Raw genomic sequence first — 57671 nt, 5'->3', positions numbered from 1 at the left:
CGTGCTGCTGATCCCGGTCGTGCTGCTGGTGGCCAAGCGCGGCAACTTCTCGCTGATGCGGATCGGCATCCCGGCGCTCGCGGGCCTGTCCGTGATGCACGGCCTCGTGCCGCCGCACCCCGGTCCGCTCGTCGCGATCGACGCGGTCAAGGCCAATCTCGGCCTCACGCTGGGGCTCGGCATCCTCGTGGCCGTCCCCACCGTGATCGTCGCGGGACCGGTCTTCAGCCGGTACGCCGCACGGTGGGTGGACGTGCCCGCACCGGATCGCATGATCCCCAGCCGGCCCTCCGAGTCGCTGGACAGGCGGCCCTCGTTCGCCGCCACCGTCACGACGATCCTGCTTCCGGTCGTCCTGATGCTGGTCAAGGCCCTCGTCGACATCGTGGTGGACGACCCCGAGGACTCCGTGCAGCGGGTCTTCGACGTGATCGGCAACCCGCTGATCGCGCTGCTGGCCGCCGTGCTCGTCGGGATGTTCACGCTGGGCCGGGCCGCCGGTTTCACCAAGGACCGGCTCTCGTCGACGGTGGAGACCTCGCTGATGCCGATCGCCGGCGTGACGCTGATCGTCGCCGCGGGCGGCGGGTTCAAGCAGACCCTCGTCGACTGCGGCGTCGGCCAGATGATCCTGGACATATCCAAGGAGTGGTCGATATCCGCGCTGGTGCTCGGCTGGCTGATCGCCGTGGTGATCCGGCTCGCGACCGGCTCCGCGACGGTGGCCACGGTCTCCGCCGCGGGCCTCGCCGGGCCGCTGGCCGCGGGCATGTCGAGCACGCACGTGGCGCTGCTGGTGCTGGCCATCGGTGCCGGTTCGCTCTTCTTCAGCCATGTCAACGACGCCGGTTTCTGGCTGGTCAAGGAGTACTTCGGGCTGAGCGTCGGGCAGACCGTGAAGACCTGGTCGCTGATGGAGACCATCGTCTCGGTGGTCGCCGGCGCCCTGGTCCTGCTGCTGTCCCTGATCATCTAGCTGGGCAGGCCGGCCCCGGCGCGCGTCCCCGAGGGACGGCGCCGGGGCCGCCCCGAGAGCACGGAGGCCCCATGACGGCCCATCCCCTCTTCGACATCGCCGGGCGGACCGCGCTGGTCACCGGCTCCAGCCGGGGCATCGGCCTGGCGCTGGCGCGCGGCCTACTGGAGGCGGGCTGCACGGTGGTGCGGGGCGGCCGGGACACGGCCGAGCTCGGCAGGGCGGCGGAGGAACTGGCCGCCGGCGCACCGGGGTCCGGTGCGGGCCGGGTGCACACGGAGGCGTTCGACGTGACGGACTCCTCCACCGTGGCCGCCGGGATCGCGGCGGTGGAGGAGCAGGTCGGCTCGCTGGACATCCTGGTCAACAACGCCGGCATACAACTGCGCGCCCCTCTCCTGGAGTTCACCGAGGGCGACTGGCACCGCATCCTGGACACCAATCTGACCAGCGCGTTCCTGGTGGGCCGGGAGGCCGCCCTGCGGATGACGCAGCGCGGCCACGGCAAGATCGTGAACATCTGCTCGCTCCAGAGCGAGGTGGTGCGCCCGGGCATCGCCCCCTACGCCGCCACCAAGGGCGCGCTGAAGATGCTCACCAAGGGCATGTGCGCCGACTGGGGCCCCCACGGCGTGCAGGTCAACGGCCTCGGTCCCGGCTACGTCGACACCGAGCTGACCCGGCCGCCCGTCGACGACGAGGAGTTCAGCGCCTGGGTCCGCCGCAGGACCCCGGCGGGACGCTGGGGCAGCACCGACGACCTGGTCGGCGGCGTGCTGTTCCTCGCCTCGCCGGCTGCGGACTTCGTCAGCGGGCAGGTGCTGTACGTGGACGGCGGCATGACCAGCGTGCTGTGAGGGCGCACGGCCCGGACGGACCCGGACGGGCGAAGTGACGGTGGCATGGAGGTGTGCGGTGGACGGAGGTGCCGGGGTGCTCGGCTGCGTGCTGTACGGGCAGGGGGACCTGCGCGTCGAGGAGGTGCCCGCGCCGGTGCCCGCTGCGGGCGAGGCCGTGGTCGACATCCGCTACGGCGGCGTCTGCGGGTCCGACCTGCACTACTGGCGCGAGGGCGGGGTCGGCGACTTCCTGCTGCGCGAGCCCATGGTGCTCGGGCACGAGGTGGTGGGCACGGTGGCCGGATACGGCCCCCGGGCGAGCGGGCCGGAGCCCGGGGCGCCCGTGGCGGTGCACCCGGCCACGCCGTGCGGCCGCTGCCCCGAGTGCCTGGGCGGGCGGCGCCAGGTGTGCCGGGACATCCGCTACCTGGGCAGCGCGGCACGGCTGCCGCACGTCCAGGGCGGCTTCGCGGCCCGGATCGCGGTGCCCGCGAAGCAGCTCCGGGCCCTGCCGGACGGCCTCGGGCTGCGCGCCGCCGCGCTCGCCGAACCGCTGGCGGTGGCCGTGCACGCGGTGCGGCGTCTCGGGCCGGTGGACGGCCGGCACGTCCTGGTCACCGGTGCGGGGCCGATCGGCTGCCTGGTCGTCGCGGCGGCGAAGGCGGCCGGGGCCGCCCGGGTCACGGCGACGGACCTGCTGCCGGAGGCGCTGCGGTACGCCGGGGTGGCGGGTGCGGACGTGTGCGTGCGTGCGGACGATCCGGCCGACCCCGGGTGGCCGGCCGAGGTGGACGCCGCGGTGGAGGCGTCCGGCGCGGCGTCCGGGCTCGATGCCTGCCTGCGCCTGGTGCTGCGGGGCGGCTCCGTCGTCCAGCTCGGCATGCCGACCGGGGGGCGGAGCGCGTTCGCGGCGAGCCTGGTGGTGAGCAAGGAGATAGAGCTGCGGGGCTCGTTCCGTTTCGACGGCGAGTTCGACGAATCGCTGGCGCTGCTCGCCCGGGAGCCGGGCATCGAAGAGCTGATCAGCGCGGTGGTCCCGGTCGGCTCCGCCGAGGACGCCTTCACGCTGGCCACGGACCGCGCCCGGGCCTGCAAGGTGCTGCTGGAATTCGCGGGGTGATCAGGGGCGCCCCGCGCGCCCCCACCAGGGCGCTGACGCGCCCACCCCGCCCGCGCGAGGGTGCCGCACGTCACGGACCCGCGCCCCTGATCGGGCGCCGGCGCGCCCGCCTCGGCCCCCGCGGGGAGCCGTGCAATGTCACCGGCCTGTCATATACGGCCCGGCCGTGACCAGCTCGGGCGCGTTAGAGTCGGCTGGTACAGGAAGACTTCCGCTGCCGGGTCGGTCCAGCGTTGGGGAGCCAACCGTCTTCGCCTCTGTTTGGGGAGTCGTTCATGAGTACAGCGCGGGATCTGATGATCGTCGGTCTCGACAGGGGACCCGACCGTCCGGTGCCCCAGGGCGACCTGTCGCTGGCGCTCGCCGGAGCCGAGATGATCGACATCATTCGGGCCGAGGCCGCGACGCTGGAGGGCGACCGCATCCTGCCGGGCCTGGCCCCCGCCTCCTTCGATCCGCTGCTGGCGGCGGCCGCCTCGGCGCTGATACGCACGCCGCCGTTCGAAACGGTGGAGGACTGGCTGTGGCGCCGTGGCCGCGGCCTGGCCGCCGCGTACAGGGACGCCCTGGAGCAGGACGGGGTGCTCACCCGGCAGCGCGGCCACTGGGGCCCCCTCCAGGCCGGCCGCCAGGTCCTCGCCGACTCCGATGAGCGCCGTCAGGCGGTCGACCGGTGGAGCTCCCGCGAGCCCGTCCTCGCCACCCTCGCCACGGCCGCGGGGATCGGCGGCGAGCCGGCCGTCGAGGCACCGGAGGTGGCCGGGGAGGCGGTGACGGCGGTGCTGGCGTCCGTCAACGACGCCGTGATGGAGCTGGAGGCCGTGCGGCAGCGCCGCGCCATAGAGGAGGCGGCCTTCGACAACGTCTGGCGCGGCTTCGCCTGACGGCGCGCCGCGCCGGCGGGGCCGTCAGGGGACCGTGGCGCTGACCGGGCCCGGCGGTCGGTGACCGGGCCCGGCGGGGTGGCTGGCCGGGCCCGGCGGCGGGGAGCCGGCTCAGACGTGGTTACGCCAGGTGTGCCCGGGTGCGTAGCCGAGCACGCGACGGGCCTTCGCGGTGGACATCAGCGATTCGTTGCGGCCGAGTCCGCCCCGGACCTCGACGCCCGGGAACTCGGCCGCGGCCAGTTCGTCGGACGGTGTGGACATCACCGTGTCCGGGCTGGCGATGACGAAGACCTCCACGCCCGTGCCCTGGTACTCCAGGCCCTTGCGGACGGCCTGGGCGCCGTCCCGCGCGTCGATGTACGACCAGAGGTTCCAGCGGCGCAGCCGCGGGTCGGCCTCGAAGCCGGGGAAGCGGGCGTAGTCCTGGACCTCCATCACGTTGGAGAAGCGCAGGCCGACCATCTTCAGCTCCGGATCCCACCGGCAGAACTGGGCGGCCATCTGCTCCTCCAGGTGCTTGGCCAGCGAGTAGTTGCTCTCCGGCCGGGCCGGGTACTCCTCGTCCACCGGCAGGTAGGGCGGCGGGGTCTCGAAGGGCAGGCCGAGCACCGTCTCGCTCGACGCCCAGACCACGTTGCGGATGCCCGCGAGCCGTGCCGCGGAGAAGACGTGGTGGGTCGCCGTGATGTTGTTCTCGAAGACGGCGGTGTTCGGCAGCAGCCCGGGAGCCGGCACGGCGGCGAGATGGGCCACGGCGTCGACGCGGTCGTAGCGGTCGTCGACCGCCGTGAGCGCGCCGACGGTCTGGCCGTAGTCGCTGAGGTCCACCTTCACGAACGGGCAGAGCTGCTCGGCGGGGGCCGCCCGGTCGAGGTTGACCACGTCCCAGCCGTGGTCGACGAGTTCTTGCACGACGGCACGGCCGAGCTTGCCGCTTCCGCCGGTGACGACGACACGGGACACCGGATCACACACCTTCACGAGCAGTGGGTTCACGCCACCGGGCTGCCGGCCGCGGTCGGCGCTCTGGATCAGACAATCACAGGGAGCCCTCCCCGGACAGGGCGTAGCCGGGTACGGACGGCCAGCGGACGGTCAGTACGACCGACTCCTCGTCGGCCCACCAGGAGTGGTCGACCCCGTGTCCCCAGACGACGTAGTCACCCGGGCGCTCCAGCAGCACGCTGCGGTCGGGCAGCTCCACGCGGAAGCGGCCGCTGATGAGCACCAGGAGGGCCGTCCGGTGCTCGCCGCGCACCCACCGCGCCCTCCGGTCCCCGCGCGGGTGCACGCCCCACTTGATCTCCACGTCGGCGCTGTGCCGGGGGTCCGACGGGGGCTTGAAGTGCCCCAGCAGCCAGCCCCGGTCCAGCGCGCCGTCCCTGCCGGCGTTGCCTGCGTACACGGAGTCGTTCACGCCGGGGACGCTAACAGCGTGCCCTGCCCGGCAGCGGCGCGACGGATGTCAGGGGCGCCACAGACGGTGTTCGCGTTCCGCCCAGGCACGGCTGACCCACCCCGTGCGCATGCCGCGGCGCGCCTCCGGGTCGGCCAGGGCCATGGCGATGTGCCCGGCGAGGACGATGCCCACGGCCAGCGCCAGCCAGTCGTGCACGAATGTCGCCCCGATGCGCAGAACCAGCGGGAAGAGGTGGGTGAACCACATCAGCAGCCCGGTGCCGAGCATCACCAGCACCGCACCGGCGATCCACCCCGCGTAGATCTTCTGCCCCGCGTTGAACTTGCCCGCCGGGCGCGACTGCGGGCGGGGGTCGCGGTGCCGTACGGCATGCAGCCACCTGCGGTCGTACGGGGCGAAGCGGTTGAGCCGGCCCAGGTCCGCGCGGAGCGCGCGGGAGACGAGCCCCGCGAGCAGCGGCACCGGCAGCAGCAGTCCCGACCACTCGTGCACAGTGACCACCAGGACCCTGCGCCCGACCAGTTCGGCGAGCTGCGGAATGTAGAGGAAGGCAGCGGTGAGCACGCACACGCCCATCAGCAGCCCGGTGGTCCTGTGCACCCAGCGCTCGGCGCGGGTGAAGCGGCGCAGCCGGGTGGGGGGCCCGTCGGGGCCGGTGCGCTCCCGGGCGGTGCCGTCCCCGGCGCCCGGTGCCATCCCGGGAGCCCCGGGGATCCCTGCTGCCGTGGCGCCCTCGGCGGCCATGGCGGTGCCGCCCGTCTCCTCAGGAGGTCGGCGCATCGTCACGTCCGTTCGAGCGGCCGACCCAGCCGTCCACGTCGTAGCCGTAGTGCTCCCAGTACCCCGGCTCCACCTTGTCGGTGACCGTGATGCCGGAGAGCCACTTCGCCGACTTGTAGAAGTACATGGGCGCCACGTAGAGCCGGACCGGGCCGCCGTGCACGTGGCTGACCGGCTTGTCCTGCATGCGCATGGCGACGAGGACGTCGTCGCGGCGGGCCTGCGCCATCGTGAGGCTCTCGCTGTACGCGCCGTCGAAGCAGGTGAACCGCACGGCCTTCGCCGACGGCCGCACACCGGCCAGGTCCAGCAGGTGGGAGAGCCGCACCCCCTCGAACGGGGTGCCAGGCACCCGCCAGCCCGTGACGCACTGGACGTCGCGCACCAGCCGGGTCTGCGGCAGTCCGCGCAGGTCGGCGAGGCTGTAGGAGCCGGAGTGGTCCACGAGGCCGTCGACGGTGAGGCGGTAGTCCGTCTCGCCCTTCGTCGGAACGGACCCGGTGACCGAGTAGTAGCGGAACCCGCCGCCGTTGGGCAGCAGCCCCGTCAGACCGGTCGGGTCCTTGTCGGCCGCCGCGCCGAGGAACGACTCCAGGCCGTTCTGGAGGGGCTTGGCCGCCGCCACGCCCAGCGCGCCCAGACCGACCATGCCGAGGAGCAGACGCCGGCCGACTGGCGCTCCCTGGCGGTCGTGGTCGGCGGATTGTTCTGATGTCACTCCCCGATTCGAACACCCGCCGGTACCGCAGGACCAGGGCCGGGAGGAATCCGTCAGCGATCCGTCATATCTCGCCGACGACCTCCGTGACCCGTTCCAGCTGGAACGCCTGGTTGCTCAGCCCGATCCGGTGGTGCACCGCCGGCCGCACCCTGCGCAGCACGGCGCCCTGCACCAGGCCGACCACCGCCGCCAGGGCGATGATCCCCGGCAGCACCCAGGTGAGGGACGAGCCGGCATGGCAGCCGATCAGCAGGTGGAAGTCCCTGACGGTGAAGCACGCGATCAGCAGCAGGGCCGCGCCGGCCGTCGCGGAGGCCGCGAGCCGCCAGAACTGTGCCCGGCCCGCGCCGCGCCGGACGAAGAAGACGATCACGGCGAGGCAGGCCACGGCCATCAGCAGCATCACACCGAGCGCGCCGACGTTCGCCATCCAGGTGAACAGGTGCGCCACCGGGGCGGTCGGATCGCCGATAGGCCCGTGGTCCGTGACGGCGAACGCCCCGACGACCGCGGCGGAGACCGCACTCTGCAACAGCGAACCGGTCACCGGAGCGCCGCTGCTGCGCCCGGTCCGGGCGAACACGCGGGGCAGCAGCCGCTCGCGGCCCATGGCGAAGGCGTACCGCGCGACGACGTTGTGGAAGCTGAGCATGGACGCGAAGATGCCGGTCACGAAGAGCAGGTGCAGCACGTCGGTGAAGGTGCCGCCCAGGCCGGACCTGGTCAGCAGGAACAGCAGCCCGGCACTCTGCCGGCGGGCGGCCGGCACGATCCGGGAGGGTCCCGCGGCCACCGTCAGCGCCCAGGAGCTCACGGCGAAGAAGATCGCCACGCAGCCCACGGCCAGGAACATCGCCCGGACCACGGTCGTCTGCGAGTGCCTGGTCTCCTCCGCGTAGACGGGTGCCTGCTCGAAGCCGAGGAAGGCCGCGATGCAGAAGCACAGGGCCGTTCCGACGCCGGCGCCGGTGAGCGTGCTCGGGTCCAGGGCGTGCAGCGAGAGGCCCTCGGCGCCGGGGTGCAGCACGGCGGAGAGGTCGAAGACGGCGACGAGCGCCACCTCGACGAGCAGCAGCGCACCGAGCACCCGGGCGTTGAAGTCGACCCGCAGCCAGCCCAGCAGCCCCACCACGCCCACCGCCGCCAGGGCCGGCACCCACCAGGCCACCTGGATGTCGAGGTAGCTGCCGAGCAGCCCGCGGGCCTCGTACCCGAAGATCCCGTACACGCCCGTCTGGAGCGCGCTGTAGGCGACGAGGGCGACCAGTGCCGCGCCGGACCCCGCGGTGCCTCCGAGGCCGCGGGAGATGTAGGCGTAGAACGCACCGGCGTTGTGGACGTGCCGGCTGAGCTCGGCGTATCCGAAGCTGAACAGCGCGAGGACGACGCCCAGCAGCACGAAGAGCAGCGGCTGCCCGACGACGCCGATCACCTCGAAGGTGGCGGGCATCACGCCGGCGACCACCATCAGCGGCGCGGTCGCCGCGAGCACCGTGAACAGCAGGCCCGCGGTGCCGAGGCGGCCGGAGCGCAGCGTGCACGCCTCGCCCTGCGCCTCGCCCTGGCGGGTACCGCTACCGGCTGCCGCGCCGGCGGCGGACGCCCGTCGTGCGGCGCTGCCTGGTATGGGGGTGCCCGTCGGCATGGGGGTTGGTCCTTTCGGGGAGGGCTGTGCGCGGGGCTGTCGCGGGAGGGGTGCCGCCGGACTGTGCCGGTCGTCGCGGGGTTCGCCGGGTGGGATCCGGTGGCGCCCGGTGGATCAGGACGGCCCGAGCGCCGCGTCACGCGCGGCCCGGAAGGCCTCGTACGGGTCCCGGTCGGGGTAGGACCAGGGGGCGGGGGTGGCGTGCGGGCCGATCCGCTGGAACAGCGCCGCCGCCTCGGCCGGTCTCCCCTCGCAGAACTTGGCGTGCGCGAGGAAGTTGAGGTCGACGCGGTTGCGCGGGTGGTCGTCGCGCTCCCACTCCAGCCACCAGTCGAAGGCCGCCTTCATCACCAGCCTGGCCCGCCGGCCGAGCCAGTGCCCGCAGGCCGCGGGATCCGCGGGCTCCTTGCCCGCGGTGGCGAGCACCCGGTACCGCTCGGCGTGCGCGACGACCGGAAGGATCGCCAGCGGCGAGTCCGCGGGGGCCTGTTCGGCGGCCCAGGAGGCGAAGTCGTACACCTCGTGCAGCGGGTCCTGGCCCGCGTCGGCGCGGCGCTCGGCGAGCCTGGCCACCATCAGGTGGTGGGCGTGGTGGTGCTCCGGGTACCTGTGCCGCACCTCGTCGAAGAGCCGGACCACGTCCTCCTCGCGGCCGATCGCGCGTTCCAGGATGAGCAGCGCGAGCCAGGGCGAGGGGTCGGCGGGCGCCAGCACCGCGGCCTCGTGGCAGGCGTCGCGGGCCACCTCGGGGCGGGCCTTGCCGGCCAGCGCGCGGTAGACGGTGGCGCAGGCGAGCAGCACGGCGGCGTCCACGCAGTCCGGTTCGGTGAGCCGCCAGTCCCCTGCCCAGGCCGCGGTCCCGGGCTCCTGCGCGAGGACGGTCAGCCGGTGGCCCCTGCGGTCCCAGTCGTCACCGGTCGCGGCGAGCAGCGAGCGGACGGCGGTCCAGCGTCCGGCGGCCAGCGCGGCACGTGCGGCGACGAGTTCGGGGTCGTCGAGCGCGGCGTCGAAACTGAGGGCGGAGCGCTTGCGCAAGCGACCGAGAGGCGGGGGTGGGGGCACCGCGGAACTTCCTCACGACGCAGCTAGCGAGCAGATGATCACGCGCAGTAAACCGGTAGGGAGGAGTCCAGTCAAGGCTGCTGCGATACGTACACGTGTCAACTCAGCCTTGCCCACCAAGAATTGACCGGTCCGAGACTCCGCCTTGGAACGGCCGCCGCGTTCCACTCCGAGGCCCGGGTCCCGGGCCTCGGCTCGCCCGCACCCCCTCACTTACCGGGGTCCGCCCCCGGGCCGGCCCCGGCGAGTCAGGCGCACCGGCGGGCAGGCACAACGGCGCGGCAGCCGCACCCCCGCGCGAACCCGCGCTCAGGCCACCGCGCGCGCCGCTGCCCGCCCCGCCGTGCGCCCCGAGAAGAGGCAGCCGCCGAGGAAGGTGCCCTCCAGGGAGCGGTAGCCGTGCAGGCCGCCCCCGCCGAAGCCGGCGGCCTCACCGGCCGCGTAGACGCCGGGCAGCGGCTGGCCGCCGTCCGTGAGCACCCGGCCCGACAGGTCGGTCTCCAGGCCGCCGAGCGTCTTGCGGGTCAGGATGTGCAGCTTCACCGCGATCAGCGGGCCCGCCGCGGGGTCCAGGATGCGGTGCGGGGCCACGGCGCGGATGAGCCGGTCGCCGAGGTAGGCGCGGGCGCCGCGCAGAGCGGTGATCTGAAGGTCCTTCGTGTAGGGGTTGGCGAGCTCGCGGTCCCGGGCGACGAGGGTGCGGCGCAGCTCGGCCTCGTCGATCAGGGGCTCCTCGGTGAGCGCGTTCATGCCGCGCACCAGGTCGGGGATGTTCTCCTTGACGACGAAGTCGGCGCCGTTGTCCATGAACGCCTTCACGGGCCCGGGCACGTCGGCGCGCGCCCGCTCGACGACGCCGCGGACCGACCGGCCGGTCAGGTCCGGGTTCTGCTCGGAGCCGCTGAGCGTGAACTCCTTGGCGATGATCCGCTTGTTGAGCACGAACCACGTGTGGTCATGGCCCGAGTGCATGATGTGGTCGAGGGTGCCCAGGGTGTCGAAGCCGGGGAAGAGCGGCACCGGCAGCCGCTTGCCCGTGGCGTCCAGCCAGAGGGAGGAGGGCCCGGGCAGGATGCGTATGCCGTGCTGCTCCCATATGGGCTCCCAGTTCCGCAGGCCCTCCGTGTAGTGCCACATGCGGTCGCGGTTGATCAGCCGCCCCCCGGCACGTTCGGTGACGCCCAGCATCAGCCCGTCGACGTGCGCGGGCACCCCGGCGACCATCGACTCCGGGGGCGTGCCGAGCCGCTCGGGCCAGTGCTCGCGGACCAGCTCGTGGTTCCCGCCGATGCCTCCGGAGGTGACGATCACCGCCTGGGCGCGCAGTTCGAAGGAGCCGGTGACGGTCCTGCTGCTGGGCTGGCCGCGTTCGATGTCCGAGGGGTCGAGGACCTCGCCGGTGACCGTGTCGACCCCGCCCGCGCTGCGCTCCAGGCCGGTGACCCGGTGCCGGAACCTCATCTCGACCAGGCCCCGCTCCTCGGCCGCCCTGACGCGGCGGACGAAGGGCGCGAGCAGGCCGGGGCCCGTGCCCCAGGTGATGTGGAAGCGGGGCACCGAGTTGCCGTGGCCCATGGCGTCGTAGCCGCCCCGCTCCGCCCAGCCCACCAGCGGGAAGAACCGCACGCCCTGCTCGAAGAGCCAGGAGCGCTTCTCACCGGCGGCGAAGTCGACGTAGGCCTCGGCCCACCGCCTGGGCCAGTGATCCTCGTCACGGTCGAAGCCGGCGGTGCCCATCCAGTCCTGGAGCGCGAGGGCGTGGCTGTCCTTGATCCGCATGCGTCTCTGCTCGGGCGAGTCCACGAAGAACAACCCGCCGAAGGACCAGTGCGCCTGACCACCGAGGGACTGCTCCGGCTCCTGGTCGAGCAGGATCACCCGGCGGCCCTCTTCGACGAGTTCAGCGGTCGCCACGAGCCCGGCCAGGCCCGCACCGATCACGATGACATCTGCGTCGTAGGCCATGTACATGTCCCTCTCGCTCCGGTTCCGGGACTCCGCCCGGCCGGTTGTCGATCAATCGGTCGCTGGTAGATGCTCGATGAAACAGCGCGTGCACGTCAATGTGCCGCTCATGTCACCGAGAAGGCGATCGGGCGCACGGGGCGCTATCGTCGGCTCAGGACCACATCCCCCGCGGGGTCCTTTGGGCCCTGCTGTCGTGAGGTGCGCCGCTTGTCCGCTCTCGAAGTCATCCTCGCCCTGTGTTCCGCCTGCTGTCTGGGCTTCGGTTTCGTGCTCCAGCAGAACGCGGCACAGCAGGCACCGCTGCGCGACTTTCTGTCCTGGCGGCTGCTGCTCGACCTGGCGCGCTCACGGCGCTGGCTCGGCGGCATCGGCCTGATGATCTGCGGTCTCGTCACGGGCGCCATCGCCCTGGGACGGGGCGACATCTCGTCGGTGGAGCCGCTGCTCGCGACGAACCTGCTGTTCGCCCTCGCGCTCTCGAGGCACCAGACGAAGCAGCCGCTGGGACGCCAGGGCTGGACGGGCCTCATCCTCCTGGCAGGCGGTGTCACGGCGTTCATCGTGGCCGGCCAGCCGGAGGGCGGAAACGCCGTCTCCGACCCGGTGCGGCACTGGCTGATCATAGGCCTGATGGTGGGCGGAGCATTCGCGCTCACAGCAGTGGCGAAACGCAAGCCGCTCGCGGCAGGCCCGGTTCTCCTGGCCGTCGCGGGCGGTTTGCTGTACGGCGTACAAGACGCGCTCACCCGGGTCTGCGGGGAGCGGCTCGCGAACGGCGGCTGGTCCGCGGTCTTCGAGAGCTGGCAGCCGTACGCCATGGTCACCCTCGGCATAATCTCGCTCATCCTCGTCCAGAGCGCCTTCGAGACGGCGCCGCTGCGGATGTCGCTGCCCGCGCTGACGGCGACGCAGCCGCTGGCCGGCATCGCCTGCGGGGTGGGCTTCCTCGGCGACCGGCTGAACACCTCGGTGGGGGCGCTGGCCTCGGAGGCGGGCGGCCTGGCGGCGATCGTGGGCGGCATCGTGCTGCTCGGCCTCCACCCGGCGATGCCCCGCGGCTGCGCGCCCGTGGAACGCGTCCCGGACATGCAGTCCCATTGAGCGGCCGCGTGCATCCTGACGCCCACCGGCATCGCGGCTCCGGCGCGCACGCCGGAGCCCAGGTGAACCCCGCGGACGAGCTCCTCGACATCGTCGACGAGCAGGACCGCGTCGTCGGGCGGGCCCGCCGCGGTGAGGCCTATGCCCGCGGGCTGCGGCACCGCTGCGTGTTCATCCAGGCCAGGAACGCCGAGGGCCGGGTCTTCGTGCACCGCAGGACGCCCGGCAAGCTGGTGTTCCCCTCGATGTACGACATGTTCGTCGGCGGTGTCGTCGGGGCGGGCGAGTCGTACGACGACGCGGCGCTGCGGGAGGCCGAGGAGGAGCTGGGCGTGACGGGCCTGCCACGGCCGGTGCCGCTCTTCCGCTTCCTGTACCGGCCGGGCGAGGACTCCGTGGGGGACGGGGGCCCGGTACGGGACGGGGGCCCGGTACGGGGCGAGGACGCCCTGCGAGGCGAGAACCCGTCGCGGGGCGAGGGGCGAGCGCCGGGCGGGGACGGGGCGGCGGGCGGTGGCGCCGTCGGCGGTGGGGGCGATCCCGCAGCCGGTGGGGGCTGGTGGTCCGCCGTCTACGAGGTCCGCTGCGACCTGCCGGTGCACCCGCAGGTCGAGGAGGTCGCCTGGCACGACTTCCTCACCGACGCCGAGATCGAACGCAGGCTCGTCGAGTGGCCCTGGGTGCCGGACGGCCTGGACGCCTACCGGCGCCTGGAGGACTTCCGGCCCCGCCGGCGTGAGTAGGGTGCGGATGTGATCGACCTCCGTACCTCCGTTCGACTCTGGTTCGCGCCCGACCGCATCTCCGAGCAGGGCGAGACGCCCGACTACCGGTTCTCGCTCGCGAACGAGCGGACCTTCCTCGCCTGGCTGCGGACCGCGCTGGCGCTGATCGGCGGCGGATTCGCGGTCGACCAGTTCCTGCCCCACCTGCACTCCGGCTGGCGGGTGGGCCTGGCGCTCGCACTGCTCGCGGCCGGGGTGCTGTGCTCGCTGCGCGCCATCAACCACTGGGTCCGCTGCGAGCGCGCGATGCGGCACGGCGAGGACCTTCCCGTGTCCCGCTTTCCGGCGCTGATGAGCGTGGTGATCGCGGTGGTGGCGCTGGCCATGGTCGTCGTGGTGCTCGGGGGCTGGGCCGGGTGAGCGGCCCGCGACGCGACCCCGGCCTGCAACCCGAGCGCACCCGCCTCGCCTGGCGGCGCACCACGCTCACCTGCACGGTGACGGCGGTGCTGGCGGTCAAGGCGACGCTGCGCGACGGCACGAGCGTGGTGCCGTGGCTGCTCTGCGCGCTCTGCGTGGGCCTGTGGATGGCCTTCATCGGACTCTCGCACCGCCGCATACGGCTGCTCAGCTCGCCGGGTTCCTCTGCCGCTCCTGGCTCCCTCTCCCCGGGCTCCACGGGCCCACCTGCCTCCTCCCCCGCCTCCCCTACCTCCCCCGGCTCCCCCTCTGGCGGCCCCCTCTCCCTGGATTCCTCCGGCCCTCCCGTTCCGCGCTCCCTCGCCCCCCGCCTTGCCCTGGCGGCGGCCGCGTGCACCACCGCCTTCGCCCTGTGCGCGGCGGCGCTGCTGTTGTGAGGTTGCCGCGCTGGGGAGCCGCGAGGAGGCGGGCGTCACCGGCCGCCACGGCCCGGGATGCAGGAGACCGCGACGGCACCGGTGAGACGGGGCAGCGCGCCGGATAGCAGAATGCACACTGGACTACATACCGACTGGTCGGCATGATGTGAGGGCATTGTCATCCCGGTGTCACGGTGCGTTTAGTGGACAGCCACCGCACAGCGAGCGCAAGGAGCGAGAGCATGGGCCGAGACCACCCGCCGGGGCTCGACCTCGACCGGCTGCGGGAGCTGCTGGACCGCGAGCGGCCCGGCCTGGTCACGGGGCCGCTGACCGCCCGGCTGATCGAGGGCGGCAGGTCCAACCTGACGTACGACGTCGGCGACGGAAGCTCCCGCTGGGTCGTGCGCCGTCCCCCGCTCGGCCACGTCCTGGCCACCGCGCACGACATGCGCCGCGAGCACCGGGTGATCAGCGCGCTCCGGCCGACGAGCGTCCCGGTGCCGGGCACGGTGCTGCTCTGCGAGGACGAGTCGGTGCTCGGCGCGCCCTTCTACGTCATGCAGCACATGCCGGGCACGCCGTACCGTACCGACCAGCAGCTGGCGCCGCTGGGCCCCGAGCGGACCAGGAGCGTGGTGCTGAACCTGGTCGACACGCTCGTCGACCTGCACTCCGTCGATCCCGAGGCGGTCGGCCTCGGTGACTTCGGGCGGCCGGAGGGCTTCCTCGACCGGCAGCTGCGCCGCTGGGGCAAGCAGCTCGACTCCTCCCGCAGCCGGGACCTGGCCGGCATCGACGAGTTGCACGCCGCCCTCGCCCGCGCCCTGCCCCGCTCCCCCGCGCCCACCGTGCTGCACGGCGACTACCGGCTCGACAACGTCCTCATCGACGGCGACGACACCCTCACGGCCGTACTCGACTGGGAGATGTCGACGCTCGGCGACCCGCTGACCGACCTCGGGCTGCTGGTGATGTACAGCGTGCCGCTCGGCCTGCCCGACTCGCCGGTCAGCACCACCGCGGCGGCACCCGGGCACCCGGATCCGGCGGAGCTGGTGGAGCGGTACGCGGCGCGCTCCGGGCGTGATGTCTCGGCGGTGCACTGGTACACGTCGTTCGCGTGGTTCAAGCTCGCCGTGATCCTCGAAGGCATCCACTACCGCTACACGCTCGGGCAGACCGTCGGCCCCGGCTTCGACCACATCGGCTCGCTCGTCCCCGTCTTCATCGAGCACGGTCTGAGCACGCTGCGCGGGCTCCCGTCCAGCGGGGCGTCCGGCACTCCACACGACCCCCAGGAAGGCTGACGGTCATGGACTTCGCGTTCGACGCGCGCACCGAGGAACTCCGCGAGAAGCTGCTGGCCTTCCTGACCGACCACGTGTATCCGGCCGAGTCGGTGGCCGGGGAGCAGCGCGCGGGGCTCTCCTCGCCGTGGCAGGTCCCGCCGGTGGTGGCCGACCTCAAGGCCGAGGCGCGCCGGCAGGGCCTGTGGAACCTCTTCCTGCCCGACGAGCGGTACGGCGCCGGGCTCACCAACCTCCAGTACGCGCCTCTCGCCGAACTCACCGGCCGCTCCCCGCAGCTCGCCCCCACCGCCCTGAACTGCGCGGCGCCCGACACCGGCAACATGGAGGTGCTGGCGCAGTTCGGCGGCGAGCAGCAGCGCAAGCAGTGGCTGGAGCCCCTGCTCGCCGGGGAAATCCGCTCGGCGTTCGCCATGACCGAGCCCGAGGTGGCCTCGTCCGACGCGACCAACATCACCACACGGATCGAGCGGGACGGCGACGAGTACGTCATCACCGGCCGCAAGTGGTACATCTCCGGAGCGATGAACCCGGACTGCCGGATCTTCATCGTGATGGGCAAGACCGACCCCGAGGGCGCCGACATCCGCCGCCAGCAGTCGATGGTGCTGGTGCCCCGGGACACGCCGGGCCTGACGGTGCGCCGCGCGATGACGGTGTACGGCTACGAGGACCACTACCACGGCGGCCACGCGGAGGTCGTCTTCGACGGGGCCCGGGTGCCGGTGGGCAACCTGGTCGGCGAGGAGGGCGGCGGCTTCGCCATCGCGCAGGCCCGGCTCGGCCCCGGCCGCATCCACCACTGCATGCGGCTGATCGGCATGGCCGAGCGTGCCATCGAGCTGATGTGCCGGCGGGCCGTCGCCCGCACCGCGTTCGGCAAGCCGCTGGCCCAGCAGGGCGTCGTCCAGGAGTGGATCGCGGATGCGCGGGTGGCCGTCGAGCAACTCCGGCTGCTGGTGCTGAAGACGGCCTGGCTGATGGACACCGTCGGCAACCGGGGCGCCCACACGGAGATCCAGGCGATCAAGATCGCCACGCCCCGGACCGTCGCGGACATCCTGGACCGGGCCGTGCAGTTGCACGGCGCGGGTGGGGTGAGCCAGGACTTCCCGCTGGCGGAGCTGTGGGCGGCGGCGCGGACGCTGCGGCTGGCGGACGGGCCGGACGAGGTGCACCAGAGGTCGCTGGCTCGCCGGGAGCTGCGCTCCTACCTGTGACCGCCGGGGGCACCGGCTCCCCTCGGCCCGAGGGTTTCCACGGCCTGCTCCGTCGAATCCCCGGTAGCCGGGGGCGTGGTGAGCCGTGAGCGGACTTCCCAGGGTGTCCGGGCCGTGGTCGCACCGGCGCAGCAGGCGGTCCTCGGCGTCGAAGTAGGGGGTCCGCACGGCGTTGTGGGCGGTGGTGTGGTCGGGGAGCTGCCGGCCGAGGCGGTGAACCGTACCTGCGTGAGGTCACGCCGGCGAGCCAGGCCGCGGGCGTCCGTCAGACGGGTTGAGGTACGGCGAAGAGCCGCAAGAAGGGTTCCAGCAGTTCGCGGCGCCCGGACAGCTGGACCAGTCCGCACGTGGCCGCGTTCATGAGCTCCCGGTAGGAGGGCAGCCGGTCCGGCTGGAAGGTGATCACCAGATCGGGGTCGGCCGGGGCGGGGCCGACGCCGGCTGCGAGTTTCCCGTCGGTCACCACGAGGTGCACCACCACGTCGGGCGCGCGGATCTCCCACGTCGCGGTCATCCCCACCGCCGCGTCCGGGTGGAACGCGGCCCGCAGGTTCACGGTCACCGACTCGGGCGTGACGATCTCACCCGGCCGCGGCTCGCCCATATGGACGGCACCCCAGCGGCCGAGGGTGAGGATGGCCGGCTCCAGCTCCTGTCCCACGGGAGTCAGGGCATAGAGGACTCCCCGCTGCGGTGCCGGCGCGATCCGGCGTTCGACGATGCCCGACTGCTCCAGTTCCTTGAGGCGCGTGGACAGCACGTTCGTGGGGAGGCGCTCACCCGCGTTCGGGGCCGGACAGCTCATGTCATGCGGCGGGGCCTGCTCTGGGCCCCGCCCGCGCGGCCGTGAACGTAGGCGAACGAGACGGAACCTGAGACCGTCCGCGACCGGCCGACCCATGGCCGGCTCCAAGCCACCGTCACCGATCGAAGCTAGCTCGCCTTGCGCCGAGCCGTGCCCATGTCCGAGACGGATGCCTGGTCATTCTCGATCAGGAAGGTCTCGTTATTCCCGAAGTCCGGGGCCTGGAAGGGGTTCGTCGTCGGAGGCGGCGATGCCGCACCGGCGTAGCGGGTCGCCCCTTCCGGAGCGGAGAACAGCGAGGTCAGTTCGATGAGAGGTCTTCCATTCGTTACAGGGCTGTACGGAACCTGGCATGCCGTGAACCGGGCACGACGGTCCTACAGCTTGATCATCTTGTTGTACGGGCTCAAGATCCGCTGTTGCATCGAACCGAAATCGACGAGCGCCGCGATTCCTTCCTCGATGCTGATCACCCGGCCGAGGCCGTACATGTCGTGCGTCACCCGGTCGCCCACGGCGAAGTGCTTGGGCGGGGGCGGGACGGGGGCCTTGAAGGGGCTGGTAGGCAAGTAGCGCTTCGGTGCACCTGGCTTTGTCATTGGAGCCAGTATGCGCCTACCCGGCGCCGTTCGCCGCGACCGTTCGCGGCCTCTGTTCGACACGGCCCTGACAACGGAGCCCGTTTCGAGCGGGTGCTCCGGTGATCATGCCCCGGACCTGGGAACAGCCCGGGGCCGCACGGTCACGGGAGCCGGGTTCCACCCCCCCTTCAAGGCCGCAGCGCCCGCAGCAGCAGGTCCGCCAGGTGGTCCGCCACCTGCTGCGGGCTGAGGGGGCCGTCCGGGCGGTACCACGTGGAGAGGTGGTGGACGGAGCCGAAGTGGTAGTCGACGACCAGGTCCGCCGGGGTGGCGGTGGAGAAGACGCCCGTGCGCTGGCCCTCCTCGATCAGGGCGCGGAACCGCTCGTGGTAGCGCCGTCGCTCCGCTCGTACCTGGCGGTTCTTCTCGGGGCTGAGGTGGTGCATGGAGCGGAAGAAGATCGCCGCGTCGTCCAGGTTGTCGATGGTGGTGACGACGACGTCCGCGGCGGCGTCGCGCAGGCGCTGCTCCACCGGCGCGTCGGCGTCGGCGAACGCGTCGAGGCGCTCCTGCTGGAGGCGGAGGACACGCGCGTAGACCTCCTGGAGCAGGTCCTCCTTGGAACCGAAGTAGTGGTACAGCGCGCCCTTGGTCACCCCGGCCGCCTCGACGATCTCCTGGACGGAGGTGCGGTCGTAGCCGCGGTCGGCGAACAGGCGTGTGGCGGCGGCCAGCAGACGCCGGGGGACGGGTTCCCCGTTTCCGTCCGTCGTTGTGGGCACTGCCGCCACCCGCCTTTCCGTGTTGTCCCAGGCGCCCGTGCGCCGTTCTTCAGGCGCCCGCGCGCCGCTCTGGTTCCTGCCGGTCCTACTCCGCGGGGGCTCCCCCGGCGCGCAGTTCCCGCCGGAGGATCTTCCCACTGGTGGTTTTCGGCAAGTCGGGCAGGATCTCGACACGTCGCGGGTACTTGTACGCGGCCAGCCGCTCCCGGCAGTAGCCGGCCAGCTCGTCGGGGTCGGCGGCGGCTCCGGGGCGCAGGCTCACGTACGCCTTCACCGTCTCACCGCGGTAGCCGTCCGGCACGCCCACGACCGCGGCCTCGCGCACCGCGGGGTGGGTGTAGAGGACGTCCTCCACCTCGCGGGGCCAGACCTTGAAACCGGAGGCGTTGATCATGTCCTTCTTCCGGTCCACCACGTAGAGCCAGCCGTCGGGGTCCATGAAGCCTATGTCACCGGTGTGCAGTTCCCCGTTCGGGAACGTCTCCGCGTTGGCGTCGGGGCGGCGCCAGTAGCCCGGTACGACCTGGGGACCGCTCACCAGGATCTCGCCCTGCTCCCCGAACGGCACGTCGCGCCCGTCGTCGTCGGCGATCCGCACCACCGTGTCGGGCCCGGGCACTCCGACCGCGAGCGTGCCGGAGACCGGGTCGACCGGGGCCTCGCGGTCGGGCGGCACGGAGGCGCAGGGGGCGGTGCACTCGGTGAGTCCGTAGCCGTTGTGCAGGTAGGGGCCGAGGCGGTCGCGGAAGTTCTCGACCAGGGCGGGCGGCAGCGGCGCGCCGCCCGAGGAGATGATCCGGAACGAGGCGAAGTGGTCCCGGGTGACCTCCGGGTGCGCGGCGAGCGCCATGAACGCGGTGGCGGGCCCCACCGTGTAGGCGGGTCGGTGCTCGGCGAACGCGTCGAGCACCACGCCCGGCTCGAACCGGTAGGTGAGCGCCAGCGTCCCGGTGCCGACGACGCACGCGGACAGCTCGCAGACCATGCCGGTGATGTGGAAGAGCGGCGCCAGCGCGAAGTACACCGAGCCGGCGGGCAGCGCGTGGCCGGTGCGCTGCCGCTCGGCGTTGTACATGATGTTGCCGTGGGTGTTGGTGGCGCCCTTGGGGGTGCCGCTGGTGCCCGAGGTGTAGCTGATCAGTGCGGTGTCGCCGGGGCCCGGCGGCGTGACGGCGGGGGCCGGGTGGCCCGCGCGGGCGGCGGCCACCAGGTCGGTGGCGTCCTCGGCCGGCGGGCGGCGTTCGAAGGAGAGCACGCGGGGGTCGTCGCGGCTCTGGAGGTCGCGTTCACAGGCGGTGAGCACGGTGTGCACCGGCGTGCCGGCCGCGGCCTGGCGCAGGTAGCCGTCCCAGGCGCGGTCGGTGCAGACCAGAGCGGCGACCTCGGCGTCCTCAAGCACGTGGCGGACCTCGGCGGACTTGTACATCGGGTTGACGGGCACCACGACCGCGCCGGCCTTGAAGGCGCCGAGCAGCGCCAGCACGAAGTGCGGGGTGTTCTGGAGCATCAGGGCCAGCCGGTCACCGGGTGCCACACCGCGTGCGGCGAGGTGGCCGGCGACCGAGTCGCTGAGCTCGTCGGCCTCGCGGTAGGTGATCCGCCCGTCGAAGTAGGCGAGGGCGGTGCGGTCGGGTGCGGCGCGGACGGCGGCGGCGAAGGCGTGCACCAGGGAGTCCGGCGCGTCGACCGGCGCGCGCTGGGCGTCGGTGAGCACGGCGAGCCAGGGCTTGTCGGCGTAGCGGGCGGCGGTCATGCCTGCATCCCCTCCCATTTCTGCTGGAGCCGGTTCATGCCGTTCAGCCAGCGGTCCGGCTCGGTCGCACGGGCGCGGTAGTACTCGGCGACCTCGGGGTGCGGCAGGATCAGGAAGCGGTCCTCGGCCATGCCCGCCATGAGCGCGGCGGCGACGTCCTCGGGTTCGATGGCGTTCGGCGCCAGCACCAGCTCGCCCGCCGTCCCCGCCGAGGTGAGCATGTCGGTGCGCACGCCCTGCGGGCAGATCGCGTGGACCCTGACGCCGCGGTGCCGGTAGGTGAGCGAGAGCCACTCCGCGAAGGCGTACGCGGCGTGCTTGGTGACGCTGTAGGGGGCGGCGCCGACCATGGTGAGCAGGCCTGCCGCGGAGACGGTGGAGACGAAGCGGCCGCTGCCGCGGGCCAGCCAGTCCGGCAGCAGGACGTGCGCGGCGCGCACGTGCGCCATCACGTTGACGTCCCAGGCCCCGGCCCACGCCTCCTCGTTGGCGGCCTCGGTGCCGCCGGTGCCGACGCCCGCGTTGGCGCAGTAGACGTCGACCGTCCCGCCCAGGGCGTCCCGGGCGTCCGTCACCGTCCGCGACGCGTCGCCGGGCACCGGGATGCCGTCGCACTCGGCGGCGACGGCCTCGGCCTTCCGGGCGTCCAGGTCGTTGACGACGACGCGGGCGCCGGCCGCGGCGAAGGCGCGCGCCAGTGCGGCGCCGATACCGCCGCCCGCGCCCGTCACCACCACACGCGCCCCGTCCAGGCTCGCTTGAAGGCTGTCCACCATCGGTCTCCCTCGACTCGGCTGCCACGCCAGACTAAGCGGTCGGTCAGGCGACCTGGAAGAGGGATGTCCGGCGACCTGGAAGAGGGGCGTCCGGGGTCCTGGAAGAGGGAACTGCGGCGACCGGCCGTATCCGCTTCGTTCCACGGGCGCGGCGGGCGCGCTAGCGTGCGGGCGGACCGGTGTGACGATCACACCCCTTCATGGCGCCCGTACGGAGGTACGACATGAACGTGCACAGACGGAGTCTGCTCGCCGCCACCGTGGCATCCGCGGCGGTGACCGCGGCCGGCACCGCACCCGCCGTGGCCGCAGGCCCGGGCCCCGGAGCCGGCCAGGGCCCCGGAGCCGGCCGGGGGCTGCGCACCGGGTTCGAGCGGCTCGCCGCGGACGGCTACGCCCTGCTCGACGGCGAGAAGGTCGGCATCGTCACCAATCCGACGGGCGTCACGCGCGACGTCCGGCACATCGTGGACGTGATGCACGCCGACAAGCGGGTGAACCTGGTCGCGGTCTTCGGCCCCGAGCACGGCTTCCGCGGCACGGCGCAGGCGGGCGGCTCCGAGGGCCGCTACGACGACCCGGCCACCGGGCTGCCGGTCTACGACACCTACCAGGTCAGCGGGCAGAAGCTGGCCGACGTCTTCACCACCTCGGGCGTGGACACCGTCGTCTTCGACATCCAGGACGCCGGCGCGCGCTTCTACACCTACATCTGGACGCTCTACGACTGCATGGAGGCCGCCGCGCTGGCGGGCAAGCGCTTCGTCGTGCTGGACCGGCCGAACCCGGTGACCGGGCGGAACGCCTACGGCCCCGTGCTGCACGAGGAGTTCGCGAGCTTCGTGGGCCGCAAACCGATCGCGCAGCAGCACGGCATGACGGTGGCGGAGCTGGCCCGGCTGTACAACGGCGAGTTCCTGGACAAGCCGGTGCCGCTGGAGACGGTGCTGATGACGGGCTGGCGCCGCTCGGACTTCTACGAGGCGTCCGGGCTGCCGTGGGTCCTGCCCAGCCCCAACATGCCGACCGTCGACACGGCCCTCGTCTACTCGGGCACCTGCCTCTTCGAGGCCACCAACCTCTCGGAGGGCCGCGGCACCACCCGCCCCTTCGAGCTGCTGGGCGCGGACGGCATCGACCACCGGTGGGCGGACGCCGTGAACGCGCTGGACCTGCCCGGTGTGAACTTCCGCGAGGCGTACTTCGCGCCCACGTTCAGCAAGTTCCAGGGCAAGACGGTGGGCGGTGTGCAGCTCCACGTGCACGACCGGGAGAGCTACGACCCGGTGCGCACCGGGATCGCCCTGCTGGTCACCGCGAAGAAGGTCTGGGACGGCTTCGCCTGGCGCCCCGACAACGACATCGACACGCTCACCGGGAGCACCCTGGTGCGCACGATGATCGACGCGGGCGCCACCGGCGACGAGGTCGTGGCGGCGTGGCAGGACGAGCTGGCGGCGTTCCGGGCGGTGCGGCGGAAGTACCTGCTGTACCGCTGAGACCGGCCGGTGGGACCGGCTCGGGACGCGGCGGCCCGGCCCGCCGGCTTGGGACGGGTCCGCCCCGCCCGCCGGCTTGAGACGTGTCGGCCCTGCCCGCCCGCTTGGGACAGGTCGGTCCCGCCCGCGCCCCGAGGGAGAGCCGGGCGGGCCGCGGAGGAGCGCGGATCGGGGCCCCGGCAGCCGTGCCCGGGGCCCCGTCGTGCGCCCGCCTACCGGTGGCTCGGGAACTCCACCACCTGCTGGTAGGTCGGGCGGTTCTGCCACTGGATCGGAGCGTGCTTGATGCCGCCCAGCGGGCGCTGGATGATCGCGTCCGCGCACCACTGGTCCCCCGCGTCGCAGGAGTCATCACCGGGGTACACGGTGGTCGCGGGCTCGGCGGCGGCCTGCTTGAGGCTGCTCAGCAGCGCGTCCCGGCAGCCGTCGAGCGTCCCGCCGCCGCAGTAGGCGCTGCCCAGCGGCCCGTCGACCGGCTCGCCCAGCACCGTCCTGATGTCCTTGTCGACATATCCCCACCAGCCGTACTGGAACGAGGAGCCGGCGTGCCCGCCGGTCGGCCCGTGGCCGGCCGAGGGCGACTCGTCGACCGTGAGGTCCGCCGTCAGCGCGTTCCACAGGTCGTCGCCGAGGCCCGGCCGGAACTCCGCCTCCACCAGCTTGGGCCACCAGGCGTCCATGATCCGCACGGCGTCGGCGTGCGCGTAGGCGTGCGAGCCCGCGGAGGTCTCCTTGCGCTGCGCGCCGCCCGCCTCCCAGGCGTCGAGTTGCTGCACGGCCGCTGCCGCCACCGGATCGTCGACCGGCTTGCCGCGCAGCACCTTCAGCAGCTCGGGAAGGACCCGCTCGCCGCGCAGGTCGGTGACGGCGGCGTCCGCCATCGCCCGGGTGAGCGCGGCCCGGGTGACCCCGCCCTGGCGGACCAGCTTCGCCACCCGCGCATCGAGCAGGTCGGCCCGGTGCACCGCGCCGAAGCTGAAGGAGGCGGCCGAGTAGTCCTTCGCCTGCTTGTTGTTCCAGGAGACGTAGTAGTCCTGGTCGACGGAGTTGGGGTGCTCGGCGTCGGGGGTGTAGGCGGAGGTGTTGTCGGCCGGGTCGAAGTCCTTCCACTCGTAGGCCGGCTCCGCCTTCACCGGGAAGGACGGATCGACGCCCGCGGCGCGCTGCGGGTTGGTGCCGCTGTTGAAGTACGCGATGTCGCGGGAGTCGGCGTAGAACCAGTTGAAGGTGTAGTTGATGTGGGCCGCCGCCTGCTCGAAGCTCTTGGCGTCGGTGACGAACGTGGGGTCGTTGAGCATCTGGAAGCCGACGATCGAGTCGGCCTCGTGGCGGTAGCTGGAGCGCAGCAGGGTGTAGGCCACCGGTTTGCCGCCGACGGTGGCGCGGTGCGTCACGATGCCGTAGTTCGTCCGGAAGACCTGCATCCGGTAGGAGCCGGCGGCGGTGGAGTCGGCGAGGGTCGGCTTCCAGGAGTTGGTGCGCTCCAGCTTCTCCATCGGGGTGCAGGTGCCGTGGTAGAGGTAGCCGGCGGACTGCTCGGTGGGGGTACCGCCGGCCGGGTCGCAGAGCTGGACCGCGTAGGTGTCGATGATGTCCTGGGCGGCCGTGGTCGCCGACCAGGCGTAGTCCTGGCCCCGGCCGAGTTGCACGTACATGCCGACGCCCGCGAAGGACGCGCCGTGCGCGCTGATCCCGGGGCCCTGGAGCTCCTGCATCATCAGCAGCTGCGGCGCGAAGTAGCCGGTCTGCGGTCCGAAGACGGCGACCGGGTGGCCGCTCGCGGTGTGCTTGCCGGAGACGAGCAGCGCGTTCGACATGCCCTGGACCGCGCTGGCGTCGCCGTGCCGGGAGAACAGGTCGGCGGGGAGCACGCCCTCGTCGAAGATGCCCTGCGCCGGCTTGAGCTTCGCGGGTGCCTCGACGGGGTCCTTCTTCTGCCGGGCGCCCCGCTGCGCGGAGCCGGTGCGGTCGAACACCAGCGGCTCGGGCTTGACCGAGCCGGGGTCGGGCAGCGCCTCGCCCTGCGGGTGGTCGGGCTTGCCCGCATAGGGGAAGGAGCTGCCGTCGTGGAGGGTCAGGACCGCCTCGGGGTCGTTGCGCTCGCGGAACGACTCCCAGATCCGGGTGCCGTCCGTGACGCCGTACTTCTGCTGGGCGGCGAGCAGCGAGAGCGCCGCGTCGACCTCTCCGCCGCCGCCCCCTCCGAAGAGGCTGCCGACCACCGAGGCGAGCGCGATCATGTCCGTGATCTTGAACGGCTCGATCTCGCCTGCGTTGGTGATGGGGTCGATCTTGCCGGTGAGGTCGTACTCGCCGGGGAAGGTGCGGTCGTTCTTGGCCTTGACGCGGTAGGCGTTCAGACCGTCGATGTAGGCCTGCGCGTCCGCCATGGCCTGCTCGCCGCGCGCCCCGCTGTGTGACCTGATGTAGTCGACCTGCTTCTGGAGGTCCTCCTCCGTGTACGGGGCCTGGGGCCAGAACTGCTGCTCAAGGCCCTGGTTCGCCGCCGCGCCGCCGGCGAACGAGGTCAGTTCGCCGCGCCCCACGTGCCGGAAGAGGTCGATCAGCCAGAGCCGGTCCTGCCCGGCCGCGTAGCCCGCGCCGAACTCCGTGCCGTACCGCGTGGTGCCCTTGATGTGGGGCACGCCGAACTTCTTGTCCCGGGTGATCGCGACGTCGTCGCGCGGACGGGTGACGGAGGCCACCTGGTCGGCGGGCACTCCGAAGGAAGAATCATTGAAAAACCGCGTGAGTGTGTCATCGGTGAGCGACGGGTAGCCGGAGGACAGGGCATCGTACGGCCCGAGCTCGTCGTCGGCATGTGCCGGCTGCGAGCCGAGCACCTGGTTGGCCAGGATCTCGGCGAGCGTGGCGCTGCCGTTGGCACCGGGCGGCAGGATGTCGGTGCACTGTCCGGCGCAGTAGTCGCCGTCGGCACGGGCGTCGGCGACGGCTGGACCGGCCGGGGCCCAAAGACCCAGAGCGGCCACGAGAACAGCGGTGACTCCAAGGGATCCGAGGGTTTTCGTCGGGCGCAGGCGGCGTCTTCTGCCGAAAAGGGCGCCGATCTCGGTACGTGGGGTGCGGCGGCGCATGTGCGGCTCCTCCCTACGGTGATGAGCCGGAAGGTTACCGGTGGTATCCACGGTGGTGAAGATGAACACACGTCACGTTTTCGCCATACCGCACCCCGCCGGTGAGGCGCTCCGGGTCGGCGCGGAGAACCGCCGGGAAACGGAGGGAGCCGATACGGCTCGCGATACGTCTACTCGGAGACGTTCGACGAGTCGGCACGTCGGGCGTCGCCGTGGAACACAAGTGCAGGTGTGACGGAGGTGCAGGGCAATGGCAGGTTTCCGGAGTCTCGCGAGACAGGTGCGCGATCCGCAGTGTGACCTGGCACTGCGCAGGTACTCCCTGAGAAAGTGCCTGGAGAGATTCGCCCCCTACGGACATCGTGCGACATGGGACCATCTCTGCTCCCGCACCGGGATGGGCAGGGAGGACAGGTCCCCCGATCCCTCCAGCCTGGTGGCCGCGCTCGACGAGCTCGAAGAGGCACGCGCGGTGTGGCTGGCCTACGAGGCGCAGTTCGCGGAGCGCCGCAAGCGTGAGAAGCACGACGGCCTGCGCAGCCCGGGCAGCGTCGACGACTGGCACCGGCTCACCTGGGGAGGCTGCGGTGTTGCCTGGTGCGACAATCCCCGGGTACACCCCCACGAGCCGCTGGCCGAGGTGCTGCGGCGGTTGATCAGGGGCCTTGAGCACGAGCCCGGCTCGGTCTGTCCCGTGTGCGGGGACACCCGGCTGGTCTGGCGGCACGGACTGGCCCACGAACCTTCCTCGGGCCCGGTCTGCACCCACTGCGGCATCGTGGTGCCGCGTCCCGTCCTGACCCCGAGGGCCCTGGCGAGCGCCCGGCGGGCACGCCTGCTGGTGTCGGCCTGACCGGGCCGCCCGGACACACCGAACACCACCGGCCACGTGCTTCACAGGCGCATACCGGTGTCACGGAGAGCGGGGCTCACCGGCCCCCGGCCCTCCGTCGGCCCGGGGGCCCGGCCAGCAGCCGGGACCCGGTCATGGATGGGCAGCCTGCCGCCATAGACGGCAGCCCCCCGCGTCCGCACCCGGCGCCCGTATCCGGGCGCGCGGTCCGCGTTGACATGCCCCCCGCCACACCAGCATGCTGAGCAAGCGCTTAGGCACCCTGCGGTGCCGCGCACGTGCTTGGACTGGGACGGTGCCGGGAGGCCAAGGGAACATGGCAGAGCCGAGGATCTTCACTTCCCCCGACGAACTGCGCGCCGCCGTCGGCGAGCGCCTGGGGTACAGCGACTGGCTGGAGATCGACCAGAAGCGTGTCGACCTCTTCGCGGAGGCGACCGGGGATCACCAGTGGATCCACGTCGACCCGGAGAAGGCCGCGGCCGGTCCCTTCGGCACCACCATCGCGCACGGCTACCTGACGCTGTCCCTGCTGCCCACGCTGGTGCCGCAGGTCATGCTGGTCGAGGGCGTGACGATGGGCATCAACTACGGCACGAACAAGGTGCGCTTCCCCGCGCCCGTCCCGGTGGGCTCGCGGCTGCGCGCGACGGCCGAGCTGACGGAGGTCGCGGACGTGGCCGGCGGGCTCCAGGTGACGCTGACGGTGACCGTGCAGCGCGAGGGGCAGGAGAAGCCGGTGTGCGTCGCGGAGTCGGTGTCCCGCTACCACTTCTAGAGGCAGCCCGCCTTCTGGAGGCAGCCCGCCGAGGACACGGGGAGACGGCCGACCGGGGGCCACGGCGCGCCGCCGGAGGCCTACTTCTTGGCCCCCACCATCCGCAGCACCAGCCCCGCGTAGAGCGCGCCGACCTCGTCGGGGGTGCGGCTGCCCGCGGCGTTGAACCAGCGGGCCACGTCGACGCAGAGCGAGAGCACCGCGAGCGTCGTGCCCGGCACGTCGGGCACGTCGAACTCGCCGGCCCGGACGCCGTCATCGATGATGCCCCGGATGACGGCGTCCGTCCTGCGCCGCAGTGCCACGATCTCGGCGCGCGCCTCGCCGCTCAGCGCGTCGAGCTCGTACTGCACCACGCGCGCGGTGGTGTGCTGGGCGGCGTGCCAGCGCACGAAGGAGCGGACGGCGTCGGTGAGCCGGTCGGTCGCGTCGCCCGGTCCGCCCGCGGCGGTGGCGAGGATCTCCAGGGCCTTCTCGTGGCCGATCCTGCTGATGCGGTGGAGCAGCTCTTCCTTGGTCTTGTAGTGGATGTACAGCGCGGCGGGGCTCATGCCGGCGCGGCCGGCGATGTCGCGGGTGGTCGTCGCGTGGTAGCCGCGCTCGGCGAAGGCCTCGACGGCTGCGCTCATCAACCGCCGCGCCGCGTCCGGGCTGACCTCAGCCCACGACCTGCTCTCGTCGCCCGCCGTCTGCTCCGCCGCGGTCATCAGGGCCCCTTCCTGTGGCAGCACGCACACGATACCGGAACGCTGAGCGAGCGCTTAGACAACGCCGGGCGCGGTTCAGAGCTTCTCGAACGGATCGTGCTCGGACAGGAGCTTCTCCAGCCTGGCCTGGTCGACACGGCTGACGATCTGCCCGGCCTCCTGCCGGTCCCGTACCACCTTGGCCAACGTGAAGGCGGAGGTGACGAGATAGAGGACGGCCACACCGAGGAACGCACGCACCCAGGCGTCCGTCCTCAGGTTGAAGATGCCCACGGCCGTGGCCACCAGGGCGATGGCGAAGGAGGCGACGGCCTGACCGTAGAACGCGGCGGTGCTCTGCTGTTTGACCGGAGTGTCACTCATGCCCGCAAGGTTCGGCCCCCGGCGCCGCGCACGCATCCGTACACGTACTCAGACGTCACTCAGAGCGGCCCGCGTCCCCCCGCGTCCACCGCCGGGCTCGCACCACCGGCCCTCAGAACGCCGACACCCCTGTGAGCGCGCGGCCTATCACCAGTTTCTGGATCTGGCTGGTGCCCTCGTAGAGCGTCATCACGCGCGCGTCGCGGAGCAGCTTGCCCACGGGGTACTCGTCGATGTAGCCGTAGCCGCCGAAGACCTGAAGGGCGTTGTTGGCGGCGCGCACGGCCGCCTCGGAGGCGAACAGCTTCGCCTTGGAGGACTCGGTGGCGAAGGGCTCGCCCCGGTCGATCAGGTCGGCCACCCGCCAGGTCAGCAGCCGGGCCGCGTCGACGTCCACGGAGATGTCGCTGATCAGCTCCTGGACCAGCTGGTGGCGGGCGATGACCCCGCCGAACTGCTCGCGCTGGGTGGCGTACCCGACGGCGGCGTCCAGCGCGGCCTGGGCGATGCCGACGCAGCCCGCGGCCACCGACATACGGCCCTTGGCCAGCGCCGACATGGCGACCGCGAAGCCCTTGCCCTCGGGGCCGAGCAGCGCGGTGGCGGGCACGCGGACGTCGTCGAGGACGAGTTCGGCGGTGGCCTGGCCGCGCAGCCCGAGCTTGCCGTGGACGGGGCGGCGGGCGAGCCCCGGGGTGTCGGTGGGCACCAGGAAGGCCGAGATGCCCTTGTGCCCCGGCTGGTCGTTGGTCCGCGCGAACAGCAGGACCACGTCCGCCCAGGTGCCGTTGGTGATGAACATCTTGGTGCCGGTGATCCGGTAGTCGGCGCCGTCGCGCTCCGCGCGCGTGGTGAGGTGCCCGGCGTCGGAGCCGGTGCCGGGCTCGGTGAGGCCGAAGCAGCCGACGAGCGCGCCGGAGGTCAGCCCCGGCAGCCAGCGCTGCTTCTGCTCCGCGCTCCCCCAGTGCCCGATGCTCTTGGCGACCAGCCCCAGCGAGACGGAGACGATGCCGCGCACCGAGGAGTCCCCGCGCCCCAGCTCCTCCGTGACCAGGCAGTACGAGAGGTGGTCGCCGCCGGAACCGCCGTACGCCTCGTCGAGCGTCAGGCCCAGGAAGCCGACCGCGCCCAGCTTCCCCACGATCGCCCGATCGACGCTCTCGTTCCGGTCCCACTCGGTGGCGTAGGGCGTGACCTCGCGCGCCACGAAGTCCTTCGCGAGCTGCCTGACGGCGTGCTGCTCCTCGCTGAGTTCCAGGTTCACGGCACGGCGCTCCTCGGCGGTGGGTTCCGGCAGCGTTTAATTAGCACTGCTAGTTTGTCGTCGGCAGCCCTACTATGTGCGCCATGGCCCGACCGCGCAAGCCCCTGCTGAGCACCGATCGCATCGTCGCCACGGCACGCGAGCTGGTGGACGCGGAGGGTCTGGCAGCCGTCTCGACACGCCGCCTGGCCGCCGAGCTCGGGGTGAGCGGCCCCTCGCTCTACAACCACTTCCGCACCAAGGACGAGATCCTGGAGGCGGTGGCGGACTCGGTGAGCGCCCAGGTCGACCTGTCGATGTTCGAGGACGGCCGGAACTGGCGGGACGCGCTGCACGAGTGGGCGGTCTCCTACCGCGCCGCGCTCCGCGCCCACCCGCACATCGTGCCGGTGCTGGCGTCCGGCCCCGGCCGCCGCCCCGCCGCGCTCCGGCTCGCGGACGCGGTCTTCGGCGCGATGGTCGACGCGGGCTGGCCGCCCGCCCAGGCCACCTCCATCGGCGCCCTGATGCGCTACTTCGTGATGGGCTCCGCCCTCGGCTCCTTCGCCGGCGGCTTCGTCGACGACGCGGCCGCGTACGACCCCGGGGACTACCCCCACCTCGGCCAGGCGCACCTGCTCGCCGAGCGCCAGCAGAAGATCGACGACCGCGCCTTCGAGACCGGCCTCAGCGCCCTGCTGGAGGGGCTCGCCCAGCAGTACGAGCAGTCGGCCACCGCAGGCTGACCCCCGGGACGCGCCCTCGGGCGGCGCGGGCTACCCGCTCAGGACCGGCGGCGCACCGGCGGCTGGTCGGGCCAGGGGAACGCGTATGCCGGGTCGCCGCCTCGGCGGACGCGGACGCTCCTCGTCCCACCGCAGCGCCTCGGGCCTGTTACTCAACTCCCGTCACCCGCCTCCGAGCTGCCCGGCGAGCCCCCCTAGAACACCACCAGTGCCCGGCCTCCCTTGCCCGCCGTCATGTTCTCGAACGCGCCGGGGATGTCGTCCAGCGTGATGCGGTCCGTGACGAGGGTGCCGGGGTCGAGGCGGCCGGCGCGGATGTGTTCCGCCAGTACGGGCAGGTCGCGGGCCGGGGCGGAGTTGCCGAAGACGCAGCCCGTCAGGGTGCGGGACCAGTGGAAGAGTTCCAGGGCGTTGAACGTGACCTCCTGGTCCTTGCCGCCGATGCCGACGACCGTCGTCCGGCCGCCGCGGCGGGTGGACTCCCAGGCGGCTCGGATGGCGACGGCACGGCCCGCGCACTCCAACGCGACGTCCGCGCCGTGGCCGCCGGTGAGCCGGCGGATCTCCTTGGGGGTGCGGTCCGAGGCGACCACGAACTCGGTGGCGCCGGCCGCGCGGGCCAGTTCCTCCTTCGCGGGTGCGACGTCGACGGCGATGATGGTCTCCGCGCCGGCTATCCGGGCCGCCTGGAGCGTGGCGAGCCCCACTCCCCCGGCCCCGAAGACGGCCACCGACTCGCCCACCTTCACCTGGGCCGAATAGTGCACGGCCCCGTAGCCGGTGAGCACGGCGCAGCCGAGCAGCGCCGCGTCCGTCAGCGGCACGCCGTGCGGTGCGGGCAGCACGCAGCCGGCCGCGACGACGGTCTCCTCCGCGAACGCGGCGACGTTCAGGCCGGGGTGCAGGTCGGTGCCGTCGGCGCGGCGCGCGTAGACGTTCCCCGATCCGGTGAGGGCCCTCTCGCAGAGCCACACCTCGCCAAGACCGCAGGCGTGGCAGAGGCCGCAGGACGGGGCCCAGTTGAGGACCACGTCGTCGCCGGCGCGGACGTGGTCGACGCCGTCGCCGACGGAGACGACGGTGCCGGCGCCCTCGTGCCCGAGCACGGCGGGCACCGGAACCCGCATGGTGCCGTTGGACAGCGACAGGTCGGAGTGGCAGACGCCGGCCGCGGTCAAGCGCACCCGCACCTGTCCGGGCCCGGGCTCGGGGAGGTCTATCTCGGCGATCTCCAGAGGAGAGCCGACTGCTGGCAGGACGGCGGCGCGGACCACGATCACGTTCTCCTGACGGGGCTCAGAACTGCAGGGACTTGGTCTGGAGGTACTCGGCGAGGCCGTGCGGGCCGAGTTCACGGCCGACCCCGGACTGCTTGTAGCCGCCGAAGGGGGCGAGCGGGTTGAACCGGCCGCCGTTGATGTCGATCTGGCCGGTGTCCATGCGGCGGGCGAAGGCAACGGCCTCGGCCTCGTCACCGGCCCACACCCCGCCCCCGAGGCCGTAGACGGTGGCGTTGGCGATCCGCAGCGCGTCGTCCTCGTCCCGGTAGCGCAGGATGGCGAGCACCGGGCCGAAGATCTCCTCCTGCGCGATGGTCATGTCGGGGGTGACGTCGGCGAAGACGGTGGGGCTGACGTAGTAGCCCGGCGAGCGGGGCGCGTCGCTGCCGCCGGTCACCAGGCGGGCGCCCTCGGCGACGCCCTGGTCTATGTAGCCGCGCACCCGGTCGCGCTGCCGGGCGCTGACGAGGGGCCCGACGCGGTCCGCGTACTTGGCGGCGGCGGCCTCGGCGAGGGCGACCGCCTCGTCGTACTCGTCCGCGTGCACCAGCATTCTGGACCAGGCGTGGCAGGTCTGCCCGGAGTTGGCCATGAGCTGCGCGACGCCGACGTTCACCGCGCGCGCCAGGTCGGCGCCCGGCAGGATGACGTTGGCGGACTTGCCGCCCAGTTCCAGCGCGACCCGCTTGACGGCGGCGCCGGCGCTCGCGCCGATGTCCCGCCCGACCGCGGTGGAGCCGGTGAAGGACACCATGTCCACGCCCTCGTGCGCGGCGAGCGCTTGCCCTGCGACCGGGCCGAGACCGGTGACCACGTTGAACACGCCCGCGGGCAGGCCCGCGTCGTGCGCGGCGGCGGCGAGCACCCGGGCGGTCAGCGGGGTGTTCTCGGCGGGTTTGAGGACGACCGTGCAGCCCGCGGCGAGGGCCGGGGCGACCTTGGCGACGGCCTGGTGCAGGGGGTAGTTCCAGGGGGTGATGGCGCCGACGACGCCCACCGGCTCCTGGAACACGGTGGAGTTGCCGAGCTTCTCCTCGAAGGCGTGGGAGGCTGCCAGTTCGGCGTACGAGGTGAGGACGCGCAGCGGCAGGGCGACGTGCACCGCCTTGGAGAACCCGGGAGGGGCGCCGAGTTCGGAGGTGACGATCCGGGCGGCCTCGGCCTCCTGGGCCTTCAGCGCGTCCCGCAGCGCGGCGATGCGGGCGCCGCGCTCGGCGGGCGGTGTGGCGGCCCAGCCGGGCAGCGCGGCGCGTGCGGCGCGCACGGCCGCGTCGACGTCGACGGGGGTGCCGGCCGGGACGCGGGCGAACTCCATCTCGGTGGCCGGGTCGACGACGGAGATGGTGCCGGTGCCGTCGGCGGGGCGCCATTCGCCGTCGATGTACATGTCGTCGTGGACCAGGACGGTCTCGGCCCCGGGCGCCTGCGCCTCCTGACCGCCCCGCTCTTGTGTGCCGCCGTCGGTGTCTGCCATCTCTGACTTCCTTCCGTCCCGCGGCCGGACCGCGGACCGCTTTGCTCGATCCTCCTGCCAGGAGGTGTCTGCCCACTCATGGAGCCGGGCACCGCCCGCCCGGGTACCGGCCCGCGTCAGGTCTCCGCCACGGCGGCCGCCGCGAGCCGGACGGGGACGCCGTTCAGCACCGCGTTGCCGGAGAGCGGGTCAAGGGCGGCGGCGTCCAGGAGCTGGTTGACGTTGGCGCCGGGGTTGCGGGCCGCCACGCGCATCCGGGTGCCGGGACGGTCGTGCCCCCAGCCGTGCGGCAGGCTGACCACGCCGGGGCGCACGGTGTCGGTGAACTCCGCGGGCGCGGTGACCGTCCCGCCGGGTCCCGTGATCCGCACCGGTGCGCCGTCGGCCAGGCCGAGCCGGTCCGCGTCGTCGGGGTGGACCTGGAGGGTGCATTGGTTGGATCCGCCGGTGAGGGGCGTGATGTTGTGCATCCAGCTGTTGTTGGACCGCAGGTGGCGGCGGCCCACCAGCAGCAGCGCGCCTGAGTCCGCGGCCTCGCCGGGTCCGGCCGCTCCCGCGAGCACCGCCTTCAGGCGCGGCAGGTCGCCCGCTATGGCGGCGGGGAGGAGCTCGATGCGTCCGCTGCGGGTCCTGAGCGGTCCGGGCAGCCGGGACCGGAGCGGACCGAGGTCGATGCCGTGCGGGTGCGCGCGCAGGCGCCCGAGATTCAGCCCCTCGGGATCGGCGCCGAACCCGTCCCCGTACGGACCGAGGCGCAGCATCATGTCGAGCCGCCGCTCGGGGCCGTCCTCACCGGTGAGCCGTGCCGCGAGCGCCGCGGGGTCCTGGCCGTGCACGGGAGACTCAGGATCGGCGACCGCCTTGCCGAGGGTCTGGCGGACCACCAGATCGTCGACGGCGTCCGGTCCCGCGCCGTGCATGCCGGCCGCGGCGGCGACGAGCCGGGCGTGGATCTCCGTCTCCGCCATCCGGTCCGCGTCGAGCGGGACGGCGGCGGGCGTGTAACGGGCCTGGTTGCGCACCGCGAAGAGGTTGAACGCGAAGTCGTAGTGGGCGCTCTGCGAGGGCGGCGGCGGGGGCAGCACCACGTCGGCGTGGCGGGTGGTCTCGTTCAGGTACGGGTCCACCGCGACCATGAAGTCCAGGGATCCGAGGGCCTGCTCCAGTCGCGCGCCGTCCGGCGCGGAGAGCACCGGGTTGGCGGCGATGGTGATCAGGGCGCGCAGCGGACCGCTCGCCGGGCTGTCAGGGCCGCCCTGACCCGGGGTGTCGATCTCCTCGGCGAGCGCGGCCAGCGGCAGCTCGCCCTTGGCCTCGGGGTGGCCGCTCACCCGGCTGCGCCAGCGGCCGAGGGTGAAGCCCTTCCCGGGGCCCGGCCGCCTCGGGGCGCGGTCGGTGGCGGACAGCGGGAAGAGTGCGCCGCCGGGGCGGTCGAGGTTGCCGGTGAGCACGTTCAGCACGTCGACCAGCCAGCTCGTGAGGGTGCCGAAGGCGACGGTGTTGCTGCCGACCCTGCCGTAGACCGCGGCGGTGGGCGCGGCGGCCAGCTCCCCGGCCAGCGCCCGTATGGTGCCGGCGGGCACGTCGCACGCGGCGGCGACGGCCTCGGGGGTGAGGTCGGCCAGCGCGTCCCGGACGCCTTCGAGGCCGTCCACGTGGTCGGCGAGCACGCCGGGGCGCACCAGGTCCTCGGCGAACAGCACCTGGGCCACCGCGGCGAGCAGCAGCGCGTCGGTGCCGGGGCGTATCGCCACGTGCCGGTCGGCGAGGCGGGCGGTGCGGGTGCGCCGGGGGTCGATCACGGTCAGGGTGCCGCCGCGGGCGCGCAGCGCCTTGAGCCGGCCGGGGAAGTCGGGCGCCGTGCACAGGCTGCCGTTGGACTCGACCGGGTTCGCCCCGATCAGCAGCAGGTGGTCGGTGCGGTCCAGGTCGGGCACCGGGATGGCGAAGGGGTCGCCGAACAGCAGCCCGCTGGAGACGTGCTTGGGCATCTGGTCGACGGTGCTGGCCGTGAAGAGGCTCCGGGTGCCGAGCGCGCCGAGCAGCACCGGCGGGTACAGCGCCCCGGCCATGGTGTGCACGTTGGGGTTGCCGAGGACGACGCCCACGGCGTGCGGGCCCTGGGCCTCGACGAGCGGGCGCAGTCCGGCGGCCACCGCGTCGAAGGCCTCGTCCCAGCTCGCCTCGCGGAGCTCGCCGTCCTCGCGCACCAGGGGGGTGCGGAGCCGGTCGGGGTCGGCGTCCAGGGCGCCGAACGACGCTCCCTTGGGGCAGATGAACCCGCGGCTGAACACGTCGTCGCGGTCTCCGCGTGCACCGGTCACCCGGCCGTCCTCGATGGTGAGCGACAGCCCGCACGTGGCCTCGCAGAGCGGGCAGATGCGCAGCGCGGTGCGTACCGCGAGCCGGCTCGTGGCCGGGGCGTCGTGGGCTACGGGTGTCGCGGTCATGGGCGCTCCCCTGGTTGGTGGTCGGCGCACGGCTGCAAGGACGGGCGAACGTCCTGAGCCTACCGACGAGTAAGGACGAACGGCAGACCCCCTCACGAGACGTCACGGAGCGCGCGCCGCCCGGCACGCGCGGTGGTGGGTCCCTGCGGGTGGCGTGCCGCGAAAGGGCCTGCCCCTTGCGGCCGGTGGCGACCTGACGGCCCGTCGTGGCCGATCGCTCCCCCACTGCTTTAAGAGTGTGGGAGGTACCCCCATCCCCGCACCCCTCCCTGGGCGAGCCGGAACGTGGGGCAGCGCCCCGGAGGGGCGCGGGGCGGGGGTACCTCCCACGCCCTCACGGCAGGGGGAGGCACCAGCCACGACGAGACCCGCAGTCCGCAAGGGGCGCGGGGAACTGAGCCACCAGCCACGACGAGACCCGCGGCCCGCCACCGGCCGCAAACGGCACTCCCGAGGACTTCGGCCCTCCGCCGGGGCACTCAGTCGAGGACGCCGGCCAGGTACCGCCGCAGCAGCGCCCGGGTCTCCTCGACCAGCGCGGGGTCGCCGGCCGGGTCCATCCGGAACGCCAGGCGGACCAGCGCGTCGGCCGACTCGACCGCTACCAGGACGGCCCGGCGCACGGCGATGTCCGGCGGGCGGCCCAGGTGGCCGGAGAGCAGTTCGGTGAGCCGCGCCGCCACCTGGAGGTTGGGGGCGGCGGTCGGGGTGCCGACGGGGATCTGGTTGCCGAAGTCGACCAGCGTGAAGCCGGGCGCGGTGCGTTTCATGGCGACGTACTCGTCGAGCACGGCGTCCGTCGCACCACGCCAGTCCCCCGGACCGATCCCCGCCAGCCGCTCGGTGACGCGTTCGGCGTAGCGCTCCAGGTTCCGTGCGGCGAGCGCGTCGGCCATGGCGCGCTTGTTGCCGAAGAAGCGGTAGACAGAGCCGACGGCGACGCCGGCCCGCTCGGCGACCGCGCGGGTGCTCAGGCCGTCGTAGCCCACCTCGTCGAGGAGTTCGGCGCAGGCGTCGAGGATCCGGCCGAGCCGTGCCACGCTGCGGCGTTGCAGGGGCGGGCGGCGCAGCGCGCCCAATTCTCCGTGCGCCTCCTCGGCGGACGCGAGCCCGGTCTTCTCTCCTGCGGACGTCACCTGATGCCTCTCCTCCGCGGACATCACCCCGTGCCACTTCCCGGCCGACGCTATCGCGTACCTCTTCCCGCGGATCTCACGGCGCCGTCCCCCGGTCTGCGGGCACGGGGCCGGCGGAGGCGGGAGGGGCCGCGGGGCCGCCGCCCGCCGAGGCGCCGCCGGAAGCCGCCGCCGCACCACCGGAGGGGACCCCGGCCCCGGGGCCGGCGCTCGCGTCGGGTGTCGCGTCCGAGGCGGTCACCGGCGCCGTGCTCTCCACCGGCTTGCCGTGCACCGCCCAGACGGTGTGGTCGTCCGCGTAGAGCCGGGCGGTGACCTCATGGGTGCCGCGGGAGAGCAGTCTCGACGGCAGGTGGTACCCGGGGCCGTGCAGCAGGGTGAGCCGCCGTCCGTCCAGATAGAGCTGGGCCCCTCCGCGGCCCACGGCGGCCGGTCGGCCGGGGTCGCGGGCGGGGGTGAAGCGGAAGTGGCGCACGCTCAGCGTCAGGTCCCAGCCGTCCTCGGCGTCCGGCCGGACCACGACGTCCACCTGGGGCGCGCCGTTCTCGGGCACCTCCCGGTACCGGTGGCCCTGTTCGTCGCGGCCGTCGGTGAGCCGCCCTGCCGACGTCGCGGCGGCGCCGGCCGCGCCCGTGCCGCCCGCGGCATCGGTGCAGCCCATGAGGCCCACGAGCGCGAGAGCCGGCAGGACCGTGACGAGTGCCCGGAGACGGAACCGATGCGGCGACGACATGTCCGGGAGCGTAGACCTTGCCGCGCCGCCGTGCTTGTGAGATTTTTCAATCCTGTGGTGGTACATAGGAATCAGGGTGGGGTGACTGCCCGCGGGGTCCGCACGACGGGCTCCGGGCGGGCCGACGCGCAAGGGAGCGGGCGATGTCCATGAACGGCGCGGACGCACGCAAGACCGCCGAGGGCTTGGTGTATCTCAGCGGTTTCGGCAACCAGCACGGTTCCGAGGCGGTCCCGGGCGCCCTGCCGCAGGGCCGCAACGCGCCGCAGCGCGCCCCGCTGGGGCTCTACGCGGAGCAGCTCAGCGGCACCGCGTTCACGGAGCCGCGCGCCCAGAACCGCCGCTCCTGGCTCTACCGCATCCGCCCGTCCGCGGCCCACCCGGCCTTCACCCGCACGGACAACGGCGCGATCCGCACGGCCCCGTTCACGGAATCCGTGCCCGACCCCAACCGGCTGCGCTGGGACCCGCTCCCCGAGCCGGCGCCCGGCACGGACTTCGTGACGGGCCTGTGGACGCTCGGCGGCAACGGCGACGCCACCCAGCGCACCGGCATGGCGGTGCACCTCTACCACGCCGACACCTCGATGGCCGACCGGGTCTTCAGCGACGCCGACGGCGAGCTGCTGATCGTGCCGGAGCACGGCGAGCTGCTGCTGCACACCGAGTTCGGGATGCTGCACGCCCGCCCCGGTGAGGTGGCGCTCGTGCCGCGGGGGGTGCGGTTCCGGGTGGATCTGCTGCCGCCCGCGTCGGCCGGCGCGCGGGGCGGCGCGGCCCGCGGCTACGTCTGCGAGAACTACGGCCGCCCCTTCCAGCTCCCCGAGCTCGGCCCCATCGGGGCCAACGGCCTTGCGAACGCCCGGGACTTCCGGGCACCGGTGGCTGCGTTCGAGGACGCGGACCGCCCGGTGCGGGTGATCAGCAAGTTCTGCGGCAACCTCTGGGAGGCCGCCTACGACCACTCCCCGCTGGACGTGGTCGCCTGGCACGGCAACCACGTGCCGTACGTCTACGACCTGCGCTGCTTCAACGTGATCGGCTCCATCAGCTACGACCACCCGGACCCGTCGATCTTCACGGTCCTCACGTCCCCCTCCGACACCCCGGGGCTCGCCGGCGTCGACTTCGTCGTCTTCGCGCCGCGCTGGCTGGTGGGCGAGGACACCTTCCGGCCACCGTACTTCCACCGCAACGTGATGACGGAGTACATGGGCCTGATCGAGGGGGCGTACGACGCGAAGACCGGCGGCGGCTTCGTGCCCGGCGGCGGCTCGCTGCACAACATGATGTCGGCCCACGGCCCCGACCGGCAGACCTTCGATCGGGCGAGCGCCGCCGAGCTCGCGCCCCAGAAGATCGACGACGGCCTCGCCTTCATGTTCGAGACCCGCTGGCCGGTGACCTTGACTGCCCAGGCGGCGGGCGCCGGGCACCTGCAGCGCGACTACGACGCGGTGTGGCAGGGCCTCCAGCGGCACTTCCGCAACGGATGAGCGGTACACGGCGCCCGGCGGCCCCGGGCGCGGACCGGGCGTCCGGGGCGTCCGGGGGCCGCCCGGGGCGGGCCGGAGAGGAACCGGGCACAGCGGAAACCGGCGGAGCGGGCGGGACCGGTGCACCCGCGTTCGCCCCGGACTCGATCGTCCTGAACCGCAAGCTGCCGCTGTGGTACCAGGTCTCGCAGTCGCTGCGGGCCTCGGTTCTCGGCCGGGCCCCCGACGCTCCCCTCCGGCTGCCCACCGAGGAGCGGCTCGCCGAGCACTACGGCGTCAGCGTGCTCACCATGCGGCAGGCGCTGGGGGAGCTGGAGGAGGAGGGCCTGATCAGCAGGCACCGCCGGCGGGGCACCTTCATCGAGCCCGGCGCCCTCGCGGGCGCCCCGGTCCGGCTCCTGGGCTCGGTCGACACGATCGTGGCCCAGCAGTCGGGCATGACGTCCAGGCTGCTGGGACACGGCCCGGGCCCGGTGCCCGCAACGTACGCCGATCACTTTCCGGGCCTTGCCGAGGTGGCCACGTACCACCGGCTGCGCCACGACGAGAGGACCGGCGAGCCCACCAACCACGCCCGCAACTACGTGCGTCCGGACGTGGCCCGCCGCATCGACCCCGCCGACCTGGAGCGCCTGCCGATGACCAAGGTGCTCCGGGACGGGGCCGGGGCGCGCATCGGCCGGATCACCGACACGGTGCAGGCGCGGCTTGCGGACCCGGAGACGGCCCGGCTGCTGGGCGTCCCGCTGCTCAGCCCGATCCTGCACTACACCGGCATCACGCATGACGAGGCGGGCCGCGTCCTTGACGTCGCGGTCATCCAGTACCGCGGCGACCGTTTCTCCTTCACGGTCACCCTGGAAGCGCAGTGAGCCGTTGTCCCTACGAGGCACCTTGTACCGGTACGCCCTCCCCGGAACACCACCCCGTCGTACCATGCCGGGCGTGACCCACGACGACGCGCCGCTGCTCACGGACCTCATGCCGTGGTCCGTCGCGCCGCTGCGTCTGGGGCGCGGCTGGCCGCTGGCGCCCGACGCGGCGACCCTGAAGGCCCGGTGGGAGGCCCTCGTCCGCGCCTCGGACGAGGAGCGCGCGGCGCTGTTCGTGCCGAGCCGCGTGCGCACGGTGGACTCCGCGGCCGCCCAGTTGCCGGGCCAGCCCACGGGGACCGGCCGGATCGCGCGCGAGGACGGCCCCTGCCCCGAGCCGGTCCGGGTGATGCACGGCCCGTTCGACGAGCAGTGGCTGATACCCGACCACCGGCTGATCGACGCGGCGCGGCCGGAGCTCTGGCGGGTCGCCGACGACCGGCAGCTCTTCGCGGTCGAGCAGGGCCAGGTGCCCGACGCGGCGGGACCGGCCGTGCTGGCCTCCGGCGTGCTGCCGGACGGCCGCTCGCCGGCGGGCCGCCCCGGGCGCATCCGGCCGCTCTACCGCAGGCCCGGCGGGCGCGAACCGAACCTGGCCCCCGGCCTGCTCGACCATCTCGCCGCCCGGCTCGGCCACCCGCCGGCGCCCGAGGACCTGCTGGCCTGGACGCTGGCCACCGCCCGCCCCGGCACCGCGGGAACCCTCGTGCCGCTCACCGGGGACCCGGAGACCTGGGCGCACGGCACCCGGCTGGGCCACCGGATGCTGCGCCTGATGGTGCGGGGCGGCCCCGAGCGCCCCAAGCTGCCCGGCGGCCGGCGCCCCTATGTCCGGGCGCCCCTGCCGTCCCGGCCCGCCGAGGTCCTGTACGACCCCGAGGAGGAGGCCCTGGAGCTGGACGAGGGGCGGATCGCGCCGGTGGCACCCGAGGCGTGGGACTTCCGGGTGAGCGGGGTGCGGGTGCTGGAGCTGTGGCTGACCCGCCGTCTGCACCGCCCCGAGCCGGGCACGCTGGAGGCGATCGGCCCGGCGGTCTGGCCGCAGTCCTGGACCTCCGAGCTGCTGGAACTGATCACCGTCCTCACCCTCCTGGGGGGCCTCGGGCCGGAGCAGGAGGCCCTGGCGGACGTCCTGGTGGCACCGATCGGCGCGGCCGAGCTGCGCACCGCGGGCATCCTGCCCGTGCCGGAAACGGCCCGCCGCCCGGCGTCGGTGCTTGACCACCACGAGGAGGGCCCCGAAGGGCAGTTCGCGCTGCTCTAGGTCGTGTCCGGCGGATCTTCGTGGATCAGCCTGCGGCCGTCTGGTGCTGGGGGCGCTCCCCCACTGCCCTGAACGGGCGCGGGAGGTACCCCCTCCCACGCCCTTCAGGCAGTGGGGGAGCGCGGGCCCACGAAGATCCGCCGGACACGGCCCAGGGGCGCCGCCTTCGCGCTGGAAGGCTGGGGGCCCTGGAGGGCCGGAGCGCTGGGAGACGAGACGCCGGCACAAGGGGCGACAGCGGCGGAGAAGGGCCGACGGCCGGGAGGGGAGACGTCCCTCCCCGGGGGGGCACCGGGAGGGACGGGGGCGTTCACGAGACGGGGGCGTTCACGAGACGGGGGCGTTCACGAGACGGAGGTGTTCCCAGGGTGGCCGTGGGTGGGTGCGCTTGCCGCAGGGGTCCGCACCGCCGGCGGGCACGGCGGTGCGGGGTGGGGTCTCGCGGCAGTGAGGCGCGGTCCAGCGGCGCCCGGCGTTCGGCGGTGCGATACCGGTGCCGCGGGCTGGCACCGGCTCTCCCGCCGAGCGGTCAGCGCCCGCCGAAGAGCGAGCGGCGCAGCCGCTTGAGGGGCGCGAGGAGCGAGACCCTCTTGACCCTGCTGTGGTCGTACACGGAGTCGTGCGTGGTGATCTCACGCATCAGCGAAGTGGCCTCGGCCGTCTGATGCGGTGCCACGGCGGGACCGCCCAGCACCGCGAGGTGACGATCGAGGCGCGAGCTGGTCGCGCTGCTCCCGCAGTTCACCGCGGGAACGCGCGCCCTGCTGGGCACCGTTATCCGTTCCATGTCACTCCCCACCGTCTCATCCCCACCGTCACTCGTGCACCGTACTGTCAGCCCGCTCGTACGAGGCACCCGGCCCGGGCAGGTTAAACCCTATCGCCCCGGGAGGACACTCGTGTATCCCGGTCACACGATTCATATGCTTCACAAGGGTGTTGACACCAATTCGCTCGGTGACGCACGCCCGACGCGGCAGGCCTCCGGGCGCCCCGGAGCGTCCACGGGGCCTCACCGGGCCTTTCGCCCGCGGCGGTGAGCGGTCCCCGCAGCACCGGCCGCACCTCGTGCAGCGCGGGCCCCGCTGGCCCGTGCGTGCACCACCATCATTCCCCGGGGAGCCGTCCGTACCCCTTTCAGGGCCGGACCGCCACCGGATTGACGACGGGGACGGCTCCCGCCAGGGCATACCGCCGGACGGGCGCGGCGCGGCGGACGGGCGCGTGTCCCGCACGCCCCCGAACGGACGCCCGCCGGCGCGCGGGGAGCGGATCCGGCCTTCCGGGACGCACCTCGGAAACCCGGATGCACGGGACTCAGGCGTGCCGGATCATGGCGGCATGTCCCCGAACCCATTCGACGCTCTGCCGATCCGGCTCACGGTCGACGACAGCGACTCGCCCACGGACGTCGTGGACGCGCTGTTCCTCGGCCGCTTCGCGACGGGTGAGCAGCCGTACGCGCACAGCGTGAACATAGACCGGGTCCGCTCGGGCGCCACTCTGCTGCCGCCCGGAGGCACGGTGCTGCGCGCCTCCCGGGACGACGACCGCAGCGCCACGCTGGTCGCGGGCGAGGGGTGGACGCTGCTGGTCTCCCGCTGGAACCGCGGCGCGGACGTCACCGTCACCGCGACCGCCCCCGAGCTCGCGGAGCGGATCCTGAAGCAGGCCACGGACGGCGCGCAGGACGAGCCCGAGCCGCAGCCGGAGAACGTCACCATGGGGTTCTGGTACGTCTCCCCGCGGCGCGGCCCGCACCGCACCACCCGGCAGATCTCGGCGGGCACGTGGGCGGAGGTGCGGCAGAACTACACGGCACCGGTCGCCACCGCGCTGGACGGCCTGATGAAGACCACGCCCGACGACATCGCGGGCCGCCTCCTGCTGCTGCACGGGCCGCCCGGCACCGGCAAGACCTCGGCCCTGCGCACGCTGGCGCGGGCCTGGCGCGACTGGTGCCAGGTGGACTGCGTGCTCGACCCCGAACGGCTGTTCTCGGACGTCGGCTACCTGATGGACATCGCCATCGGGGAGGACGACGGCACGGCGAAGGGGCGCTGGCGGCTGCTGCTCCTGGAGGACTGCGACGAGCTGATCCGCGGCGAGGCGAAGCACACGGCGGGTCAGGCGCTGTCCCGCCTGCTCAACCTGACGGACGGCCTGCTCGGCCAGGGCCGCAACGTCCTGGTCGGCGTGACCACCAACGAGGACCTGGAGCGCCTGCACCCGGCCGTGGTGCGCCCCGGACGCTGCCTCGCCCGTATCGAGGTGGGCGCGCTCACGCGTGCGGAGTCGGTGGCGTGGCTCGGCACGGAGGAGGGGGTCGGCCGCGAGGGCGCCAGCCTCGCCGAGCTGTACGCCCTGCGCCGCGGCACCGTCCCTGCGTCGGTCCCCGATCCGCGCGGCGGCGCGGCGGCGGGCATGTACCTGTAACGCCACGAGCGGACGCCGGGCGAACAGGTCGATGGCGGGGGGGCGGGGGCGAACGGGCCTCGCGGGCCGCGCGGACCCGCCGGACCCCACCGGACCGGCCGCCGTCCGACCGGTCGCCGTCCAACCGGCCGTTGCCCGGCCGACCGCCGCCGGGAGCGGCCCCGCAGAGCGGCGGCCCGGATGGGTCACCCCGCTTCGTACACCGCACGGAGCGCGTCGCGGGCCAGCGCCGAAGCGGCGTCCTCCGGGAGGCCGAGCCGCCGTACCCGCTCCGCGTACGCCTGGGCCGCGGCGGCCGCCTCCCGCTCCGCCGCGCCTCCGGCCGCCGCCACGAACGTGCCGTGCCGGCCGCGGGTCTCGATCACGCCGTCCGCCTCCAGGACCCGGTAGGCCTTGGCCACGGTGTTGGCGGCGAGGCCGAGCGACTCCGCGAGCCCGCGGACCGTGGGGAGCTTGTATCCGACGGGCAGCGCTCCGGAGCGTGCCTGCTCGGAGATCTGGGCGCGCAGCTGCTCGTACGGGGGCACGCCGCCGTCCTGGTCGATTCCGATCCTCAGTGTCACGGGGTGATTGTCCCGCACCCCGGAAAAATGGCGCGCGCCCTTGCCGGGCGCGCGCGTAGCGTGCCGGACCATGACTGTGATCGTCCGGGCCGTGCGGCCCGAGCACCGGGTGGACGTCGAGGCCTTCGTGCGGGTCAGGCAGGCCACCCTGCCCTACATCCTCTTCACGCCCGAGTCCATCGCGTACGACGTGAACCACGCCCACCCGGAGGCGCATCTGACGGCGCTGATCGCCGAGGAGGAGGGCGAGGCCGTCGGCGTGGCCACCGTCAACGTCGCCCACGACAGCCCCGAGCCCGGGATCGGGAACGCCAACATATACGTCCACCCGGAGCGCCGGGGGCGCGGCGCGGGCTCGGCGCTGCTCCGGGTGGCCGAGGACCATCTGGCGGCCCACGGGGTCCGCAAGGTCTTCAGCTGGGTGCTGGACGAACCGGCCAACCACGCGTTCGCCGAGCGGCGCGGCTTCCAGCGTCGCCGCCCCTCGCGGTTCCTCCGCCTGGACCTCACCGGCACCCTGCCTCCGCGGGCGGCTGTGCCGGACGGCGTCGAGCTGCGCTCGGGGGCGGACTTCGCGGCCGATCCGCGCCCGGTCTTCGCGCTGGACGCCGAGACCATCCGGGACGAGCCCAGCGACGTCGACATGGAGTTCACGCAGTACGAGCAGTGGCTCGCGGACACCTGGCGGCACCCTCTGACCAGCCCCGAGCTGACCACGGTCGCCCTGGTGGACGGCGAGCCCGCGGCGTTCACGCTGGGCCGCACGGACGGCACCCGCTACGGCACCATGATGACCGGCACCGCCCGCCGCTTCCGCGGGCGCGGCCTCGCCCGGCTCTGCAAGACCGACGCCCTGCACCGGGCACGCGCCGCCGGCTGCACGGACGCGTACACCGGAAACGACGCCGACAACGGCCCGATGCTCGCCGTGAACGCCTCCTGCGGCTACCGGGTCAGCGCCACGGAGGTCAGGTACGTCCGCGAACTGGGCTGAGGAGCCGGGGCCGGCGCCGCAACCCCAGGGCGTCGACTCCTGTTGGCCCGTCGTTCTCCCGAAGCCCCCCTCGTGCCCACCAGGATGAGCCGACTCCACTCCATGAGGCCGGGGAGGCCGCCGTGCGTGTCTTACGTGCTCCGCTGCTGCTCGTCGTGGCAATGCTCGCCCTGCTGCTCGCCGGCCCCGCGGCTCCGGCCGCGCCCCCGGCCCCGGCGGGACCCGCGGCACCGAGCGCCGCTCCTGCGGGGATGTCCCGCTTCGTGGTCGCCATCGGGGGGCTGCGCACCTCGTCACGGGAGAACTGGGTGCGGCTCGGCACGTACTCCCTGACCGCCGACGGCAAGGCGACGGAGTCCCACTTCCACTGGACCCAGCGCTCGCGGGTGCCCCGCAGCTACACCGGCGTCACCGCCGCCGACTGCGGGGCACGCAACTGCCAGGTGCAGACGGCGAACGGCTTCCAGGCCACGAGCTCCCCGCAGCACCTGACGGGCACGTACACGGTGACCGGCTCGGTGCTGCACTTCGACTGGGACGGCAACGGCTGGGAGGAGTGGAACGTCAGCGAGCCGATCGCCGGGAAGCTGGCGGAGCTCACCTTCCGCGGCAGCTCGTTCGGCGCCACCCACGGCTACGGGTTCGGCAGCAACGCGGCCTGGACTCAGCGGGCGTCGATGGCGCAGATCGCGTCGTTCGACTGGAGCAGCCTGAAGCACGACTACGTCCTGTGGAAGACCGACAGCGGCACCCCCTACCTGGACCAGGGCGCCGGGAGCCCGTTCTGGAACCAGGACTGGACGGCCTGCACCAGCGCCCGGTGCCTGGGCGGCACGACCGGCGGCGGCGACACGCAGTACTACCTCTCCACCGCCAACGCCACCTCGACCGACCGCAGGGACACGCTGTGGCACTGGCGCACCGCGCTCGCCGACGGCCGGGGCGAGCACTGCTACACGGGCAACTCCCATGTGAAGCCGATGCTGGAGGTCATCGACAGCGACGGCGGTTTCCACGGTTGGGTCGCGGTCGAGGCGTCGCTGAACCAGACATCACCCGATCAGGGGACTTCGGCCGACGACATCGGGGTGTTCGAGATCAGCCAGTTCTGATCGGCCGGTTGCCGAGCCGGCCCGCCGGCCACGACGCACGGGCCCCGTGCGACCCCGGAGCGTAGGACGCCGGTGGTCACGCGGGGCCCGTTCGGCATGTGAGACGGCATGTGAAACGTGATAGTGGCCACTGACAAAGCACAGGCGATGAGAAAGCCTCCCGTGCACGGGTCTACCTCCGTACGAATGCGGAACCCGGTAGCCCCAAGGAGGCCGTCATGCGCCGTATGAACGCACGGAAGACGCCCGTCAGGCCGGGTGCCCGCCGAATGGACGACGAGGCCGAGGAGCGTGAGCAGCAGCGCCCCGAGGTCCGCAGGGACATCCGCAGGATCTGGTGGCCCGAGTCCGACGAGCAGAGCACGCCGCGAGCCGGTACGAGAGGGCGCTAGGAACCGTCGTGGCGCCGCGCCCCCAGGGGCGCGGCGCCATGAGCTGCCGGCCACCCACCGCCCGGCGTGCGACCACCCACCGCCCGGCGTGCGGCCGACCGCAGCGCACCCGCCGTGCGGACCTGGCCGATCCGGCCGTGGCGCGGCCCGGCGCCCGGCGAGGGGGCCTGCCTTGGGCCGACGAGGGGCAAGGTCGCCTTACGGGGTGAGCCGCTTGCGGTAGTACACGCGGTCGTACGGCCCGTCGGCGCGCCGCTGGACCGTCTCGTAGCCGTACCGCGGGTAGATCCGCTGGTTCTCCCACATCTTCGCGTGCGTGTAGAGCCGGATCTCGGGGCTCCCGAGGTCCCGGGCGAAGTCCTCCACGAAGGTGAGCAGGCGGCGGCCGAGACCGCGGCCGTGGGCGTCCGGGTGGACCGCGACGCTCTCCAGCAGCACGTGGTCCTCGAAGGGCACGACGACCACCAGCCCCATGACCGGCTTCCCGATGACGAACACCCGCCCAGCCGCCACGTACGCCGCGTGGTCGGCGCCCATCGGCCCCGGCTCCAGGCCGATGCGCTCGACGTACGGGCGGTAGGCGGCGTCGGTGACGTCCCGCACGGCGGGCACGTCGTCGGGGGTGGCCTTGCGTATCTCCTCGGAATCGGTCATGGCTGCACCGTACGGCCCGCGCGGCGCGGCCGGCGGCCCCCTGCCGCGGCGGATCGGCGGAGCGGACCCGTTGTGGTCGTTGTGTCGCGCCCTAGCCTGACCGCGATGACGAAAGTGCTGGTCGTGGACGACGACTTCGTGGTCGCCAAGCTGCACAGCCGCTGTGTGTCGGCCGCCGGCGGCTGCACGGTGGTCGGGGTGGCGCACAGCGGGGCCCAGGCGCTGCGCGCGGTGGAGCGGCTCCGGCCCGATCTGCTGCTGCTCGATGTGTACCTGCCCGACATGGACGGCATCCAGGTGCTGCGCGAGCTGCGGTCGGCCGAGGAGCGCGACCCGTCGCGGCAGCCGGTGGACGCGCTGTTCATCACGGCGGCGCGGGACGCGGACACGGTACGGGCGGCGGTGCGCGCCGGTGCGCTGCACTACCTGATCAAACCGTTCAACCAGGGTGCGCTCCACGAGCAGTTGCGGCACGTGACCGCGCTGCGGGCCCGGCTGGACGGCCTGGGCGAGGCGCGCCAGGAGGACGTGGACCAGATCTTCGGGCCCCGCCCGCCCGGCTCCCAGGGCCTGCCGAAGGGGCTCGCGGCGGGCACCGCCGACCTGGTGGAGCGCACCCTGCGGGAGCATCCGGACGGCCTGTCCGCGTCGGAGTGCGCCGAGCGGGGCGCACTGTCACGTGTCAGCGCGCGCCGCTACCTGGAGTACTTCGCGGAGACCGGACGCGCCGAGGTGACGCTCAGGTACGGCGGCACGGGGCGTCCCGAGCGGCGGTTCCGCTGGCTGGCGCGGGGCCCGTCCGGCGAGGGGTGACCCGGCGGTCCCGTTTCCGGCGGCCGGCGGCACACCCGGGTGGACCGGTTCAGGGGAGCGCCGACGTGCGAGTGGTCGGGGTCGCGCGGGCGGGATCGCGCGGGCAAGGTCGCGTGGGAGGGATCGCGCGGGCGGGATCGCGCGGGCAAGGTCGCGTGGGAGGGATCGCGCGGGCGGGATCGCGCGGGCGAAGTCGAGGGCGTTCGCCGGGTTGGGCAGGCGCTACGCCGCCAGGGTTCCGGGGACGACGGCGGACGGGCCGAATCGGGCGCGGGCGCGGTCGGCGGCCTGTTCCAGCCGGCGGGCCTTGGCGTCGGCGGGGTCCAGGGAGAGCTGGCGGGCCGCGTGTTCGGCCGGGCCGAGGCCCTCGGCGCGCAGGGCGAGCGTGCGCACCCGCGCGCGTTGCAGGCCCAGCGCCTCGTACATCCGGTACGCGGCGGTGGTGAGTGCCGGCGTGTGGGCGGTGGGCTCGGGCAGCGTCCGGCTGCGGGTGAGCGGGCGCCCGGTGCGGTCCGCGCAGCGCACGGTGAGGGTGAGCGCGCGGCAGACCTGGCCCTCGGCGCGCAGCCGGGCGCCCAGGTCCGAGGTGAGCGAGAGCAGGGCGCGCCGGTGCTCGGAGGCGTCGAGCTCGTCGCGGTCGAAGGCGCGCTCGGCGGCCACCGACCGTGCCGCGGCGTTGGGCACCACCCGGGTGCGGTCCACGCCCCGCGCCTTCTCGTGCAGCTCGCGCCCGGCGCGCGCGCCGATGAGCCGCTGGACGGCGGGCAGCGGTGCGGCGGCGACGCTGCCGACGGTGTGCAGGCCGTAGGCGCCGAGGGCGCGTGCGGTCGCGGAGCCCACGCCGGGGACGGCCGTGACGGGCCGGTCGGCGAGGAAGGCGGCGACCGCGTCCGGTCCCCCGGGCACGGCCAGGGTCGTGCCCGGTGCGGCGGCACGCGCCGCGGCCCTGGCCGCCATCGGGCCGGGGCCGACGCCGATCGTGCAGTCCACGCCGTACAGGGCGAGGGCGCGCACGCGCAGCACCGAGGCCAGGTCCACGGCGTCCCGCCCGAAGTACCCGACCGCGCCCCGCAGGTCGGCGAGCGCGCCGTCGGGCGGCAGCGCCTCGACGACGGGGGTGAACTCCGCGAGCAGCGCCAGCAGCCCGGACAGGCCCCCGGCCCCCGGCTCCACCGGCCGCACGCAGAGCACGGCGGCGGCGCGGTCCGCCGGTGCCGGCGCACCCGGGCCGCCCCGCCCGGTCTCACCCGTTCTCATCCCGCGCTCCCCGGACTCTGGTGCCAGAGCTTCTTCCTGGGCCGCGTGCCCTCGCCCGCCGGGCGGAGGTCCGCCCAGGGGTGCATCTCGTAGCCGGTGGACATCCGGATGCGGCGCCCGCCGGTGGCGTCCTGGGTGTCCTGAGCGTCCGGGCGCGTCCCGGTGCCGTCCGGATCCGCCGCGCCGTCCGCCCCGCCGTCCCCCTCGGCGGTGGAGCCGGCCGGCTCTGCCGGTTCCACCGGCTCGGCCAGCCGCGCGGCCACCGCGTCGAGGCCGCCCGCCGCCCGCAGTTCCACCAGCTCGGCGAGGTCCCAGGCCGCGGCGCCGACCACGCTGAGGCTGCGCGGCCCGCGGCGCTGCACCACCCCGCGCACCAGCAGCAGCCAGGAGTGGAAGACGGTGTGGGCGCAGGCGGCGTGGGCGTCGTCGAAGAAGGCGAGGTCGACCAGGCCCGTGCCGTCGTCCAGCGTGGTGAAGATGACCCGCTTGCCGGACCGGATCGGCGGCGTCTGGGTGGCCGCCTTCGCGCCCGCGACCAGCACCGTCTCCCCGTGCCGCACGGACTTCAGCCGCCGCGCCGACAGCACGCCGAGCTCCGCCAGGAACCGGGCATGGTCGTCCATCAGGTGGTGGGAGACGTCCATGCCGAGCACGCCCAGCTCGGCGCTGAGCCGCTCCGCGTCGCTCAGGTCCGGCAGTCCCGTCCCCGCGGTGCGCCGCCCGCCGGCGAGCGGGAGCTGCGCGCCGTATCCCCCGCGCGCTCCGCGGTGCAGCTCCGACAGGTGGAGTTGCAGGTCACGGCGGTTGGCGCCGAACGCATCCAGCGCACCGACCTGCGCCAGCCGTTCGGCGACCGGCTTGCTGGGCCTCGCGCGCTCCCAGAAGTCCAGGAGCGAGGCGTACGGCTGCCCCGCCGCGACCCGCGCCGCCTCCGCCTCGCTGATGCCGTGCACGTCGCTGAGCCCGAGCCTGAGCCCCCACCGCCGGGGCTCCCGCCCGGCGGAGCCGTCCGGAGCACGATCCGGGGCACCGGCCCGAGCGTCTCCGGAACCATCCGGGGCACCGCCCGCAGGACCGTCCGGAGCACCGCCCCCGGAGCCGTCCGGAAGGCCCTCCAACCCCTCACGATCAGACACCAGTTCGATATGATGATCGACCGCCGAGTGGTTCACGTCCAGGCCCAGCACCGGCACGCCCCGCCGCCGCGCGTCCGCGAGCAGCAGCCGCTTCGGGTACATCCCGGGGTCGTGGGTGAGCAGCCCCGCGTAGAAGGCGGCCGGGTGATGCGCCTTCAGCCAGGCCGACTGGTAGGTCGGCACGGCGAACGCGACGGCGTGCGCCTTGCAGAAGCCGTAGGAGCCGAAGGCCTCGACGATCTCCCAGGTGCGGGCGATGCTCTCGGCGTCGTACCCCCGCGCGGCCGCCTGCTCGGCGAACCACACCCGGATCCTCGCCTGCGACTCGGGGTCGGACAGTCCCCGCCGCACCCGGTCCGCCTCGTCCCGGCCGCAGCCGGTCATGATGTGCACCGTGTCGATGATCTGCTCATGGAAGACCACCACCCCGTAGGTCTCCTCCAGCGGCCCGGCCAGATCGGGATGCGGGTAGCGGACCGGGGCCCGGCCGTGCCTGGCCTCGATGAACGGGCGGACCATGTCGGCGGCGACCGGTCCGGGCCTGAAGAGCGAGATGTCGACGACGAGGTCGTGGAACGTGGCGGGCTGCAACCGCCCGACCAGGTCCCGCTGGCCAGGCGACTCGATCTGGAAGCAGCCGAGCGTCTCGGCCGAGCGGATAAGACGATACGTTTCTTCATCGCCCTTGCCGCCCGAGCCCTCGGCCGCCACCGCGTCCAGGTCGATCCGCTGCCCGGTGGTGCGCTCGACCTCCGCGACCGCGTGCGCCATCGCCGACTGCATCCGCACCCCCAGCACGTCGAGCTTGAGCAGGCCCATCTCCTCCACGTCGTCCTTGTCGAACTGGGACATCGGGAACCCCTCGCCGCTGGTCGGCACCACCGGGGTGCGGGCGAGCAGCGAGGCGTCCGAGATGAGGACCCCGCACGGGTGCATGGCGATCCCGCGGGGCAGCGCGTCCAGCGCCTCCACCAGGTCCCAGAACCGCCCGTACCGCCCGTACTTCCCGTCCGGCCCCTCGCCCCCGCGCCGTTCGCCGGCGCGGCGCTGCTCGTCGGCCAGCTCGCGCAGCTCGGGCAGCTCCTCCAGGGCGGCGCGGGCGTCGCGGGCGCGGATGTGCGGGAAGGACTTGGCGATCCGGTCGATGTCCGCGGGGTCCATCGAGAGCGCGGCGCCCACGTCGCGGATCGCGTGGCGCACCCGGTAGGTCTCGGGCATGGAGACGGTCGCCACGCGCTCGGCGCCGAACCGGTCGATGATCCTGCGGTAGACCTCCAGGCGGCGCGCGGACTCCACGTCGATGTCGATGTCGGGCAGCACGGCCCGCCGTTTGGACAGGAACCGCTCCATCAGCAGGTGCTGCTCGACCGGGTCGGCGTTCGCGATACCGAGCAGGTGGTTGACGAGCGAGCCGGCGCCCGAGCCGCGCGCGGCCACCCGGATGCCCATCTCCCGGACGTCGTCGACGACCTGCGCCACGGTGAGGAAGTACGAGGCGAAGCCGTGGTGGGCGATGATGTCCAGCTCGTGGTGCATGCGCTCCCAGTAGGTGCGGGCGTCGGCACGGCGGTCGTAGCCGCGCAGCACCATGCCCGCGGCGGCGCGGGAGGCCAGCACGCGCTGGGCGGTGCGCCGGCCGGCGCCGACGAGGCGGGGCTCGGGGAAGTGCACGGAGCCGATGCCGAGGTCCGTCTCGGGGTCGACCCGGCACTCCTCGGCCACCGCGCGGGTCTGTTCGAGCAGGCGGTGCGCCGCCTCGGGGCGGTAGCCCGCGGCCGTGACGACGCGCTCGGCGGCGTCGGCCATCGCGGCCGGGTCCTTGAGCCAGCGCTCGCCGCTGTCCAGCTCCTTGCGCGGGTCGATCGGGACCAGGCGGCGGGCCGCGTCGAGCACGTCCGCGACCGGTCCCATGCCCGGGTCGGCGTAGCGCACCGCGTTGCTCAGCACGGGCCGTACGCCCTGCTCGGCGGCGAGGGCGACGGTGCGGGCGGCCAGCCGCAGGGAGCCGGGTCCCGTGCCGTCCCTGCCGTGCCAGACGGCCTCCAGGCGCAGCGCGTCGCCGAAGACCTCGCGCCAGGCTCCGAGGAGGCGCGCGGCGCGGTCGGGGCGGCCGGCGGCGAGCGCCCGGCCCACGTCGGAGGCGGGCCCGAGCAGCACGATCAGGCCTTCGGCGGGCAGCTCGGACCAGTCGAGCAGCGGGTCGCCACCGGTGCGGTGCGCGGCGGTGACCAGCCGGCACAGCTCGCTCCAGCCGAGGGCGCCCGCGCGGGCGAGGAAGGTGACCCGGGGCGCCGACTCGTCCAGGAAGGCGCCGCCCCGCACCGGGGAGCGCCGCACTCCTCCGCCCGAACGGAGCTGTTCTCCCCTTTCGTAAGCGATGCGCGCTTCGTCACCGACACGCCCGCCATGTTCCCTATGGCCGGCGGCGAAGGGGGCGCCGGACAGAGGCTTCTCGCCAAAGGTGTCACCCCGCCCCAGCCGGGTCTGCTCCATGGGGTCCTGTTCGGCCACCGCGAGCTCCACCCCGAAGAGCGGGCGCACGCCCGCAGTCTCGCACGCCCGGCCGAAGCGGACCGCGCCCGCGAGGGTGTTCCTGTCGGTGAGGGCGAGGGCGTCCATGCCCCGTTCCACGGCACGCTCGGCCAGCCGCTCCGGATGCGAGGCCCCGTACCGCTGGGAGAAACCGGAGGCGACATGCAGATGCGTGAAGCCCGGCACGCGCACCTCCGATCCGATCCAGCCCTCTCCCTCTGCCCCCACCATAGACCAATCTCGAACGTACGTACGATCCGGTGGGAGTGATGTCCCCTACCCGGAGCAAGGGAGACATGTGCAGGTCAGAGCGGTGGAGGGCGAACGACAGGGGCCGGCCCGTCGATGACGGACCGGCCCCTCGAAGAGTGGCGGTACCTGCCGGACGCGCCCGGCAGGTCTCAGCCGGTTCAGCCGATCTCGGCCCCGAAAGCGGACAGCGCCTCGGGCACGGGCTGGAAGAAGGTCTCCCCGCCGGAGGTGCAGTCGCCGCTGCCGCCGGAGGTGAGGCCGAGCGCCGTCTCGCCGTCGAACAGCGAGCCGCCGCTGTCGCCCGGCTCGGCGCAGACGTCGGTGTCGATCAGGCCCTCCACGACATCGCCGTTGCCGTAGTCGACCGTGGCGTTCAGGCCCTTGACCGTGCCGTCGTGCACCTGGGTCGTCGAGCCGCTGCGCTGGACCTTCTCGCCGACGGTGGCGTCGCCGGCCTTGGTGATGGGCTGGGAGCTGCCGTTGTAGAGGTCGACCTCGCTCGGGTGGTCGACGTCGGCGGTGTACTTCACCAGGCCGAAGTCGTTGCCGGGGAAGTCGGAGTCGGCGTTCTCACCGATCACGTTGCCGTCGGAGTCCGACCAGTTCGTGATCTCCTCGGTGCAGTGGCCCGCGGTGATGAAGTACGGCTGGCCGTCCTTCACGACGTTGAATCCGAGGGAGCAGCGGCCGATGGACGGGTCGCTGATGGCGTCGCCGCCCGCGATGAACGGCTTGAACTGGCCCTTGGTGTGCTTGAGCACGGTGGTGCCGCCGAGGCCCTTCAGCGTCTTGGTGAGCTTGTCGAGCTTGGCGCCCGTGACCGTGCGGTCCGCGGTGACGACCAGCCTGTTGGTGGTCGGGTCGACCACCCAGGAGGTGCCGGCGGTGCTGTGCGCCTTGAGGGTGTCACCCGCGCTCTTCAGCTGGCCCAGGGAGTACTTGACGACCTTGGCCTTGGCGCCGGCCGTCTCGACGGCACGGGCGGCGGAGTCGTTCAGGACGTTGACGACCAGGTGCTTGGCCGTGGCGTCGTAGTAGGTGCCGGCGGCGTCCTTGCCGAGATCCGAGGTCAGCGACGAGGCGAGCTTTCCGGCCTTGGCCACCGTGAGGATGTCGGGGGTTGCGGTGGGGGTCTCCGTACTCGCGTTCGCAGTCTGGAACGAGATTCCAGCGATCACCAGTGCAGCGACACTCGCACCGGTGATGGCGGTACGTCGCCCGGGTATGCGTCGGTGGTTCAACTCACGTCCTCCTGTGGGGGGTCGGTTCCGGGGAAGTGGGGTCCCCTGAACCTGAAGGCGTTCGAGCATGAACGGAAAAAATCGGCAAAAAAGCCATGTCCACGCCCTGGCTAACACCCACTATTCCGAGGGCCACAGCCGGCACACAAGGTCGACTTCAGGACTGTTCGGACGCCCCGCGGACCACACTCACGAACCGCTGACTCACCGTGGTCAGGCCACGTCGGTTCCCGTTGCAAATGCTGCCGCCGGCCGCACATCTGGCGAGAGACGATACATGTACCTGTCTGAAAATCGCCCCTCCATGGCCAAACGATGGAGCCAACTCGGCATGGACGAGGTCTAAAGACAGCAATGGGCCCCCGCCACGCAACGCGCGTAGCGAGGGCCCATCGGTGAACCAAGCAGAACCAAGGTGAATCAGTGGAACAGATCAGGCAGATGGAGCGGATCGGTCAGGTGGGACCGGTCAGAAGATCGAGACACCGTAGGCGCTGAGCGCCTCCGTCACCGGCTGGAAGAAGGTCTCGCCGCCGGAGGAGCAGTTGCCGCTGCCGCCGGAGGTGAGGCCGTAGGCGGTGGAGCCGCCGTACAGCGGGCCGCCGGAGTCGCCGGGCTCCGCGCAGACGTTGGTGTCGATCAGGCCGCTCACGATGCCGTCGGCGCCGTAGTTGACGGTGGCGTTGAGGCCGAGCACGCGGCCGGTGTGGATACCGGTGGTGGAGCCGCGACGGGTGACCGACGCGCCCACGGCCGGGGTGGCGGCGCTGGTGATGTCCTGGCTTCCCACGGTGCCGTCGTGGCTCACGCCGGAGGCGTACTTCACGATGCCGTAGTCGTTGCCCGGGAAGCTGGAGCCCGAGGTGCTGCCGATCGCGCTGCCGGAGGAGTTGTACCAGGTGCCGGCGCCGTCGGTGCAGTGGCCCGCGGTCAGGAAGTAGTAGGTGGAGCCGCTGCGGACGTTGAAGCCGAGCGAGCAGCGCCACTGCGTGGTCTGGATGGTGTCACCGCCGGACAGCAGGGGCTTGAACGTGCCCGGCGTGTGCCTGATGTGGATGGCGCCGGCATTGGCACCGGCGGCCGACTGGATCCTGGCGATGTCCGCCTCGGAGACCCGGCTGTCGACGCTGACGTTGACCTGCTTGGTGGTCGGGTCGACGGACCAGGCGGTGCCTGCCACGTCGGCCTTGAGAACGGAGTCGCTGACCGCCGCGAGCTGGGTCGCACTGTAGGTGCGGCCCGTGTCGGCGTTCGCCGCGGGGACGGCGACAGCGGCTGCGGCCGCGATTCCGGTCGCAACGGCGATCAGCCGAGTCCGTCTCGCGGTACCACTGCGGGGGGTGGTGCGCTTGATCCTCACTGCTCGTTCCCTCCTGGGGGAAGTCGGGGGGCCCGCGTGGGGTCGGGGCCCGGTGAGGCGCAGCCAGGAGACCGGTCCGGATTCCGAACACGCCGTGCTCCTGACAAGCGCTGATCGGAGTATTTGTTCGTGTGACGTCCGGCACAAGGGCGCCTTTCGGCCGTCTGCGCGCACACGACGACCTGCCCCGGTGGCCTGCCTGCGTTTTTCCGCGCGCCACCGGGCTCGTCTTGATCAGTCCTGCGTGTGACGGCGGCGCGGCCAATGGGGTTCCCGCGGGAGGTCCCGGAGCGGGGCGAGGGCACGGCATCGGACACCGCGTCAGGAGTGCCCGAGGGGCGCCGAAGCGGCCGCGCGGCGGGCACCCCGCCGCCGATCGTCCCCCGCTGCTCCGAAGTGCGGGAAGTACGCCCGCCGGCGGCCGGGCTCCCCTCCCCCGGGCCGTCCCGCCGACCCGAGGGAGCGGGAGGCCCTCCTCGCTCCGGGAGTCGCGCCGGAGACGGTCGCGCGGTCCCCCGCGCCCCGCGGGTCGACGTGAGCCGACCGCGTCCCCTGCGTGGCCCCGCGGCAGCGGTGACCCAGCTCTCCCGGCGGACGCAGCGGTCGCGCCGAATGGCCGGAATCCAACCGTCCCCACGGTCCTGCTCCGGGCGCTCGCGCCTGCGCGCGACTCGCGCCCCCGCGATCCCCGCGCCCTCCGCCGGACTCACGCCTCCCCCAGGGCTCACGCTTCCCGGCGTCCGGCGTCCGGCGCCGGCGCTCGGCACCCAGCACCGAGCACAGGGCGCTGGGCGAGTGCGGACCTCCCGGATCACCCGGATCACCTGGATCACGTGAATCACCCTGTTCACCCAGACCTCCCGTACCTCCCAAGCCCCCTCGGCACCGGTCGCTCCGCGGGCGCCACGCGACACCCTCGCGAGGGCCCGTCAACGGTCGTCCGCGGCGTGAGCCGCCCGTCTCATGTTCGGCCGGCGTCCCTACGGACACGCGTTCCTGTTGCGTACACGCACGCACCGCCGCGATCGGCCTCGCGCCCGCGCGCCGGCCTCGATCGGGTGCACGCGGCGTCGCGTCGCTGACGCCCGCGGAGTTCCGCGCAACTCCGCCTCGCTCTCGGGGAACGCACGGCACGAGACGTCCCCGACACCCCCGGATCAGCTTCCTGACACGCTGTCAGTGCCCTGCCATACGGTGATCGCCGCGCACGCCCCGGGGCGGGCAGGGGCACGCGGTGCGCCGGGCGTTCGTCCGGCATATGGACTGAGGTGCCGTCAGAACAAAGACGGATGGACGGTCATGGCCGATCACCAGGCGCACGAACCGGCCATCTCGCGGTGCGGCGCCGGGCGGAGGCCGGAGAGATGAGCCGGTCACTCCGCTTCGCCGGCAGTGGGGCCGATGCCGGAGGGCCCGGCTTTTCCGAACACATGTCCCCATAAAAAAATGTCTCTGCTCTGTAACGCGACCGAACGAGGCGGATTAGGCCCGCACAACGGATTCCGACCTGTTTGCCGGCCCGGTCACGGTGACACCCCGTATCCGGCGGAACCGCCGGCGGACGCCCGTCACCCGGGCGTGACCAGCGGCGTCGTACGGAGCTTGACGCGTTCACCCGGACGCTCCGGCC

Annotated in this window: 50 protein-coding genes (1 of these 50 only partly in view); 22 read left to right on the top strand and 28 right to left on the bottom strand. The window is 73.3% G+C overall.

What is annotated here, in order from left to right:
- The 4 genes from Sm713_RS20545 to Sm713_RS20530 form a co-directional block, all read left to right on the top strand.
- Positions 1-976, top strand: the 3' portion of a protein-coding gene (locus tag Sm713_RS20545) for a gluconate:H+ symporter (RefSeq protein WP_212911030.1). The gene continues 422 nt to the left of window position 1, outside the view; the window shows 976 of its 1398 coding nt (coding positions 423-1398); the start codon falls outside the window, past its left edge; its stop codon occupies positions 974-976.
- Positions 977-1047: 71 nt separating this feature from the next.
- Positions 1048-1833, top strand: a complete 786-nt coding sequence (locus Sm713_RS20540) for an SDR family oxidoreductase (RefSeq protein WP_212911029.1) — start codon at positions 1048-1050, stop codon at positions 1831-1833.
- Positions 1834-1909: 76 nt separating this feature from the next.
- Complete coding sequence (locus Sm713_RS20535; protein ID WP_212912153.1) at positions 1910-2935, top strand: L-idonate 5-dehydrogenase; 1026 nt, start codon at positions 1910-1912, stop codon at positions 2933-2935.
- Positions 2936-3210: 275 nt separating this feature from the next.
- Positions 3211-3819 carry a GPP34 family phosphoprotein gene (locus Sm713_RS20530; RefSeq protein WP_212911028.1) on the top strand — a complete coding sequence of 203 codons (609 nt, stop codon included), beginning with the start codon at positions 3211-3213 and terminating at the stop codon, positions 3817-3819.
- A 111-nt stretch (positions 3820-3930) separates the two neighbouring features.
- On the opposite strand, the gene Sm713_RS20525 is transcribed toward Sm713_RS20530, so the two are convergent.
- From Sm713_RS20525 to Sm713_RS20495, 7 genes are all read right to left on the bottom strand, one after another.
- Positions 3931-4818 carry an NAD(P)-dependent oxidoreductase gene (locus Sm713_RS20525; protein WP_212911027.1) on the bottom strand — a complete coding sequence of 296 codons (888 nt, stop codon included), beginning with the start codon at positions 4816-4818 and terminating at the stop codon, positions 3931-3933.
- A 43-nt stretch (positions 4819-4861) separates the two neighbouring features.
- The gene (locus Sm713_RS20520; protein WP_212911026.1) at positions 4862-5239 is read right to left on the bottom strand and encodes a signal peptidase I; all 378 of its coding nucleotides are present in this window, start codon (positions 5237-5239) and stop codon (positions 4862-4864) included.
- A 48-nt stretch (positions 5240-5287) separates the two neighbouring features.
- Positions 5288-5938, bottom strand: coding sequence for a cytochrome b/b6 domain-containing protein (locus tag Sm713_RS20515; RefSeq protein WP_212912152.1), 651 nt, complete (start codon positions 5936-5938; stop codon positions 5288-5290).
- A gap of 67 nt (positions 5939-6005) precedes the next feature.
- The gene (locus tag Sm713_RS20510; protein ID WP_212912151.1) at positions 6006-6671 is read right to left on the bottom strand and encodes a molybdopterin-dependent oxidoreductase; all 666 of its coding nucleotides are present in this window, start codon (positions 6669-6671) and stop codon (positions 6006-6008) included.
- 133 nt (positions 6672-6804) lie between these two features.
- On the bottom strand, positions 6805-8388 hold the full coding sequence (locus Sm713_RS20505) for an APC family permease (protein WP_212911025.1): 1584 nt from the start codon (positions 8386-8388) through the stop codon (positions 6805-6807).
- A gap of 114 nt (positions 8389-8502) precedes the next feature.
- Entirely contained in the window at positions 8503-9423 is a 921-nt protein-coding gene (locus tag Sm713_RS20500; protein WP_249416410.1) for a hypothetical protein, read from the bottom strand.
- A gap of 336 nt (positions 9424-9759) precedes the next feature.
- Positions 9760-11415, bottom strand: a complete 1656-nt coding sequence (locus Sm713_RS20495) for an FAD-binding dehydrogenase (RefSeq protein ID WP_212911023.1) — start codon at positions 11413-11415, stop codon at positions 9760-9762.
- A 210-nt stretch (positions 11416-11625) separates the two neighbouring features.
- On the opposite strand from Sm713_RS20495, the gene Sm713_RS20490 reads away from it, so the two are divergent.
- The 6 genes from Sm713_RS20490 (at position 11626) to Sm713_RS20460 (ending at position 16613) form a co-directional block, all read left to right on the top strand.
- Positions 11626-12519 carry a DMT family transporter gene (locus Sm713_RS20490; protein WP_212911022.1) on the top strand — a complete coding sequence of 298 codons (894 nt, stop codon included), beginning with the start codon at positions 11626-11628 and terminating at the stop codon, positions 12517-12519.
- Between the two features lie 8 nt (positions 12520-12527).
- On the top strand, positions 12528-13262 hold the full coding sequence (locus Sm713_RS40545) for an NUDIX domain-containing protein (protein ID WP_249416409.1): 735 nt from the start codon (positions 12528-12530) through the stop codon (positions 13260-13262).
- A gap of 9 nt (positions 13263-13271) precedes the next feature.
- Positions 13272-13664 carry a YidH family protein gene (locus Sm713_RS20475; RefSeq protein WP_212911021.1) on the top strand — a complete coding sequence of 131 codons (393 nt, stop codon included), beginning with the start codon at positions 13272-13274 and terminating at the stop codon, positions 13662-13664.
- Positions 13661-14101 carry a DUF202 domain-containing protein gene (locus Sm713_RS41490; protein ID WP_308293170.1) on the top strand — a complete coding sequence of 147 codons (441 nt, stop codon included), beginning with the start codon at positions 13661-13663 and terminating at the stop codon, positions 14099-14101. Before Sm713_RS20475 ends, Sm713_RS41490 begins: the two co-directional genes overlap by 4 nt.
- 224 nt (positions 14102-14325) lie before the next feature.
- The gene (locus tag Sm713_RS20465; protein ID WP_212911020.1) at positions 14326-15393 is read left to right on the top strand and encodes a phosphotransferase family protein; all 1068 of its coding nucleotides are present in this window, start codon (positions 14326-14328) and stop codon (positions 15391-15393) included.
- Positions 15394-15398: 5 nt separating this feature from the next.
- Positions 15399-16613 (top strand): acyl-CoA dehydrogenase family protein, encoded by a 1215-nt coding sequence (locus tag Sm713_RS20460; protein ID WP_212911019.1) that lies wholly within the window; start codon positions 15399-15401, stop codon positions 16611-16613.
- A 265-nt stretch (positions 16614-16878) separates the two neighbouring features.
- Here the strand turns inward: Sm713_RS20460 and Sm713_RS20455 are convergent, their stop codons facing one another.
- The 5 genes from Sm713_RS20455 to Sm713_RS20435 form a co-directional block, all read right to left on the bottom strand.
- Positions 16879-17418, bottom strand: a complete 540-nt coding sequence (locus Sm713_RS20455) for a helix-turn-helix domain-containing protein (RefSeq protein WP_212911018.1) — start codon at positions 17416-17418, stop codon at positions 16879-16881.
- Between the two features lie 377 nt (positions 17419-17795).
- The gene (locus tag Sm713_RS20450) at positions 17796-18017 is read right to left on the bottom strand and encodes a hypothetical protein (RefSeq protein WP_212911017.1); all 222 of its coding nucleotides are present in this window, start codon (positions 18015-18017) and stop codon (positions 17796-17798) included.
- Positions 18018-18187: 170 nt separating this feature from the next.
- Positions 18188-18781 carry a TetR/AcrR family transcriptional regulator gene (locus tag Sm713_RS20445; RefSeq protein ID WP_212911016.1) on the bottom strand — a complete coding sequence of 198 codons (594 nt, stop codon included), beginning with the start codon at positions 18779-18781 and terminating at the stop codon, positions 18188-18190.
- A gap of 85 nt (positions 18782-18866) precedes the next feature.
- Entirely contained in the window at positions 18867-20534 is a 1668-nt protein-coding gene (locus Sm713_RS20440; protein ID WP_212911015.1) for an AMP-binding protein, read from the bottom strand.
- Positions 20531-21310: an SDR family oxidoreductase gene (locus Sm713_RS20435; RefSeq protein WP_212911014.1), complete on the bottom strand. Its 780-nt coding sequence runs from the start codon at positions 21308-21310 to the stop codon at positions 20531-20533. Before Sm713_RS20435 ends, Sm713_RS20440 begins: the two co-directional genes overlap by 4 nt.
- Before the next feature lie 224 nt (positions 21311-21534).
- On the opposite strand from Sm713_RS20435, the gene Sm713_RS20430 reads away from it, so the two are divergent.
- Positions 21535-22809 (top strand): exo-beta-N-acetylmuramidase NamZ domain-containing protein, encoded by a 1275-nt coding sequence (locus Sm713_RS20430; protein WP_212911013.1) that lies wholly within the window; start codon positions 21535-21537, stop codon positions 22807-22809.
- A gap of 212 nt (positions 22810-23021) precedes the next feature.
- Here the strand turns inward: Sm713_RS20430 and Sm713_RS20425 are convergent, their stop codons facing one another.
- Entirely contained in the window at positions 23022-25904 is a 2883-nt protein-coding gene (locus tag Sm713_RS20425) for a penicillin acylase family protein (RefSeq protein ID WP_212911012.1), read from the bottom strand.
- Between the two features lie 250 nt (positions 25905-26154).
- Between Sm713_RS20425 and Sm713_RS20420 the strand changes: the two genes are divergently transcribed.
- Positions 26155-26757: a hypothetical protein gene (locus tag Sm713_RS20420; protein ID WP_212911011.1), complete on the top strand. Its 603-nt coding sequence runs from the start codon at positions 26155-26157 to the stop codon at positions 26755-26757.
- A 316-nt stretch (positions 26758-27073) separates the two neighbouring features.
- Complete coding sequence (locus Sm713_RS20415) at positions 27074-27535, top strand: MaoC family dehydratase (RefSeq protein WP_212911010.1); 462 nt, start codon at positions 27074-27076, stop codon at positions 27533-27535.
- Between the two features lie 80 nt (positions 27536-27615).
- Here the strand turns inward: Sm713_RS20415 and Sm713_RS20410 are convergent, their stop codons facing one another.
- The 3 genes from Sm713_RS20410 to Sm713_RS20400 all read right to left on the bottom strand — a co-directional run bounded on the left by Sm713_RS20410 (position 27616) and on the right by Sm713_RS20400 (position 29869).
- Positions 27616-28242 (bottom strand): TetR/AcrR family transcriptional regulator, encoded by a 627-nt coding sequence (locus Sm713_RS20410; protein ID WP_212911009.1) that lies wholly within the window; start codon positions 28240-28242, stop codon positions 27616-27618.
- Between the two features lie 75 nt (positions 28243-28317).
- Entirely contained in the window at positions 28318-28605 is a 288-nt protein-coding gene (locus tag Sm713_RS20405; protein ID WP_212911008.1) for a YiaA/YiaB family inner membrane protein, read from the bottom strand.
- A 112-nt stretch (positions 28606-28717) separates the two neighbouring features.
- Complete coding sequence (locus Sm713_RS20400; RefSeq protein ID WP_212911007.1) at positions 28718-29869, bottom strand: acyl-CoA dehydrogenase family protein; 1152 nt, start codon at positions 29867-29869, stop codon at positions 28718-28720.
- A gap of 83 nt (positions 29870-29952) precedes the next feature.
- Between Sm713_RS20400 and Sm713_RS20395 the strand changes: the two genes are divergently transcribed.
- Positions 29953-30594: a TetR/AcrR family transcriptional regulator gene (locus tag Sm713_RS20395; RefSeq protein ID WP_212911006.1), complete on the top strand. Its 642-nt coding sequence runs from the start codon at positions 29953-29955 to the stop codon at positions 30592-30594.
- A gap of 194 nt (positions 30595-30788) precedes the next feature.
- On the opposite strand, the gene Sm713_RS20390 is transcribed toward Sm713_RS20395, so the two are convergent.
- The 5 genes from Sm713_RS20390 to Sm713_RS20370 form a co-directional block, all read right to left on the bottom strand.
- Positions 30789-31868: a Zn-dependent alcohol dehydrogenase gene (locus tag Sm713_RS20390; RefSeq protein ID WP_212912150.1), complete on the bottom strand. Its 1080-nt coding sequence runs from the start codon at positions 31866-31868 to the stop codon at positions 30789-30791.
- A 22-nt stretch (positions 31869-31890) separates the two neighbouring features.
- Complete coding sequence (locus Sm713_RS20385) at positions 31891-33261, bottom strand: aldehyde dehydrogenase family protein (RefSeq protein WP_212912149.1); 1371 nt, start codon at positions 33259-33261, stop codon at positions 31891-31893.
- A gap of 203 nt (positions 33262-33464) precedes the next feature.
- Positions 33465-35798: a molybdopterin oxidoreductase family protein gene (locus Sm713_RS20380; protein ID WP_212911005.1), complete on the bottom strand. Its 2334-nt coding sequence runs from the start codon at positions 35796-35798 to the stop codon at positions 33465-33467.
- Positions 35799-36277: 479 nt separating this feature from the next.
- Complete coding sequence (locus Sm713_RS20375; protein WP_249416644.1) at positions 36278-36877, bottom strand: TetR/AcrR family transcriptional regulator; 600 nt, start codon at positions 36875-36877, stop codon at positions 36278-36280.
- A 133-nt stretch (positions 36878-37010) separates the two neighbouring features.
- Positions 37011-37667 (bottom strand): nuclear transport factor 2 family protein, encoded by a 657-nt coding sequence (locus Sm713_RS20370; protein WP_212911003.1) that lies wholly within the window; start codon positions 37665-37667, stop codon positions 37011-37013.
- Between the two features lie 149 nt (positions 37668-37816).
- On the opposite strand from Sm713_RS20370, the gene hmgA reads away from it, so the two are divergent.
- From hmgA to Sm713_RS20355, 3 genes are all read left to right on the top strand, one after another.
- Positions 37817-39163, top strand: coding sequence for a homogentisate 1,2-dioxygenase (gene hmgA, locus Sm713_RS20365; protein ID WP_212912148.1), 1347 nt, complete (start codon positions 37817-37819; stop codon positions 39161-39163).
- The gene (locus tag Sm713_RS20360) at positions 39160-40035 is read left to right on the top strand and encodes a GntR family transcriptional regulator (protein WP_212911002.1); all 876 of its coding nucleotides are present in this window, start codon (positions 39160-39162) and stop codon (positions 40033-40035) included. The genes hmgA and Sm713_RS20360 overlap by 4 nt, the downstream gene beginning before the upstream one ends.
- A 64-nt stretch (positions 40036-40099) precedes the next feature.
- Entirely contained in the window at positions 40100-41299 is a 1200-nt protein-coding gene (locus Sm713_RS20355) for a type ISP restriction/modification enzyme (RefSeq protein ID WP_212911001.1), read from the top strand.
- Between the two features lie 529 nt (positions 41300-41828).
- On the opposite strand, the gene Sm713_RS20350 is transcribed toward Sm713_RS20355, so the two are convergent.
- Positions 41829-42086: a hypothetical protein gene (locus tag Sm713_RS20350; RefSeq protein ID WP_212911000.1), complete on the bottom strand. Its 258-nt coding sequence runs from the start codon at positions 42084-42086 to the stop codon at positions 41829-41831.
- A gap of 554 nt (positions 42087-42640) precedes the next feature.
- Between Sm713_RS20350 and Sm713_RS20345 the strand changes: the two genes are divergently transcribed.
- Positions 42641-43735 carry a DUF5925 domain-containing protein gene (locus Sm713_RS20345; protein ID WP_212910999.1) on the top strand — a complete coding sequence of 365 codons (1095 nt, stop codon included), beginning with the start codon at positions 42641-42643 and terminating at the stop codon, positions 43733-43735.
- Positions 43736-43920: 185 nt separating this feature from the next.
- Here Sm713_RS20345 and Sm713_RS20340 read toward each other — a convergent pair whose 3' ends face one another.
- Positions 43921-44298 (bottom strand): GntR family transcriptional regulator, encoded by a 378-nt coding sequence (locus Sm713_RS20340; protein WP_212910998.1) that lies wholly within the window; start codon positions 44296-44298, stop codon positions 43921-43923.
- 70 nt (positions 44299-44368) lie between these two features.
- On the opposite strand from Sm713_RS20340, the gene Sm713_RS20335 reads away from it, so the two are divergent.
- From Sm713_RS20335 to Sm713_RS20325, 3 genes are all read left to right on the top strand, one after another.
- A complete protein-coding gene (locus Sm713_RS20335; protein WP_212910997.1) occupies positions 44369-45292 on the top strand; it encodes a GNAT family N-acetyltransferase in 924 nt (307 codons plus the stop codon).
- A 122-nt stretch (positions 45293-45414) separates the two neighbouring features.
- Positions 45415-46404 carry a hypothetical protein gene (locus Sm713_RS20330; RefSeq protein ID WP_212910996.1) on the top strand — a complete coding sequence of 330 codons (990 nt, stop codon included), beginning with the start codon at positions 45415-45417 and terminating at the stop codon, positions 46402-46404.
- A 218-nt stretch (positions 46405-46622) separates the two neighbouring features.
- Entirely contained in the window at positions 46623-46796 is a 174-nt protein-coding gene (locus Sm713_RS20325) for a hypothetical protein (protein WP_212910995.1), read from the top strand.
- A 198-nt stretch (positions 46797-46994) separates the two neighbouring features.
- Here Sm713_RS20325 and Sm713_RS20320 read toward each other — a convergent pair whose 3' ends face one another.
- Positions 46995-47450: a GNAT family N-acetyltransferase gene (locus Sm713_RS20320; RefSeq protein ID WP_212910994.1), complete on the bottom strand. Its 456-nt coding sequence runs from the start codon at positions 47448-47450 to the stop codon at positions 46995-46997.
- Between the two features lie 105 nt (positions 47451-47555).
- Between Sm713_RS20320 and Sm713_RS20315 the strand changes: the two genes are divergently transcribed.
- A complete protein-coding gene (locus tag Sm713_RS20315) occupies positions 47556-48263 on the top strand; it encodes a response regulator (protein WP_212910993.1) in 708 nt (235 codons plus the stop codon).
- Positions 48264-48485: 222 nt separating this feature from the next.
- On the opposite strand, the gene Sm713_RS20310 is transcribed toward Sm713_RS20315, so the two are convergent.
- From Sm713_RS20310 to Sm713_RS20295, 4 genes are all read right to left on the bottom strand, one after another.
- Entirely contained in the window at positions 48486-49520 is a 1035-nt protein-coding gene (locus tag Sm713_RS20310; protein WP_212910992.1) for a hypothetical protein, read from the bottom strand.
- Positions 49517-53374 carry a DNA polymerase III subunit alpha gene (locus Sm713_RS20305; protein WP_249416643.1) on the bottom strand — a complete coding sequence of 1286 codons (3858 nt, stop codon included), beginning with the start codon at positions 53372-53374 and terminating at the stop codon, positions 49517-49519. The genes Sm713_RS20310 and Sm713_RS20305 overlap by 4 nt, the downstream gene beginning before the upstream one ends.
- Positions 53375-53598: 224 nt before the next feature.
- Positions 53599-54681 (bottom strand): S1 family peptidase, encoded by a 1083-nt coding sequence (locus tag Sm713_RS20300; protein ID WP_212910990.1) that lies wholly within the window; start codon positions 54679-54681, stop codon positions 53599-53601.
- Positions 54682-55150: 469 nt separating this feature from the next.
- Entirely contained in the window at positions 55151-56041 is an 891-nt protein-coding gene (locus Sm713_RS20295; protein ID WP_212910989.1) for a S1 family peptidase, read from the bottom strand.
- Positions 56042-57671: the final 1630 nt, after the last annotated feature.

Origin of the sequence: Streptomyces sp. TS71-3 (genome assembly GCF_018327685.1) — a bacterium.
Lineage (GTDB): Bacteria > Actinomycetota > Actinomycetes > Streptomycetales > Streptomycetaceae > Streptomyces.
Note: the sequence above shows the minus strand (reverse complement) of the source record. Positions and strands in the feature narration are given on the sequence as shown.

Coding starts and splice junctions, on each gene's coding strand:
- Sm713_RS20540 (WP_212911029.1), top strand. CDS start 1,048: ATGACGGCCCATCCCCTCTTCGACATCGCCGGGCGGACCGCGCTGGTC.
- Sm713_RS20530 (WP_212911028.1), top strand. CDS start 3,211: ATGAGTACAGCGCGGGATCTGATGATCGTCGGTCTCGACAGGGGACCC.
- Sm713_RS20515 (WP_212912152.1), bottom strand. CDS start 5,938: ATGGCACCGGGCGCCGGGGACGGCACCGCCCGGGAGCGCACCGGCCCC.
- Sm713_RS20510 (WP_212912151.1), bottom strand. CDS start 6,671: ATGGTCGGTCTGGGCGCGCTGGGCGTGGCGGCGGCCAAGCCCCTCCAG.
- Sm713_RS20505 (WP_212911025.1), bottom strand. CDS start 8,388: ATGCCGACGGGCACCCCCATACCAGGCAGCGCCGCACGACGGGCGTCC.
- Sm713_RS20495 (WP_212911023.1), bottom strand. CDS start 11,415: ATGGCCTACGACGCAGATGTCATCGTGATCGGTGCGGGCCTGGCCGGG.
- Sm713_RS20465 (WP_212911020.1), top strand. CDS start 14,326: ATGGGCCGAGACCACCCGCCGGGGCTCGACCTCGACCGGCTGCGGGAG.
- Sm713_RS20460 (WP_212911019.1), top strand. CDS start 15,399: ATGGACTTCGCGTTCGACGCGCGCACCGAGGAACTCCGCGAGAAGCTG.
- Sm713_RS20455 (WP_212911018.1), bottom strand. CDS start 17,418: ATGAGCTGTCCGGCCCCGAACGCGGGTGAGCGCCTCCCCACGAACGTG.
- Sm713_RS20450 (WP_212911017.1), bottom strand. CDS start 18,017: ATGACAAAGCCAGGTGCACCGAAGCGCTACTTGCCTACCAGCCCCTTC.
- Sm713_RS20440 (WP_212911015.1), bottom strand. CDS start 20,534: ATGACCGCCGCCCGCTACGCCGACAAGCCCTGGCTCGCCGTGCTCACC.
- Sm713_RS20435 (WP_212911014.1), bottom strand. CDS start 21,310: ATGGTGGACAGCCTTCAAGCGAGCCTGGACGGGGCGCGTGTGGTGGTG.
- Sm713_RS20430 (WP_212911013.1), top strand. CDS start 21,535: ATGAACGTGCACAGACGGAGTCTGCTCGCCGCCACCGTGGCATCCGCG.
- Sm713_RS20425 (WP_212911012.1), bottom strand. CDS start 25,904: ATGCGCCGCCGCACCCCACGTACCGAGATCGGCGCCCTTTTCGGCAGA.
- Sm713_RS20420 (WP_212911011.1), top strand. CDS start 26,155: ATGGCAGGTTTCCGGAGTCTCGCGAGACAGGTGCGCGATCCGCAGTGT.
- Sm713_RS20415 (WP_212911010.1), top strand. CDS start 27,074: ATGGCAGAGCCGAGGATCTTCACTTCCCCCGACGAACTGCGCGCCGCC.
- Sm713_RS20410 (WP_212911009.1), bottom strand. CDS start 28,242: ATGACCGCGGCGGAGCAGACGGCGGGCGACGAGAGCAGGTCGTGGGCT.
- Sm713_RS20405 (WP_212911008.1), bottom strand. CDS start 28,605: ATGAGTGACACTCCGGTCAAACAGCAGAGCACCGCCGCGTTCTACGGT.
- Sm713_RS20395 (WP_212911006.1), top strand. CDS start 29,953: ATGGCCCGACCGCGCAAGCCCCTGCTGAGCACCGATCGCATCGTCGCC.
- Sm713_RS20385 (WP_212912149.1), bottom strand. CDS start 33,261: ATGTACATCGACGGCGAATGGCGCCCCGCCGACGGCACCGGCACCATC.
- Sm713_RS20380 (WP_212911005.1), bottom strand. CDS start 35,798: ATGACCGCGACACCCGTAGCCCACGACGCCCCGGCCACGAGCCGGCTC.
- Sm713_RS20370 (WP_212911003.1), bottom strand. CDS start 37,667: ATGTCGTCGCCGCATCGGTTCCGTCTCCGGGCACTCGTCACGGTCCTG.
- hmgA (WP_212912148.1), top strand. CDS start 37,817: ATGAACGGCGCGGACGCACGCAAGACCGCCGAGGGCTTGGTGTATCTC.
- Sm713_RS20360 (WP_212911002.1), top strand. CDS start 39,160: ATGAGCGGTACACGGCGCCCGGCGGCCCCGGGCGCGGACCGGGCGTCC.
- Sm713_RS20355 (WP_212911001.1), top strand. CDS start 40,100: ATGCCGGGCGTGACCCACGACGACGCGCCGCTGCTCACGGACCTCATG.
- Sm713_RS20350 (WP_212911000.1), bottom strand. CDS start 42,086: ATGGAACGGATAACGGTGCCCAGCAGGGCGCGCGTTCCCGCGGTGAAC.
- Sm713_RS20345 (WP_212910999.1), top strand. CDS start 42,641: ATGTCCCCGAACCCATTCGACGCTCTGCCGATCCGGCTCACGGTCGAC.
- Sm713_RS20335 (WP_212910997.1), top strand. CDS start 44,369: ATGACTGTGATCGTCCGGGCCGTGCGGCCCGAGCACCGGGTGGACGTC.
- Sm713_RS20325 (WP_212910995.1), top strand. CDS start 46,623: ATGCGCCGTATGAACGCACGGAAGACGCCCGTCAGGCCGGGTGCCCGC.
- Sm713_RS20320 (WP_212910994.1), bottom strand. CDS start 47,450: ATGACCGATTCCGAGGAGATACGCAAGGCCACCCCCGACGACGTGCCC.
- Sm713_RS20315 (WP_212910993.1), top strand. CDS start 47,556: ATGACGAAAGTGCTGGTCGTGGACGACGACTTCGTGGTCGCCAAGCTG.
- Sm713_RS20310 (WP_212910992.1), bottom strand. CDS start 49,520: ATGAGAACGGGTGAGACCGGGCGGGGCGGCCCGGGTGCGCCGGCACCG.